This window comes from Leisingera sp. ABD4_442, assembly GCF_056160905.1.
Genome location: NZ_JBSWYB010000020.1, coordinates 1 through 54,430, shown reverse-complemented (window position 1 = coordinate 54,430; position 54,430 = coordinate 1). Strand labels below are relative to the sequence as shown.

Here is a 54,430-nt window from a genome sequence, read left to right as displayed (position 1 = left end):
ACCGTATACTCGCGATAGCTGCTCTCGCCGAACCCGTGAATGCGCGCGCCGTCGGTCTCCACAACGGCAGCATCCACCCCGTCCAGCGAAGTGCCGCTCATCGCACCCAGCGCCCGCACCATACCCGTTTTTGCAATGGCCCTGCTCATGGCCTGCCCCCATCCTTCAGGATCCGGGCCGTACCGCCCGTTGCAGGGGATACTACAGCGCATAATTTGCCGGGAAAACAGGTTCCAACCGGCGCCAATGCGATTTATAGGGCATGGTGCAAAACCATAGACCGAGGCATGTTATGACCTACACACCGAAATCGGATTTCGTCGCAGTCATGATGGAACGCGGGTTCCTCGCGGACTGCACCGATTACCAGGGCCTGGATGACGCCCTGATCAGCGGTGTGCGCCCGGCCTATATCGGCTTTGACGCAACGGCAAAATCGCTGCACGTGGGCTCGCTCATTCAGATCATGATGCTGCGCTGGTTCCAGAAGACCGGCCACCAGCCGATCACCCTGATGGGCGGCGGCACCACCAAGGTGGGCGACCCATCCTTCCGCGCCGACGAGCGCCCCCTGCTGGACGAAGCCGCGATCAACGACAATATCGCGGGCATCAAGAAGGTGTTCTCCGCCTACATCGACTACGACACCGACGCTCCGAACAAGGCGCTGATGCTGAACAATGCCGAATGGCTGGACGATCTGAATTACCTGGAATTCCTGCGCGACATCGGCCGCCATTTCTCGGTGAACCGGATGCTGTCCTTCGAGAGCGTGAAATCGCGCCTCGACCGCGAGCAGTCGCTGTCGTTCCTCGAGTTCAACTACATGATCCTGCAGGCCTATGACTTCCTGGAGCTGAACCGCCGCTACGGCTGCATCCTGCAGATGGGCGGTTCGGACCAATGGGGCAATATCGTCAACGGCATCGACCTCACCCGCCGGGTGCTGGACAATTCGATCTTCGGCCTCACCTCGCCGCTGCTGACAACCTCTGACGGCAAGAAAATGGGCAAATCCCAGGACGGCGCGGTCTGGCTCAACGCCGAAATGCGCAGCCCTTATGAGTTCTGGCAGTTCTGGCGCAACACAACCGACGCCGACGTCGGCCGGTTCCTCAAGCTCTACACCGAACTGCCGGTGGCGGAATGCGAGCGCCTGGGCAAGCTGGCGGGCTCCGAGATCAACGCCGCCAAGGTGGTCCTCGCCAATGAGGTGACCAAACTCCTGCACGGCGCCGAAGCAGCCGCCATGGCGGAAGCCACCGCCCGCGAGGTGTTCGAAAAGGGCGGCGTTGGCGACGACCTGCCCACACTGTCGCTGTCGCCTGCCGACCTCGGTGACGGCATCTCGATCGTGCAGCTGATCGTGAAATCCGGCCTCGCCAAATCCGGCAAGGACGCCAAGCGGCTGATTTCCGAAAACGGCGCCAAAATCGACGACCAGCCGCTGACCGACGCAGGGCTGATGATCGACGCAGGCGCTTTGTCATCGCCGATCAAGCTCAGCGCCGGCAAGAAACGTCACGCGCTGGTCAAGCTGGACAGCTGAACCTTCTGACATAAAATGGAAAAAGGGAGCCATTGCGCTCCCTTTTTTCTTGCCCTTAGGCTCTCCCGCCCATTCCAGCCCCATCAAAGATGCGCCTTCATGGTTGGGCGTAGCGCCGCTGCGCGGCGCACCAGCGGTTTCACATAACGGCCAATACAGGCCAGCGCCGGGTCAAGGGCCGCAACAGCGGCCGTGCTTAGCACGGTTCACCCTTGAGGCGGGGATGGCCGGGATACCCTCGTAAGGGCGCTTAAGGGCAGACCTGCCCTTAAGCGCCTCTCAGCAAATCATCCTGCCTCAGAAAAACAGCGCTTCCACCAGCGTCAGCACCAGAAACACCGGCACCGACAGGCCGATTGCAATCAGCAAAGCCGCCGCCTTGGTCATCCGCGGGGCGGCGGCCGCCTGCCCCATGATCTGTTTTGCTTGTTTCATACCCGGAGTTAACCATGAATTAGGTTTCCGGCGCGTTAATGGAGCCATGTTCGACAGTGCTCCCGACCCTGATTTGCCCGCAGCGGCAACCAGCCGCCCTCAGCCACGCGCCCTCCAGCAATCGCCGGAGTTTGCCCGCGCGCTGATGGCCTGCGGTCAGGACCCCCTGCTGCTGGAGGGCACTTTGGTCCTGCGCCGGCGCCTGCGCGGCGGGCTGCGGCTGGCAATGGTGAACCGGGCAGACCTTTGCGACCCTGCCCCCCTGATGGCTGCCCTGCGTTCAGGCGGCCTCGCCCGCACCCCGCTGATCCTGTCACCCGAATCCCCGGCACCGCATCTCTCCCGCCTCGGCGCCGTGCCACTGGCCACGCCGGCCCACGCCGCGCTCTGGGACCTGACAGGCGATCCGGACCAGCGCCGCGCAGCCTTGCATCAAAAATGGCGCAACCGCCTGAAGCATGGCGAAGCGCAAAACCTCCGCCTCACCCGCCAGAACCTGCCGCATGACGTGCGCCACTGGCTGTTCCGGGCCGACGCTGCGCAGCAAACCCAGCGCGGCTACCGCAGCTGGCCCATCCCCCTCACCCTCGCCTACGGGCGCGAGAACAAAGGCCAGGCCAAGCTGTTCCAGGCGTTTGAAGGCAAGGAGCCCGTCGCCGCCATCCTGATCCTCACCCATGGCGCCGCCGCCACCTACCACATCGCTCACACCACCGCGCGCGGCAAACTGCTCAGCGCCCACCCCCTCCTGCTGTGGGAGGCCGCCAATTGGCTCGCCGCCAAGGGCATCTGCCGCCTCGACCTCGGCCTCATCAATACAGAGGACGCGGCGGCCGGCCTTGCCCGCTTTAAACTCGGCACCGGCGCGTCACTCCATCGCCTGGGCGGCACCTGGGGCCTTTGGCCGCCGCTGGGCCGCCTGTTGCGCCCGCTGGCGCTGCTCGACAGGCGGCAAATGGCCTGACAGGCGCCCTGGCTTTCCGCGACGTCCCGTCCCGCTGGACAGGCACCGGCCCCCTCCATTATATGAACACATGTTCAGATACCCGGGAGGAGCCCCGCTCATGAAACTTGCAGACACCGCAGCCGTCATCACCGGCGGCGCCTCCGGCCTGGGTGAGGCCACCGCGCGCTATTTCGCCGAACAAGGCGCCCAGGTCACCATCCTCGACCGCGACGCAGAGCGCGGCACCCAAGTGGCAGAGGATATCGGCGGCCACTTCGCCCAGACCGACGTGACCAGCGAAGACTCGGTTTCCGCCGCCATCGCACACGCGGTGGAAAAGATGGGCAAGATCACCGCCTGCGTGAACTGCGCGGGCATTGCCATTGGCGCCAAAACCGTCGGCAAAGAGGGCGCGCATCCGCTGGACGCCTACAAGCGCACCATCGACATCAACCTGGTCGGCACCTTCAACGTCGCCCGCCTCGCCGCTGTCGAGATTGCCAAGAACACACCCGACGCGGACAATGCCCGCGGCGTGATCATCAATACCGCCTCCATCGCGGCCTTCGACGGGCAAAAGGGCCAGGCCGCCTATGCCGCCTCCAAGGGCGGCGTTGCCGGCATGTGCCTGCCGATGGCGCGGGATCTTGCGTCCTCCGGCATCCGGGTGATGACCATCGCACCCGGCATCTTCATGACCCCGATGCTGGCCGGCCTGCCGGAAGAGGTGCAGCAGCAGCTGGCGGCCGACGTCCCCAACCCCGCCCGCCTGGGCGATCCGCGCGAATACGGCCGCCTCGCCGGTTTCATCGTCGAGATGGGCTACCTGAACGGCGAAGTCATCCGCATCGACGGCGCTCTGCGCATGCGCTAAGCCCCCTCCGTTGAGGGTGGGTCAAGGACGGCACAGCCGCCGTGCGCAGCACGGTTTATCCTTGAGGCAGCCTCAACAGAACACACACTCGGCATGGCGCCTTGAGGGGCACAGCTGCCCCTCAAGCGCTTCTCAGCAGAACCTCCGCACCGCGCCAGCGGTGCGCGGCCCAAGGCCGCACAAAGGCGCCGTGGCGCAGCCAGGGGCCTGCGGGCGCGGGAGCACGCTGCCAACCCTCCGTTTCAGCCGTCCGGCCGGGCACCCCAGGCTGCCAGCGCCTCGATCACCGGGCGCAGCGCCTGCCCCTTGGCGGTCAGGCTGTATTCCACCCGCGGCGGCACCTCGGCATAGACCTTGCGGTGCACGATGCCATCCGCCTCCAGCTCCCGCAGCTGCTTGGTCAGGCTGCGCTGGGTCACATCCCCCAGCGCCCGCCCCAAGGCGTTGAACCGCAGGGTGCCGGGCAGCAGGTGATAGACGATCAGCCCCTTCCACTTGCCCGAAATCTGCTCCAGCGCCGCCTCCACCGGGCAGCCGCCGCTGCAATCATAGGTCTCGAACCGGGCTGTCCGGGCGTCCCTGCCGCTCACAGTATCCATTTGGTGCCTACCTTCACAAAACGTGCGTTCTTGCGCAAAAAATACCGCACCTCCATATCCCCTCCCGTCAAACCACTCAAGCACAGGAGGCCCAAATGGCCCTGACCATTCTCGCCCAGATCACCGCCCAGCCCGGCAAAGAAGCCCTGGTCAAAGCCGAACTCGAAAAGCTGGTGCCCATCACCCGCGCCGAGGAAGGCTGCATCCGCTATGACCTGCACCAGGACAACCAGACGCCCGGCTTCTTTGTGTTCTACGAAACCTGGGAAACGCGGGAGCTGTGGCAGCAGCACATGAACGCGCCGCACCTGGCCGCCTATATGGCCGCAACAGAGGGCGCAGTGGCCGCCTTCACCCTCAATGAAATGACCCAGACCGCCTGACCTGGCCGCCGGCCCGGCACCGCGCCAGCGGTGCCCGGCCCAAGGCCGCACCAAGGCGCCTTGGCGCAGCCAGGGCGCCTGCGGGCGCGGGAGCCCACCCGGCAATTGACAATCCCGCCCGCCGGTCCTTCACTCCCCGCCAGGAGGCCCCGATGACCAGGACAGAACGGCAGAAAATGCAGGCAGGCGAGTGGTACTGTTGCCTGGACAGCGAACTGGCGGCGTTGCGCCATCAGGCCCGGGTTGCGGTGCATCAGCACAACACAGCACCCCCTGATCCGGCTGAAACCCTCAGCCCAGCCTTGGCTGCACTCTTTGCCGCCCACGGTGAAAACTGCCTGATCGAGGCACCGTTTCACTGCGCTTACGGCATCAACATCACCCTCGGAAACAACGTCTACATGAACGCGGGCTGCACTATTCTGGACACCGCCCCCGTCAGCATCGGCGACGGGACCATGCTGGGGCCGAACGTGCAGATCTACTGCGCCCAGCACCACAAAAACAGGGCGTTGCGGGCCAAGGGGCTGGAGATTGCCTATCCCGTCACCCTTGGCGCAGATGTATGGATCGGCGGCGGAGCGATCATCCTGCCCGGGGTCACCATCGGCGACGGTGCCATCGTGGGCGCTGGCGCAGTGGTGACCAAAGACGTTGCCGCCGGAGCGACCGTCACCGGCAATCCGGCTCGCCCCCGGCGCGGGTAATCAAACGGTAAAGCCGCCGCCCGCCGCCTTAACACCTGCCTTACATTTCCTAATAAATTTCAAAGTTTTACGGCAGCAACTTTGACCAAATGTTTCGCGCGCGAAACATTTGGTCAGACGTGCTGACCTAACCGGAAGAGCTGCCTCAGCCGCCGGCCTTCTCCTCCAATTCCAGCCACTCCTCTTCAGCTGCGGCCAGCTTCTCCTGCCGCTCCACCAGCGCCTCGGTGGCCTTCTTGAACTTCACCGGCTCGCGGGTGAACAGCTCCGGATCGCTCATCAGCTCCTGCAGCTTGCCGATCTCTGCTTCCAGCCGTTCGATCTCACCGGGCAGCGCCTCCAGCCGGTGCTTTTCCTTGAAGCTCAGGCCCTCCTTGGGCTGGCTCTCCTGCTTGGGTTTGGCTTTCGCAGGCTTCACCTTCTCCGCCTTGCCGGCAACCTCCAGCGGCCCGCGCTGCGCAATATAGTCGCTCCAGCCACCGGCATAGGCCGTGGCCCGGCCATTGCCTTCCATCGCAATGGTGGTGGTTGCCACCCGGTCCAGGAAATCCCGGTCGTGGCTGACCAGCAGCACGGTGCCGTCATAACTGTCCAGCAGCTCCTGCAAGAGGTCCAGCGTCTCCACGTCCAGATCGTTGGTGGGTTCGTCCAAGACCAGCAGGTTCGAGGACCGCGCCATCAGCCGCGCCAACAGCAGCCGCGCCTTCTCGCCGCCCGACAAGGAGCGCACGGGTGCGCGCGCCTGGCGCTCATCAAACAGGAATTCCTTCAGATAGCCCACCACATGCTTGGGCTGGCCGCGCACCATCACCTGATCCGCCTTGCCGGAAATCCCCAGCAAGGGGTCTGCGGTCAGGTTCTCCCATAGGCTCGAATCGCCATCCAGCTGGTCGCGGGTCTGATCAAACAGTGCAATTTCCAGATTGGTGCCCAGCTGCACCGCGCCCTCATCCGGCGCTTCCATACCCAGCAGCATTTTCAGCAGCGTCGTCTTGCCCGCGCCATTGGGGCCGACAAAGGCCACCCGGTCGCCGCGCTGCACCTTCAGCGAGAAGTTCTGCACAATCGGCTTGCCGCCAAAGGCCTTGCTCAGCTCCTCGGCTTCTATCACTTTGCGGCCCGACTTGGGACCGGCTTCCAGCGCCATCTCGGCGGTGCCCTGCCGTTTGATCTGGCCTGCGCGCTCCGCCTTCAGATCCTGCAGCGCCCTGACGCGCCCCATGTTGCGCATGCGGCGCGCGGAAATCCCTTCTACCGCCCAGCGGCTTTCCGACTTGATCAGCCGGTTCAGCTTGTGGCGCTGCATGTCCTCGTCTTCCCAGACCTTGTCGCGCCAGGCCTCGAAATGCTCAAACCCCTTTTCCTGACGGCGCACCTCGCCGCGGTCCACCCACAGGGTGGCGCGGGTCAGCGCCCGCAGAAACGCCCGGTCGTGGGAGATCAGCACAAAGGCTGCACGGGTGTTTTTGAGCTCGTTCTCCAGCCAGGTGATCGCCTCGATATCCAGATGGTTGGTCGGCTCGTCCAGCAGCATCAGATCCGGCGCCTCGGCCATCAGCTTGGCCAAGGCCGCACGGCGCCGCTCCCCGCCCGAGGCGGTTTCAACCGGGCGCGCCGGATCGAACTTCAGCCCCTCGCCCGCGCGCTCCACCTTGTACATTTCGCCGGGGTCCAGCTCGCTGGCAGCAAAATCGCCGAGCGTCGCAAACCCCTCCATCTTCGGGTCCTGCTCCATATAGCCGACCGATTTGCCCGGCGGCACCACGATGTCGCCCTGATCGGCTTCAACAATTCCCGCCATCACCTTCATCAGGGTGGATTTTCCGGAACCGTTGCGGCCCACCAGCGCCACCCGGTCGCCGGGCTGCACCACCAGATCAAGACCTGAAAAAACCGGATCGCCCCCGAAGGTCAGCGAGATACCGGACATCTGCAAAAGAGGAATACGTGCCATAGCAGCCAGCTAAACCGGCTGCAAAGGCGCGTCAACGCTCCCCTTTCATCTTGCCGAAAATACTCAAATTCCCCCGGCCACCGCCCGCAGCAGCCGTTTGCGGGCCGCGGGAATGGCGCCGGTCTCCAGCCCGGTGAACACATGCAGCGTATCCATCTGCCGGTCCACCACCGCATGATCGCTGACCCAGCCGCCCATCGCCAGATAGGTCCGCAGCAAGGGCGGCATCACCTGCATCGCCCGTTTCACATCCGGCGCCTGCTGCGGCCCGGCGGCAAAGCGCACCACCTCGCGCGCTTTCACCCGCGGCCGCCAGCACTGCGGCGCCAGATGCCGGTGCCCCAGCAGCGCAAAGGCATCCAGGTAAGGTTCCGCAAAGGTGCCGGCAAAAGACGAGCAGCCAAACAGCATCTGCACCCCCCGGGCATCGGCAACACCTGTCAGCGCGCCCCAGGCAATGCGCAGGATGTCCGGGTCAGTCCGGTCCGGGCTGACACAGAACCGGCCCAGCTCCGCCATCCGCCCCGTAAACCCCTGCAAGGCGCCAAGTCCGTAGAACTGCGCCGCATAGCTGCGCGCCAGTTCTGCCCCGCTCTCCAGCAGCAGCAGCCGGAAGCAGCAGACCAGTTCACCGCTTTGCCGGTCCTCAACCAGAACATGGGCGCACAGGCTGTCATAACTATCCCGGTCCGGCGCTGCGGTGCGGAAACACAGGCTGCGCAAAGCCTGCGCTGCAGCCACATCGGCGGCCCCCGCCGCCAGCCGGGCGCGGTAGCGGCCTTTGCTCAGCAGCACGTCAGGCTCTGCCATTGCAGCCTCCCCGCTCTTTGCAACAGCCCCCGCCGCAGGCGCCGTCACAAAGCGGTGACGCTGCCGCCGCCAGGGTTACTGGTCCTGCAGGAACTGGTCGGGACCAAAGTTGCCCAGGCTGCCCAAAAGCTGGCGCAGGAAGGTGCTGTCCTGCACGCTGGAGCTGGTCACCCGGCGCTCCAGCGGCACCACCTTGCCGTCTTCCAGGCTGTAGCGCTGCACCGCCTGCACCACGCCCTGCGCATCAAAGCTGATCGCCACCAGGTCGCGCGCCACCGGTTTCGGCGCCGCGGCACCATAGTGGCGGAAGCGGGTAGCGACATAGTAATAGCCGCTTTCGTTCAGCACGCCGGTCGAGGACGGGATGCCAATGGTTTCCGCCACCGAATCCCTGGTGTCGATGCCCGGCACCACTTCGGCCAGCTGGTCCGGCGCCGGCACGTAGCCATGCTTGCGGTAGACCGAGGCACAGGCGGCCAGGGCCAGGCCCGCCGCCGCAAAGACCGCGCCGCGCAGAACCCGCTTCCAGTGATTTCCCGTTGCAACCATGACTGCCCCCCAGCTGCCGCAGCACCGCGCGGCTTGAATACGTCTTTGAACCCGATTACCTAATGACCGCCTCCGGTTCAAGAAACGAAAGTCCCCTAACATGTCTGAGAGCACCGCTTTGCGGGTTGCGGACCTGCCGCAGAACACCCCGACCGCATTTGAGATTGTCCCGGACAAGGCACAGCTTGCCGCACTGGCGGCGGAGTTCGGCGTGAACGGCCTGCGCAAAATGCGCTTTACCGGCGAGATCAAGGCGATGGGCAAGCGCGACTGGCAGCTGACCGGCCGCCTGGGCGCCACTGTGGTGCAGGATTGCGTGGTGACGCTGGAACCAGTGACCACGCGCATCGACGAAGATGTCCGGCTGACCTATCTGGCCCGCATCGAGACGCCGGAAGGCGCCGAGGTGGAAATGCCAGAGGACGACAGCATCGAGTCGCTGGGCAGCCACATCGACCCCGCCGCGGTGATGGCAGAGGCGCTGGCGCTGCATATCCCCGCCTATCCGCGCAAGGACGGCGCCGAACTGGGCGAAGCTGTCTATGCCGAGGACGGCGTGCAGCCGATGCGGGACGAGGACACCCGGCCGTTTGCGGGCCTTGCCGCCCTGCGCGGCCAATTGAAAGATAAGGACTGAAGGCAGAATTTTTGCGGCGCAGAAAATTCTGTCTGGCGCCGCCTGCGCCCCTGTCTTAAAAAACACCTTGCGCCGCCGGAGATTCGCAGTATTTTCGCGCGCTCATCGGAATTTTTGGTTGGACAATGCTAGGGCAGACGCCTAAACGCACGTCAGACTGATCGAACAGAACGCAATCGCGCCGCGGGGATGGCCCCAAGGCCCAAACAGACAAAGGTTGAGACATGGCCGTCCAACAGAACAAAGTATCCAAATCGCGCCGCAACAACCGCCGCGCGCACGATGCACTGGTTGCTGCGAACCCGAACGAATGCGGCAACTGCGGCGAGCTGAAGCGCCCGCACCACGTATGCCCCTCCTGCGGCCACTACGACGATAAAGAGATCGTCGCAGCTGCAGACGAGATCGAGATCGACGAGGACGCGGCGTAAGCCACGGACAGGATCCTGATGCCAGGCAGGCTTTCGCATGACGGGTAAACCCGATCAAAATCAGGCAAAAGCCGGCCGCATCACTATTTCTGTTGACGCCATGGGCGGAGACGCCGGCCCCGCAGTTGTGGTGGCCGGCATTGCCATGTCTGCGGAAAAGAACCCGGACATCGGGTTCATCCTGCACGGGCCTGCAGATCAGCTGAAACCGCTGGTTGCCAAGAAGCGCGCCCTGAAAGGCCGCGTTGAGATTCGCGATGTGCGCGATGTGGTCACCATGGAGGACAAACCCTCCCAGGTGATGCGCAACGGCAAGGGCACCTCGATGTGGTCGGCTCTGGACGCGGTCAAGAACGGCGAGGCTTCCGGTGCGGTTTCCTGCGGCAATACCGGCGCGCTGATGGCGCTGTCGATGCTGCGCCTGCGCAAGCTGCCAGGCGTCAACCGCCCCGCCATTGCCATCCTCTGGCCCTCGCTGAATCCGCAAGGCTTCAACGTGATGCTGGATGTGGGCGCCGACGTGAAGGCGGATGCCGAGGATCTGCTGCAGTTCGCCCTGATGGGCACCTCCTATGTGCGCAACTCAATGGACATTGCCCGCCCCCGGGTGGGCCTGCTGAATGTCGGCACCGAAGAGCACAAGGGCCGCGCCGAGCTGAAAGAAGCCTATGGGCTGATCTCAGAACAAGCCGATCAGGCGAATTATGAATTTGTCGGCTTTGTCGAGGGCAGCGACATCCCCGGCGATATAGCCGATGTGATTGTGACCGACGGCTTTACCGGCAATGTGGCGATCAAGACCGGCGAAGGCACCGCCAGCCTGATGCGCACCGCGCTGCGGGAGGCGTTTGGATACTCCTTCCTGTCAAAGATTGCCGCGGTTCTGGCGATGACCTCGCTGAAACGCCTGTCCAAACGGATGGACCCGCGCCGCGTCAACGGCGGCGTGTTCCTGGGCCTCAACGGCACTGTGGTGAAATCCCACGGCGGCGCCGATGCCATGGGCGTCTCTGCGGCAGTCAAGCTGGCGTTCCGCTTGGCGCAGCATGGTTTCGCCGAAAAACTGGCCGCGCGGGTTGCATCTGCAGGCGCGCATACCCAAGATAATAATGCCTCCCGCACGCTGCGGGCGGCCACCGAAAAAGACTGAATAGGCAGGCAGACGAATGACGCGACGCGCGGTTGTTGTTGGCACCGGACATTATCTTCCCGAACGGGTGGTTGAAAACGCGGAATTCGAAGCCACGCTGGACACGACGGATGAATGGATCCGCAGCCGCTCCGGCATCGAACGCCGCCATTTTGCCGCTGAGGGAGAGACCACATCGGATATGGCCGCCAAGGCAGCGGAACGCGCTTTGGCGGACGCTGGCCTGACGGCGGATGATGTGGATGCTATCGTTGTGGCCACCTCTACCCCGGACCTGACTTTCCCTTCCGCCGCCACCATGGTGCAATCCAAGCTGGGCATGACATCGGGCTTTGCCTTTGACGTGCAGGCGGTCTGCGCGGGCTTCGTCTATGCGCTGTCCAACGCCAGCGCGCTGATTGCTTCGGGCCAGGCAAACCGCGTGATGGTGATCGGGGCGGAAACCTTCAGCCGGATCATGGACTGGACCGACCGCTCCACCTGCGTGCTGTTCGGCGACGGCGCCGGCGCGCTGCTCCTGGAAGCGCAGGAACTGGCCGGCACCAACAAGGACCGCGGCATCCTTGCCACTGACCTGAACTCCGACGGCCGCTACAAGGATCTGCTGTACGTCGACGGCGGCGTCTCCACCAATTCGACCGGCCACCTGCGGATGCAGGGCAACCAGGTGTTCCGCCACGCAGTCGAGAAACTCGCCTCCACCGCGAATACCGCGCTGGACCGCGCAGGCCTTTCGGCCGCGGATGTCGACTGGATTGTGCCGCATCAGGCCAATATCCGCATCATCCAGGGCACCGCCAAGAAAATGGGCCTCAGCATGGACAACGTGGTGGTAACCGTGCAGGATCACGGCAACACCTCCGCCGCTTCCATCCCGCTGGCCCTGTCGGTCGGCAAACAGCGCGGCCAGATCAAGGAAGGCGACCTGATCGTGACTGAGGCCATCGGCGGCGGCCTGGCCTGGGGCGCGGTTGTGCTGCGCTGGTAACGCAGTATCCCGGATTGCCGCCCGAATACCCCCGCGCAATTCATTGATATTGACAGGGAAATTCCCTGCGCCCTATGCTTTGCAAAACAACGGGGAATGGTATGGGCGAAAAAACACTGACACGAATGGATTTAAGCGAAGCAGTTTTCCGGGAAGTCGGCCTGTCGCGCAACGAAAGCGCGCAGCTGGTGGAAAGCATGCTGCAACATATGTCGGATGCCCTGGTGCGCGGTGAACAGGTGAAGATTTCCTCGTTCGGCACTTTCAGCGTAAGGGACAAGTCGGCCCGGGTCGGGCGCAACCCGAAAACGGGCGAAGAAGTGCCGATCCAGCCGCGCCGCGTGCTGACGTTCCGGCCCTCCCACCTGATGAAAGACCGCGTGGCAGACGGCAACCGTAAGTAAACGGGACAATTTAAGCCATGTCAAAATCACCGGACGCGTTCCGCACCATCAGTGAAGTTGCGGACTGGCTGGGCGTGCAGGCGCATGTTCTGCGCTTCTGGGAGAGCAAATTCACCCAGGTCAAACCTGTGAAGCGGGCCGGCGGGCGCCGCTATTACAGGCCTGCGGACATGCAATTGCTGGGCGGCATCAAGAAGCTGCTGCATGACGACGGCATGGCAATCAAGGATGTGCAGGCGCTGCTGCGCGAGCATGGCGTGGCCCATGTCTCCAGCTTTTCGCACCCGCTGGACGGGCCCGCGCAACCCACTGCACCGGTGCCGCCCGCGGACACGCTGGGCAGCGACTGGCAAAGCTCGCTGGACCTGGTCCAGGGCTTGGGCGCCGAAGACGCGAACCCGCTGAGCCCCGAAGGCAGCAATGTGGTCGGCTTCCCGCCGCACCCGCCTGCAGGCGCCGCGGCAGAGCCGCAACCGCAACCGGAGCCCGCGGCGGAAACGCCGGCGGCCGGACAGCAGCCTGCTGCAGGGGCGCCCCCCGCCGAACCGGAACCTGCTGCGGAAGAGCCACAGATGCGGATGGATCTTGACGCCCCGGCCGCCGCGCCCGAACCGCTTCCGGACATGCCTGCGGAGGCCCCGCCCCCGGTGCCCGGTGAAGGCTTCAGCGCCGCCGACCAGGCCGAAGAGGACAGCCCAGTCCCCGCAGCGGAGGAGGCCGGACTGGAAGACACATCCATTCCAGGCACAGAGCCAGCCGGCGCCGCGGAACAGCCCCTCCCTGATGAGGCCTTTGCCGCACCCGGCTCTCCGGCCTCGCCAGAGGCCGCGGTGCCGGATACGGACCTCGGCGTGACTGATCCGGATTCAAATCCGGAACCAGCTGCCACCCCCCTCCCCGGCGATGGGTTGGACGATCCTGAAAGCGCGCCCGCAGCCTTTGAGGGCACCCCGGATGGCGGCGCAGAGGATGCGCTTGCGCCGGACGCCGCACCGGAGCCTGCAGAAGACCCGCAGCCCCTTGCGGAGCCGCAGCCTGAACCCGGCGTTGCGGCAGAGCCGGCGGAGGCAGAGGCACAGGAAGACGCTGCAGCAGAAGACAGAGCTGAAGATCACAGGCCGGGCCAGGACGACACCGCCCCAGAGCCCGCCGGCAGCATTGAGGAGATGCCTGCTGCAGCTGCGGAGGATTCCTTTGCGGGCAGTTTTGCCGCCGAGGCGCTGGAAGCGGATGCAGACACCAGCGGTCTGGCTGCCGCCGAAACCGTGCAGGAGGGTGTTCAGGGTGCAGGGCCTGAACCCGTTGAGCCCCCTTCCTATGCCGAACCAGCGCAGGACACCCCGGATGAGGCTCTGGAGACCGCAGAAGACCCCTTCCCTGCCTTTGGCCAGGAAACGGACCCCGCTGCTGCGGCCCCAGAGGCTACAGCCCCGGCCTTAGAAACGGCAGAGGCGGAGTTTGCGCCCCAGCCGGACACCCCGGCAGAACCGGAGCCCGCTGAAGACACTTTGGTGGCCGCCGCCGGAATGCAGCCGGAGGAGCCGCTGGACTTCGGCGTTGCCGCCGCTGCCCCTATGGGCACCGACGAGGACGCAGGCTCCGCAACGGTGCCAGCAGAGGATCCAGTCACAGCTTTCCCGCCGCATGATCTGGATCAGGCGGCACGGCAGGTGGATGCGATGGAATTCGCAGCCGGTTTCAGCCCAGAACCCGAATCGGCGCCTGCCCCCGGGCAAGAGCCGCTGCAAGACAGCCCGGACGCGGCAGAAACCGAAGCGGCGGCAGCGGCTGCAAGCGGCGAGGACCTGGCGGCGCAGCCTGCAACTGCGCTGCGGCCCGGGGTTCTGGCCCATCTGGCCGCCATCCGCCAGCTGCCGCCGCACGCAGTGGCGGAGATCGCCGCTTGCGCCGGGGAGCTGCAAGCGCTTGTCCGGAACAGGGTCTGAGGCCGGCAAGCCGGAATTCGGCACGAATTCCGGCCCGGAAATCCTTTGATTTCCGAGCCGTTTCCCGCGCCGGGAAACGGCCTCCGCGCGGGGCTGGCGGGGCAAGGGCTTCTGAGCGCTGAATTTCTTCGCGCGGCCGCAAAAAATCTTGCCGCCCCCTCTTGCCCCCGCTGTGAAAACGGTTAGAAGGCTCTTCAACGGGCTATGGCGCAGCCTGGTAGCGCGTCCGTCTGGGGGACGGAAGGTCGCAGGTTCGAGTCCTGCTAGCCCGACCATATGAAAAACGCCCGGGTGTTCTTTCACCCGGGCGTTTTCGTATCCGGAGCCTGCTTTGCCGATTGCGCAGGGCGCCCGGATGGGACAGCATCGCCGCAAAGCCGGCGTGCGGAGGGGGACAGGACATGACAGGCGTATTGCCCAGCCAAACCATTGAAAAGATGCTGGAACGCGGGGAAATCACCGTCAGCACGCCGCTGGTGGCGGGCCAGGTGCAGCCCGCCAGCCTCGACCTGCGCTTAGGCAATACCGCCTACCGGGTGCGCGCCTCATTTCTGGCCGGCCAGGGCCGCAGCGTTTCCGACCGGCTGACCGAATTTGAGATGCACCGGATCGACCTGAGCGATGGCGCCGTGCTGGAAAAGGGCTGCGTCTATGTGGTGCCGCTGATGGAGGGGCTGGCGCTGCCGCAGGCCGTGTCCGCTGTCGCCAATGCCAAAAGCTCCACTGGGCGGCTGGACCTTCTGACCCGCACCATCACCGACGGCGGCGAGGAATTCGACCGCATCAAGCCCGGCTACACCGGCCCGCTTTATGCAGAGATCTGCCCGCGCTCCTTCTCGGTTCTTGTACGCCCCGGGATGCGCCTGAACCAGATCCGCTTCCGCTCCGGCCAGGCGGTATTGTCGGATGCGGAACTGAAGATGCTGCACGCTGGCACCCCGCTGGTCGATGGCGAGGCGGTGATCGAGGATGGGCTGGGCTTCTCTGTTGATCTGAAACTGCCGGGCACCGACCTCGTCGGCTACCGCGCCAAGCCGCACACTGGTGTGATCGACCTGGACCGGATCGGCGAATACGATCCGCAGGAATACTGGGAGGAAGTGCGCACCAAGGACGGCCGCATCATCCTGGACCCCGGCGCGTTCTATATCCTGGTGAGCCGCGAGGCGGTGCATATCCCGCCCGCCTTTGCCGCCGAGATGGCGCCTTATCTGGCGATGGTCGGCGAATTCCGGGTGCATTACGCGGGTTTCTTCGATCCCGGTTTCGGCCACGACGCCGCCGGCGGCAGCGGCTCGCGCGGGGTGCTGGAGGTGCGCTGCCACGAGGCGCCGTTTGTGCTGGAGCATGGCCAGGTTGTGGGCCGGCTGGTCTATGAGAAAATGGCCGAGGTGCCGGAGCAGCTCTATGGCGCGGGGATTGCGTCGAACTACCAGGGTCAGGGGCTGAAACTGTCGAAGCATTTCAAGTCGCCTGCCTGATCACGGTGAGGGGAGCGCCCGAGCCTCGGGGCAGGTGCTGAAAGCGCCTCCCCGTGGGGGAGGGCCGGGCGGTCTATTTCACCGGCCCGCCGTCTGCCAGCTCCTCTGTCGTTCCCGCCTGCACCGGCCGGTCCAGATGCGTGGACAGCACCGTATAGGTGCGGGTGGCTCGCACGCAGCCGACCTCATAGATCCGCGCCAGGAGCCCCTCCAGCGCCTTGGGAGAGGCGACGCGGACCTTGAGGATCAGGTTGGTGTCCCCGGCCGAGCTGTGCACCTCCTCCAGTTCCGGCATTACCTGCAGCGCCAGCAGATCGGTGGTCACGCCCCAGCCCTCGGTATCCACATGGATGAAGGCCAGCAGCGGCTTGCCCACCGCAGCGCCGTCGAGCCGTGCAATGGTCGCCTCGATCGCACCAGAGGCCCGCAGCCGCTTGACCCGTTCATGCACCGCAGGCGCAGACAGGCCGACTTCCTGCCCGATTGCCGCGTAAGAGAGCGTCGCATCCCGGCTCAGCGCGCCTAATATTCTTCGGTCCAATGCGTCCGGAACCCGGGTGGTCCCGCTAGTCCTCCGAACCTCATCTGTTTTTTCCTTGGCCATTTCTGCTTGCCCTTCACAGAACCAAATTCAGCACATAGCACAGTTACCTGAACGTTCTTCGAGGTAAACCCATGCGAACCCCGATTCTGATCCTGATGAGCGCCATTGGCGTGATTGGCGCGAACTCGCTGCTGCTGTCGCCGGTGGTGACGGCTGTCAGCCAGACCCTGAATGCCACCACAGCTGAGGTGATGCGGGCCGCCAGCGCCTATGGGCTCGGTGTTGCGGCGGCGGCGCTGCTGCTGGCGCCATTGGGGGACCGGATCGGTGCCGGGCGGGTGATGCGGGCGGCGCTCCTGCTGCTGGGGGCCGGGCTGGGGGCAAGCGCCGCGGCACCGGGTGCCGGGTGGCTGATGGCAGCCCAAGCTGTCTGCGGGCTGGCCGCAGGGGCGGCCCTGCCCTCGATCTACACGCTGGCGATGGTGATTGCACCCAAGGGGCGCGAGGCGCGGGTGCTCGGTTATGTGCTGGCAGGCTGGACGGTGTCGATGGTGCTGGGCGTCAGCGTCAGCGCCTGGGCCACCGACCTGGCCGGATGGCGCGCGGTCTATGGCACGCTGGCAGGTGTTGCGCTGCTGTTGTGGGCTGCCTCCGCTACCCTGCGCGCCGCAGGCAGCCCCAGCGGCCAGGCGACCTCACCGCTGACGGCCCTGCAGGTGCCGGGGATCGCGCGCGGCCTCTTGGCAACCGCGCTGCTCATGCTGGGGTTCTACGGCAGCTATTTCTTCACCGGCGCCCATATCACCCAGGCGCTAGGTCTCAGCACCACCCAGGCGGGCCTGCTGCCGCTGTTCTATGGCGTCGGCTTCGGGTTTGCGGTGCTGCTGGATCCACTGCTGGACCGGCTGGGGCTGGCCCGCGCCACCGCGCCTGTGCTGCTGGTGATTGCCGCCAGTTACCTGCTGATGATGGCCGTGGCGCCGCATTACCTGGGGCTGCTGGGCGCAGCCCTGGTGTGGGGCGTGTTCCAGCATCTTGGCCTGAACCTGCTGGTGGCGCGGCTCACCGTGCTGGACCCGTCCCAGCGCGGCGCCATCATGGGGCTTTACAGCACCGTCACCTATATCTGCGTCTTTGCGGCCCCCTTTGCCGGTGGGCTGCTCTATGGCCATTGGGGGCTTGCCGGCTGCCTGGCGCTGTCTGCGCTCTTGGCGCTCAGCGGCGCGGCAGAGGCCCTGGGGCTGCGCCGCAAACGGCTCAGCCCTGACGGCGCCCCGGCTTGACCGGAGGGATGCGCGAGCGTCCCGCCTGCTGCACAGGCGGACGCCCCTGCCCCTTGCTGCGCTTGGCAACTGCGTTGATGCCCGCATTCACGCCGGCATTGACCGCACGGCTGACCAGCCGTCGCAGCACCATATTGATGATCCAGTTGATGTTCATCGTCTCAGCCCCAATTCCTGCCTGGCCGTTATTCTAACGGCAGAATAAGACAATTCCGGGGCATAGGGGATGCCGGCAGCCGGAAACCTGCGAACACATTTCCGTAAGCTGCCGCCTGGCTGGCACCCCGTCACTCCTCGAACAGTTCCGCCTGTTCTTCCGGCTCGTCGTCCTCGTCGCCGCCCTGGCCCATCGGCAAGGCCCCTGGCGGTGGGCGGTTTTCCAGCAGGCCCGCGGCGCGCAGCTCCTTGAGGCCCGGCAGATCGCGGGCGCTTTCCAGCCCGAAATGATCCAGGAAATCCGGCGTCACCACGAATGTGACCGGCCGGCCCGGCGTCATCCGGCGGCGGCCCAGGCGGATCCAGTCCATCTCCATCAGCTGGTCGATGGTGCCGCGCGACACCGAGACGCCGCGGATTTCCTCGATCTCCGCCCGTGTCACCGGCTGGTGATAGGCAACGATGGCCAGGGTTTCGATCGCCGCACGGCTCAGCTTGCGCAGCTCGGTGGTTTCCTTCTGCATCAGGAAGCCCAGGTCAGGCGCGGTGCGGATCGCCCAGGCATCGCCCAGACGCACCACCCGCACGCCGCGCCCCTCGTAGCGCTTGCGCAGATGCTCCAACGCCTCGCGCGGATTGCAGCCGGGCGGCAGGCGCCCCTCCAGGTCGCGCAGGGTGACCGGCTCGGCACTGGCGAACAGCACCGCCTCCACCATGCGCTCCTGTTCCGCCATGGGCGGTGCGTCAAACAGGGTGTCGTTTTCGGTCCGGCCCGAAGCGCTGGGGCCGTCCATGATCTGATCTTCCATCAATGGTCCTCGTCGAGGCTGCGCAGCTGGATCGGCGCAAATGTTTCGCTCTGGCGCAGTTCGGCCTTGCCTTCCTTGACCAGCTGCAGCGAGGCGGCAAAGGTCGCCGCAGTGGCCGAGCGCCGCTTGACCGGATCGCTGTGCCAGCCGTCCGGCAAATAGCTGATCAGATCGGTCCAGTCGCCAGTAAAGCCCAACAGGTGCCGCATCCGGTCCAGCGCCTCCTCCATGGTGAAGACCGAGTCGCGGTCCATCACGAAGGGGCGGAAATCCTCCTTGGTGCGGATACGGGCATAGGCCTGCATCAGATCCAGCAGGTTGGCGGTATAGGTGACGGTCTTGATCCGGGCGACGGTTTCCACCTCGCCGCGGGCAAAGAAGTCGCGGCCCAGCCGGTCGCGCGCCATCAGCCGGGCCGAGGCATCGCGCATCGCCTGCAAACGCTCCAGCTGGAACGCCAGGTGGGCGGCCAGTTCCTCGCCCGACGGCCCCTCTTCTTCCGGATCAGGGGGCAGCAGCAGGCGGGACTTCAGGAAGGCCAGCCAGGCCGCCATCACCAGATAGTCGGCGGCCAGCTCAATGCGCAGCTCCTTGGCCTTTTCGACAAAGGCCAAGTACTGCTTGGCCAGCTCCAGAACAGAGATCCGGCGCAGGTCGACTTTCTGCGTGCGCGACAGCGTCAGCAGCAGGTCAAGCGGGCCTTCGAACCCGTCCACATCCACGATCAGGGCCTCGGCTGCCAGCCGGTCCTCTACGCTTGTATCGCTTTGTGAAAAGAGTGTCTGCTCAGCCATAAACCTGCCCGCCCATGAGGGCGGCAAGTTCTCTTTCAGCGCTCATAATGTCAAGGGGAACAGGCGCGCGGCGGGCCGCCAGCGCGGCCTCTGCGCGGGTCTGCGCCGCCTCTGTCATGGCGCCTGCTGCATCCGCCACCGCAATACGCTCCGCCAGCGAGGCATTGCACAGAAGCACCACGTCGCAGCCTGCCTCGATCGAGGCGCGGGCATTATCTGCCAGCGATCCCTGCAGCGCCTTCATCGAGATATCGTCGGTCATGATCAGCCCGTCAAAGCCGATGCGCTCGCGGATCAGCCGCATCATCACCGGCGAGGTGGTGGCCGGGCGGTCGTCATAAGCGTCATAAACCAGATGCGCGGTCATCCCCAGCGGCAGATCGCTCAGCGCGGCAAAAGCTGCAAAATCGCTTGTCTCCAGCTGCTCCGGGTGGCTGCCCACATGCGGCAGATCCAAATGGCTGTCAGCAGTCGCACGGCCATGGCCTGGGATATGCTTCAGCACCGGCAGCACGCCGCCGTCCAGATGCGCCGTCGCCACCGCCCGGGCAATGCGGGCGACGGTGCCGGCGCTGGTGCCATAGCAGCGGTTCTTGAGGAACTCATGGGTTGCGGCGCTGGCGACATCGGCAATCGGGGCGCAGTTGCTGTCGATGCCCAGGGTGTGCAGCTCATGGGCAATCAGCCGGTAGCGCAGGTACATCGCCCGGACCGCATCTTCGCCCGCCATCAGCACATGCTCCAGCGGCGGACGCCAGTTGCGCGCCAGCGGTTTGCGCAGCCGCTGCACCCGGCCGCCTTCCTGGTCAATAGTGATCGGGCAATTGCGGCCCACCGCCTCGCGGAAGTCATCGCACAGGGCCTGGATCTGCTCGACGTCCTCCAGGTTGCGGGCAAACAGAATAAACCCAAACGGATCGGCCTCCCGGAAGAATGCCTTTTCATCTGCGGTCAGCCGCAGGCCTTCAGCATCGAGAATGGTGGCTCCGTAGGTCATGATTGCCCTCTGGTGTTCGCGCTCCCCTTTGAATGCCCCGGCCAGGGCAGCGCCCCGCCGGCGGGCAGAGGCACAGCGCCCGCCCAGGGGACGGACAGGCGCTGCCCGGTAAGGCACCCGGGCAGAGGTTCAGTTTGCAGCCTTGACTGTTACCGTGTGGTTACCGGAATGCAGTCCGCATTGCCAGCCACCAGCGCCGAACAGAACCGGCGGGCGTCCGACAGCCCGTCAAACCCCATGGCCCGCAAGCGGTAGAAGGTGCGGCCGCCGCTTTCGGCGCGCTGGATCACGCGCTGCTTGGAGCCCAGATACTCCGGGAAGCGGGCGCTGATCCGGTCCCATTCGGCCCGCGCGACCTCGGGGCTTTCATAGGCGCCAAGCTGTGCCAGGCGGGTGCCAGCCGCCAGGGTGGCCGGGTCCACATCCACGGGTGCGCTCCGCGCTGCCGGTGCGGCTGCGGCCGGAGCCGGGCTGAAACGTGCGGGCCGGGCCGAGGGCCGCAGCGAGACCTTGACGCCAGGCGCGGCCAGCAGCGCGGGCGCCGCGGCGGCTGCAACAGCAGGCTGCAGCGGCTCCGGCTGCACAATCGCCGGGGCCGGGGCGGATGCGGGCACTGCCGCAGACAGGGTTTCCGACTCGCGGGCCAGTTCCGCCACCAGCGCGTCAATATCTCCGTTCTGGAAGGAAGCCACGGCCTCCGCGCTGACACCGGCCTCTGTGCCTGCCGCGGTGCCCGCCCCTGCGCCCGGCGCCGCCGGGGCGTCAGGCTCTGCCGGGGCCGCAGGCAGCGCCGCAGTCCGCGAAGGTACCGGCGCAGCCTCTGCTGCCAGTTCCGGCAGCGGCTTGTCATCTTCGGTCAGTTCGATTGCGGCAGGCGCCAGGGTCAGCCGGTCGGCGGGCGCCTCGGCGCTGCCGCTGGCGGCCACTGCGTTCACCGCCAGCCCCTGGTGGTCGGCCTGAGACCCGCCCGGGTTGGCAGGCTGCTCGCGCATCGGCCCTTCGGCAGCGCGCACCACCGGCACGCCGCTGACATCGCGCATCACCAGCTTGTAGCCCCAGACGCCAACACCCGCGACCAGCGCGATGGAGGCCACCGCGCCCAGGATGCTCAGGCTTTTGGAGAATCGCGCCCGCAATCCCGCAGGCGCAGCAAAGGCAGCATAGCCGTCCTGCGCCTCATACCCCTGCCCCTCCGGCTGGTAGCCATAGGCGGGATCTGCATAGCCGTAATCCGGCTCTGCTCCCGGGCCGGAATAATACTGACCGGAATACTGCTGTCCGTAGGTGGTACCGGCAGCGCTGCCCTGATCCTGAGCATCGCCCTGTGTATAGGCGTGGCCCTGGCCCGCCTGCGCAAAATACGCCATCTTCCGCCTCACTGCCCGGTTTGGCAGCGCGTTTCCTGCGCTGCGCACCAAGTCTCTTGAACTGCCTCAGTCCGGCGGAATGCGCGATTTATTGCGTCGGGGCGCAGGCGCCCCTTTTGGTTATCGCATCTCTTCTGCCGGTTTCACGCCAAGAATACCAAGACCAGCGGAAATGACAACGGAAACGGCCCGCGCCAGTGCCAAATTCGCATGTGTTGCCGATTGGCTGCTCTCGTTAACAAATCGTAAACCTTCATTCGATTTGCCGAGGTGGTACAGCCCGTGCAGCTCGGAGGCGAGGTCGTAAAGGTAGAAGGCAACCCGGTGCGGCTCATGGGTGCGGGCGGCGATTTCCACCTGGCGCGGCCATTCGGCCAGCTTCTTGGCCACTGCCAGCTGCGCCGGATCGGCAATCAGGCTGAGGTCGGCAGCGTTCAGTGTGGCATCATCCGCGGCAATGCCCTGCTCACCCGCTTTGCGCAGGGTCGAGCAGATCCGCGCATTGGCGTATTGCACATAAAAGACCGGGTTGTCCTTGGACTGCTCCAGCGCCTTGTCGAGGTCGAAGTCGAATCCCTGATCGTTCTTGCGGGTCAGCAGCATGAAGCGGGTGACATCCGCCCCCACCGCATCGACCACATCGCGCAGGGTGACAAAGGTCCCTGCCCGCTTGGACATCTTGAACTCCTGGCCGTCCTTGAACAGCTTGACCAGCTGGCACAGCTTGATGTCCAGCGGCACCTTGCCGTCCGACAGTGCCGAAACGGCGGCCTTCATCCGCTTGACATAGCCGCCGTGGTCGGCGCCGAAGATGTCGATCAGCTCGTCAAAGCCGCGCTCCACCTTGTCGTAGTGATAGGCGATATCCGGCGCAAAATAGGTCCAGGAGCCATCGGATTTCTTCACCGCCCGGTCGACGTCGTCGCCGTGATCGGTGGATTTGAACAGGGTCTGCTCGCGCGGCTCCCAATCGTCGGGCTTCTTGCCCTTCGGCGGCTCCAGCACGCCTTGGTAGATCAGCCCCTTGGCTTCCAGGCTGGCCAGCGCCGCCTCGATCTTGCCGGTGCCATAAAGCGATTTCTCGGAATAGAACTTGTCCATCTTGATGCCCAGCTGGGCCAGGTCCGCGCGGATCAGCTCCATCATCGCATCGGTGGAAAACACCCGCACATCCGCCAGCCAGACATCCTCGGGCTGGTTCAGGTAAGCGTCGCCCACTTTGTCTTTCAGCGCCTGGCCCACAGGGACCAGGTAATCGCCCGGATAGGTGCCATCGGCAAAGGCGATCTCCTGCCCGTGCGCCTCCAGGTAGCGCAGGTAGACCGAGCGCGCCAGCACATCGACCTGGCCGCCGCCGTCGTTGATGTAGTATTCACGGGTGACGTCATAGCCGGCATAGGCCAGGAGCGACGCCAGTGCATCGCCAAAGACCGCGCCGCGGGTGTGGCCCACATGCAGCGGGCCGGTCGGGTTGGCGGAGACATATTCCACGTTCACCCGCTTGCCCTCACCCATGGCGGAGCGGCCGAAATCCGTGCCTGCGTCCAGGACCGATTTCAGAACCCCCTGCCAGATGCCAGGCGCCAGGCGCAGGTTCAAAAAGCCGGGGCCTGCAACCTCGGCGCTGGTGATCCGCTCATCCGCGGCCAGCTTGGCTGCCAGCGCCTCGGCAATGTCGCGCGGCTTCATCTTTGCGGGCTTGGCCAGCACCATCGCCGCATTGGTCGCCATGTCGCCATGGGCGGCATCACGCGGCGGCTCCACCGCCACATTGGCAAAATCGAGCCCCTCGGGCAGCGCACCTTCGCCGGTCATGGCGGTCAGGCTGTCAATCACAAGCGTGCGGATATCGGTAAAGAGGTTCATATCTGGCGTCCCATATGTTCAGCCCTGCGGATACCGGGGGCCAGAGGCAGGGTCAACAGGATTGCAGGGGCAGCCCGGACCCTCAGGCGGGCGGCACCGGAAAATTTGAATTTTCCGGCCAATTTTCTTCCTCAAGAAAATTGCGCCGCTGATGCGGCGCCACTCCCGCAGCCCAGCCTCACAGAACCGCGGTGCGGTCTTCCAGGATCTTGCCCCAGGTGAAAATCTCGTAAGAGCGGAAGGCAGGCACGTAAAACGGATCGCCATGGATCAGGTGCTCGACCTCGATCCGGTCCTCCGCTTCGACAATCCACAAGGCACCGCAGAAATCGCCATCCGTGTCCGGCTTCAGCCCGCCGCCGATGCGCAGTTCCGGGTGATCCTCGACATAGGCCACATGGGCGTCGCGCCGGGCCTTGTCGGCGCGGATATCCATCATCGCCGGCGCATCGCGGAACAGCACCGCCCAGCGGGTCAGTTCGGGCGCGGATTTGCGGGCTTCACGGGCGGCGGTCATGAAAACATCCCCTGGATGGCTGAGGCGGTGCCCCATTCGGTGATCTTGTAGCTGCGCAAGGAGGCAACGTAATAAGGGTCCTGCTGGATCAGCCGCTCCACATCCTGGCGGGTTTCGGCCTCAACGTTCCAGATTGCCCCCGGGAAATCCTGCATCGGCCGCATCGCCAGCGCGCCGCCGATCTGCAGCTCAGGCCGTGCGCGCACAAAGGCGATATGCGCCTCGCGCCGCTTCTTGTCGCCGCGTACCCGGTCCATTTCGGGCTTGTCCGTGAATGTGACGGTCCAGCGTGCCATGGCTTTCCCCTCGTTATGCCTCCCCTCGCGGATAGCGCCGATGCCCCGCGGCATCATAGGGCCAGATCATAACACGGCTTACGGCCAAATTGGGAAACCGCATGGCACGCATGGCGGGCAGCCCGCCCCGCCCTGCGCTGCCATGCCTAGACCGGATGCCCCTGCGACTGCTTTGCCCCGTCGCAGATTTCATACCAGCCAGGCTTTTCGCCCACGAACTCATGAAAGCTGTTTGCCACCTCCAGCACCCCGTCCAGCGCATTTGCAGCAATCGGGAAGCTTTCCTCCTCCGACAGGATTTCGCCCAGCGAGCTGCCACAGATCCGGCAGAAACAGCGGCCGTATTTATAGGGCGGCGCGGGCTGATACAGCGCCACCTCCTCCTTACCCGCCACCCAGCGCAGGTCGGCCTTCTTCACAAAGACGATAGTGCTGGCCCCGGCCTTGCGGCAGCGCGCGCAATGGCACGTGCCCATCAATGCCGGCTGCGCCAGCAATTCAAACTTCACCGCGCCGCAACAGCAGCTTCCCCCGATCATTCCGGCACTCCTTCTGTTTAATTGAATTTGAATAGAACATTAAGGGAACGTTGGCAGCAGAACAAGCCGCCGAAGGGCGTTGCGGAATGGCCCGCCGCAGCGCACGCCCCGCTTTCCCGGCCTTAACCGGACTATGCGATTATCAATTCCGCTGCAGCACATCGCGCGGGTCTGGCACCCCGCGCAAACAGGAGACCAGGACCCCCAAGACCACCTCCACAAAAGGTGCAGGGGCGTCAAATGGTTGAAGCTTTTAACCGGACCCGGGACGCGCTGGCGTTCCGGCCCTATCCTCCGCCCCCGTTGGCGGCGCCGCCATCTCTATCACGACCACCCGAAAGGCACGCAGACGAGAAAACAGCAGACCAGACTGAAAACCGGAAGCCCTCAGACCTCGACCTTCACCCCGATCAGCCGCTCATGCAGCTGCAGGGCAAAGCGGTCGGTCATGCCGGCGATATAGTCCGACACGATCCGCGCCAGCGCGGTGCGGTCCGTTGCGGCTGCGATCTCGGCGTGCCAGCGCTCCGGCATGTCCTGCGGGTTGTCCAGGAAATAGGGAAACAGCGCCTCGACCACCTTGGCGACCTTGGCGCGCTTCTCCATCACCGAGGGCGCCCGGTACATGCGGGTGAAGAGGAAGGCGCGGATCTCCTTCAGCCCCTCCCAGATCTGCGGCGAGAACTGCACCACCGGGTGATCCAGCGCCCGCACCTCCTCGACGCTTTGCACGCCAGTGTCCGCCAGAAGGCCGCGGGCAGTGGCAATCACATCCCCCACCATCACCCCGAAGAAGCGGCGCAGCGCCTCATGCCGGCGGCGGTTCGGGTCGAGGCCCGGGTACAACCGGTCCACCTCGCCATAGGCCTGATCCAGCAGCGGCAGCCGCGCCAGATCGTCATCGGTGAACAGCCCGGCCCGCAGCGCATCATGCAGATCGTGGTTATTATAGGCGATGTCATCCGACAGCGCCGCGACCTGCGCCTCGGCGCTGGCGTGGGTGTGCAGTTCCAGGTCGATGGCGGCATTGCATTCCGCCAGCGCCCAGGGCAGCCCCCCCACAACCGGGCCATTGTGTTTGGCAATCGCTTCAAGGGTTTCCCAGGTCAGGTTCAAGCCGTCAAACTCGGCGTAGTGGCGCTCCAGGCAGGTCACGATGCGGATCGCCTGGGCATTGTGGTCAAAGCCGCCGTAGGGCGCCATCATTGCGTGCAGCGCATCCTCGCCGGTGTGGCCAAAGGGTGTGTGGCCCAGATCATGCGCCAGCGCCACCGCCTCAGTCAGTTCCTGGTTCAGCCCCAGCGCGCCTGCAATGGTGCGGCCCACCTGCCCCACCTCGATCGAATGGGTCAGCCGGGTGCGGTAATTGTCGCCCTCATGCTCCACAAACACCTGGGTCTTGTGCTTCAGCCGCCGGAAGGCGCTGGCGTGGATGATCCGGTCGCGGTCGCGCTGGTAGGGCGAGCGGAAAGAACTTTCTTCTTCCGGCACCTGCCGCCCGCGGCTGCGGTCCGGCATCGTGGCATAAGGCGCATGCATATGAAATCTTTTCCCTTACAAATCTTGCCGCCTGAATTGCACCTTTCTATATAAAGCTTTGCGCTGCAACCTACGCCCGTGGAGAAACGCCATGCAATTGCCCCCCAAAGTCACCGACCGCGCCTTTGCCCGGCTGGCCGAGATCGGCGCCGCGGGTCAGGGCCAGGCGCTTCGCATCGCGGTTGAGGGCGGCGGCTGCTCCGGCTTCCAGTACGAGATCGCGCTGGATGAAGCCAAGGACGACGATCTGGTGCTTGAAGGCCAGGGCGAGAAGGTGGTGGTGGACAGCGTCTCGCTGCCGTTCCTGGAAAACGCGGTGATTGATTTCACCGAGGAGCTGATCGGCGCGCGCTTCACCATCGAAAACCCCAACGCCACGTCCAGCTGCGGCTGCGGCACCTCGTTCTCGATCTGACCCACCGTTTTCCTGCAAGGAAAACGGCCCGGAAAACACGTGTTTTTCCGGGCCGGAATTATCGCCTAATTCCGGCGCCCCTTACGGGGCGCAGCGCCGGGTATCGGCGCTACGGATCGGTTTGCAGCCGCCGGGTGCTGCGCAGGCGCGGCATTGCCGGAGCAAACTGATCCCAGACCAGATACAGTCCTGAGGCAATCACAATGGCGCCGCCGATGTAGGTAGAGGCAGGCGGGAACTCGCCAAAGAACACCGCACCGATCACCGCCATCCAGATGAACTGCAGGTTCATCAGCGGCGTCACCGCATAGGATGCCAGCAGCCGCAGCGCCACCACCAAGAGCCAGCGCGCGCCAAACAGGAGGAACGCATAAGCCGCTGCCCAGCCCACGTCTGCCACGGGCATCGGCACCCAGACAAAGGGAAGCGCCACCAGCATCGCGCCGCACAGCGTCAGGTTCGGGTAAAACACCTGGGCCAGGGAATTGCTTTCATGACGGCCGATAAACCGCGCCATGGTCATGGAAAACGTGCCCGAGACCACGGCTGCAAAGGCCACCAGATGCCCCGCAGAGGAATGGCTGCCGTCACCGCCATGGGGCAGCAGGAACAGCACCCCGGCAAAGCCCGCCAGCAGCGCAATCCAGGCCGCCGGGCGCACCGGCTCCTTGAGCAGCAGACCGGACATCGCACCTGCCAGCAGCGGCATCAGCCCGATGAACACAAACACTTCGGCAAAGGGCAGCAGCCGGAAGGCATAAAAGAAACAGACTGCAGCAATCAGCGTCGCCCCGGACCGCAGCGCCATCGCCCGCGGGCAGCAGGTGCGGAAGCCGCCGCGCACGGACGGCAGCCGGTCCGCCAGCAGACAGAATCCCGCTACCATGGCCCCCGAGAGCGCATAAAGCTGCGCCGCCGCATATTGGCCCGCCAGCAGTTTGGTGATCCCGTCAGCCGAAGCGATCAGCCCGGTATAGGCAACCACCAGCAGCGCGCCCGCCAGGGCCTGTTTACGCAGGCTGGCCATCACACAGCCCCCGCCCGGCCGGCCCGGGCAAACCCTTCGAAAAACCTGGCAAATCCTGCGCAGCTGCGCTCTGCCGCGGCAAGGATGCTGTGCTCCTCCTCGCTCAGCAGGACCTCTGCGTGCGACTTGACCGCGTTCCAGCTGGAGCGCGCGCATCCGGCGTCAAATACAGCTTCAGACAGGCGTCGCAAAATACCTCCTCCCTGCAAGGCCGGCACATGCATGCCCCCCAAGGGAACCGGCTGCCGGAAGGCCTTGCGCCCGGACAGCAGCATGAGCCAGTTGACCACAAAATACTCGTGATACGCATCATGAAGTCCATCAAATTCTACCTTGACGGGCATATAGGCGGAAACGCGCCGATCCAGCCAGGCCTCCCACTCCGCCGGCGGCTGCTGCCCCGCATAGCGCAAGGCGATGCAAATCTCCGCCAGCAAGTCCGCATTCTGATCCAGAAAGGCCACCAGCCCGGCAAACTCCAGGCTGGTCACCGCCGCCTTTGGAAGCAGCGGGTCCCGGCGTCCGTATTCAGACAGGTAGAAGACGATATGCGTCAGCTCATAGGCGGCTTTTTTGTTCGGAATGGCGAAGGTTTGCGAGCGTGAGATGAAGCTGCGCAGCCGGTCGTCCAGCCCGTCGTCACGCAAGGTTGCCCCGCGCCGGTCCAGCAGGCGGCGGGCCTCGGCGCGCTGCAGGTCCGACAGCTCAGCCTCCGCCAGCCCTTGGGCTGCCACCCATTCGGCGATTTGCGCGCCTGTCTGGCCAGGCAGCCCCAGATCCTCCAGATCCAGGCAGATCGACAGGATGAAACGGTAATACTGGCGGAAAAAACTGATGTGCCGTGCCGCGCCATCGTAAAACGGTTGCAAGGGCTGCAAGGCCGCCGCGGCAACGCCGGCTCCGGTGCATTCCAGGATATTCAGCAGCTCTGCATTCTCCTTGAGCCAGAACACGTCCTCTTGCGGGCGCCGGTGCAAGGCAAAACCGGCAATCAGCGCCTGTTGCGCACAGGCCCGGGACTGGCGGGCGGCGGGCGGGAAGAAGGGCAGGATCTGGGCCATGGGAACCTCGTTCAGATAACAGCGGCGCGGCGGCAGCCCGCAGCGCGCGCCGCCAGGGATCGGGCCGGCTGCTGCGCCGGCCCTTGCATCATCAGCTGCCCGAGGAAAACAGCCGGGTCCCCTCCCCGCTGCTGCTGTGCGCCCGGGCTTGCGGGGCGGAACCGGAGGAGTAGAGATGCGTCCCCTCTCCCGCGCCGGTTTCCGCCGCAGCGGCAGGCGCCGATCCGGAGGAGAACATGTCTGTCAGATCCCCACGCGCAGCTTCAGATTGTTCGCAGGGAGCAGACCCGGAGGAAAACAGCTGCACCAGATCCCCAGCTGCCGTCCCGCCCCGCGATGCCGGCGCTGAGCCGGAGGAGAACATTTCAACCAGGTCCCCCGCCGCGGTCTCACCACGGGCCGCTGGGGCGGATCCGCTTGAAAAAAGGCCGGTTTCGCCGCCAGCCCAGCGTTCAGCCGCTTGCGGCATCGACCCGGAGGAAAACAGCGAAACGCCTTCGCCCGCTGACAGATCCGCGGTGCAGGACGGTGCCGAGCCTGAGGAGAACATCTCAGTTGCATCGCCTGCGAACAGGCTGGCGCCTGCTGCCGGGCGGGTTGCGTGGAAGGTCTGGATTTTACGCTGAGCAGTCATTTTGGAACCCCATTCGTTTGAGACAAAAGGTTCCTCGACGCTGGCACGGGCATCGCGCAGCGCAAACAGAAAATGCAATTTCACATTGTATTTTTTATTCACCCAACATTAACTTCAACCCGCTATTTTTTGGGCAATTTAATTTATTTCAATCCATCCACAGCTTATCAACAGCGTTATTCACACGCATATTATTGCAAAATAAAACAAATCAACCCTGGGTTTATTTTTCAATTCCGCAAAGCTGACCGTTTCGGAGCCCCGGAAGTGATTCGCGAATCCCGGGCCGGGCTTGCCCCCGGCGGCTGATTCAGCGATAGATCAGCCTCGAATAAAGCAATCTGTGCCGGAGGCAAGCCATGAAAATCGCCACATTCAATATCAATGGCATCAAGGCCCGGGCGCAGGCGCTGCCGGACTGGCTGGATGAGGCGCAGCCCGACGTCGCGCTGCTGCAGGAAATCAAATCGGTGGACGAGGCGTTCCCGCGCGAGATCTTCGAGGAACGCGGCTATAACGTCGAAACCCACGGCCAGAAAAGCTTTAACGGTGTGGCGATCCTGTCCAAGCTGCCGCTGGAGGATGTGCGCCGCGGGCTGCCGGGTGACGATAGCGATGAACAGGCGCGCTGGATCGAGGCCACGGTTGTGGGCAAGCAGGCAATCCGGATCTGCGGCCTTTACCTGCCCAATGGCAACCCGGTGGAGCTGGAGGCGGATGGCAGCCCGGTGGCGGGCGGCAAATACGCCTATAAGCTCGCGTGGATGGAACGGCTGAAGGCCCGTGCCGAGGCTCTGATGGCAGACGAGATGCCCGCGCTGATGGCCGGCGACTACAATATCATCCCGCAGGCCGAGGACGCCAAGCGCCCGGAAGCCTGGACCAAGGACGCGCTGCACCGCCCGGAAAGCCGCGCGGCGTTCCAGCGGATCGTCAACCTGGGCTTTACCGAGGCGTTCCGGGCCCGCCATCAGGGGCCGGGGCATTATTCCTTCTGGGATTACCAGGCCGGCGCCTGGAACCGCGACGACGGCATCCGCATCGACCATTTCCTGCTGACGCCGCAGGCCGCCGACCTGCTGCTGGACTGCCAGATCGACAAGGATGTGCGCGGCCGCGAGAAGCCCTCCGACCATGTGCCGGTCTGGGTCGAGCTGGACATCTGAACGCTGCCCGCGCCGCGCGACGGCGCGGCGCCCGGCCCAACGTTTTCCGGGCCATCTCCGATGAACCGGAAAGGGGCGGGAGGCTCCTGCCCTGCCCCCGTCTCAGGCGGTGACGTCGTGGCGGTAGATCCAGTCGAACTGGCTGACCATACGGTCCGGGGCAAAGCGGCCGCCCAGTTTCAGCACCTGATGCGCAGGCCAGCTGAGCGGCGCGCGCAGGTGATATTTCCAGGCGTTGTTGCTGGCCGCCTGCACCACCTTCTCTGCCCGCTCCCGGCGGCGTTCCTGATACACCGCCAGACCGGAGCTCAGCCCCGCGGCCTCCTGCAGGGAGCGCGCCAGCACCCAGGCATCCTCCAGCGCCAGATTGGCGCCCTGAGCCATGAAGGGCAGCGTCGGATGGGCAGCGTCACCCAGAATGGCCGTGTTTTCGCCATGCCAGCGGTCCGCCACCGGATGCCGGAACAGCCCCCACAGCAGCACATCCTCCACCGCCTCCAGGAGCGCTGAAGCGGCGCCGCCGAAACCTGAGAAGGCCGCGCGCAGATTGGCCGGATCGTCCTTGAAGTGCCAGCCCTCCTCCGCCCAGGCACGGCGCTCCTGCACCGCAACCAGGTTCATCAGGCTGCCATCGCGCAAGGGGTAGGCGACCAGATGCCGCCCCGGCCCCATGAACACCTGCGCCTCCGGCGGCAGGTTCAGGTGATTGGGCACCGTGGCGCGCCAGGCAACCTGGCCGGTAAAAAAGGGTTTACGTTCGCCGTTCAAAGCCACCCGGGTCCTGGAATGCAGCCCATCGGCCCCCACCACCAGATCGCCGCCGCATTGGGCGCCATTGCTGAGGTGGATGACCGGTTGCGGCCCCGGCTCCACCCGCTCTGCCTTTTGCAGCAGCCGCACCTGCACGCCTTCGCGGCGGGCAGCACCGGCCAGGATGTCAATGAGGTCGGAACGGTGCACAAAGTAATAGGGCAGACCGGCGGCGTACTGATCGAGATCCAGCCGCAGCACCTCTTTGCCGCGGCGGTGGCCGCGCAGCACCACCGCGCGCGCCCGCTGCGAGCACCAGGCCAGATCATCGGCCAGTCCCAGCGCCTTCAGCACCTGAACGCCATTGGGGGTAATCTGCAGCCCCGCGCCCACTTCCGAGATCGCCTCGGCCTGTTCCAGAACGGTGACGGATGCCCCAAAGCGGCGCAGCGACAGCGCGGCGGCCAGGCCGCCGATGCCGGCGCCGATGATGTTTATTTTCAGGCCTTTGAGGTCCATGGGCTTCCCGCAGTTTCTCCGCCCGCCCCCAATGGAACAAAAAACGCCGGAGCAAAAGGCCCCGGCGTTGATGTTTGCCGCATTTTTACCGCCAAAATCAGCGGTTAATCGTCGCGGTGGACCTTTTCGCGGCGCTCGTGGCGCTCCTGCGCTTCCAGGCTCATGGTTGCGATCGGACGCGCATCCAGACGCTTCAGCGAGATCGGATCGCCGGTCACTTCGCAGTAGCCGTACTCGCCCTCGTCGATGCGGCGCAGCGCCGAGTCGATCTTGGCAACCAGCTTGCGCTGGCGGTCGCGGGTGCGCAGCTCCAGCGCGCGGTCGGTCTCTTCGCTGGCACGGTCGGCGACATCCGGGATGTTGCGGGTGCTGTCCTGCAGCCCCTCGATGGTGTCGCGGCTGTCTGCCAGCAGATCCTGCTTCCATTCCAATAGTTTACGTCGGAAATACTCAAGCTGCCGTTCATTCATGAACGGCTCATCTTCGGCCGGGCGGTAGTCGTCCGGCAGAAACACTTCTTGCTTCATTTCGGCTCCTTCGGTCTGGCCCATAATGCTGGTCATAATTTGCACCTGAACATTTTGGCTCCCCCTCTGCCGCAGCGTTTATCCCTATCGGGAAGGAATGTCACTACACAATAGTGGCGCCGTTTGGTTAAAAGCGTGATAAGAACACGGCAACCATGGCGGATACGGGAAAGATATGCAATTTCAGGGCACTAAGGAATATGTCGCAACAGATGACTTGAAAGTTGCAGTCAATGCGGCGGTGACGCTGGAACGCCCGCTGCTGGTCAAGGGCGAGCCCGGCACCGGCAAGACCGAACTGGCCAAGCAGGTTGCAGAGGCGCTGGGGCTGCGGATGATCGAGTGGAACGTGAAATCCACTACCCGCGCCCAGCAAGGTCTTTATGAATACGATGCCGTGAGCCGCCTGCGCGACAGCCAGCTGGGCGAGGAGCGTGTGCATGATGTGAAGAACTACATCAAGAAGGGCAAGCTGTGGGAGGCGTTCGAGGCGGACGAGAAGGTCGTGCTGCTGATCGACGAGATCGACAAGGCCGACATCGAGTTCCCCAACGACCTGTTGCAGGAACTCGACAAGATGGAGTTCCACGTCTACGAGACCGGCGAGACGGTCAAGGCGAAGCACCGCCCGATCATGATCATCACCTCCAACAACGAGAAAGAACTGCCGGACGCCTTCCTGCGCCGCTGCTTCTTTCACTACATCCGCTTCCCCGACGCGGAAACCATGAAAAAGATCGTCGCGGTGCATCACCCCGGCATCAAGGAGGCGCTGCTGACCGCAGCGCTGACCCAGTTCTATGAAATCCGCGACACGCAGGGGCTGAAGAAGAAACCCTCCACATCTGAGGTGATCGACTGGCTGAAGCTGCTGCTGGCGGAGGATCTGAGCCCTGAGGATATCGCCCGCGACGGCGCCAATGCGCTGCCCAAACTGCACGGGGCGCTGTTGAAGAACGAGCAGGACGTGCATCTGTTCGAACGGCTCGCCTTTATGGCCCGCGGGCGGCGCTGAAGGCGCAGATAGGCGGCGCAGCGCCGGGTGCTTTGCCCGGCGCCTGCCTGTTTCGCTTCAAATTGCTGCCGCATTCCCCTATCAGAGGAAAGTGAGCCGGGCAGCACAGCCCGGGCTGAGAGGAGACGCCCGCTTGCCCGCTGACACCGCCCCGGTTTCTACCCGCACCGTCCGATGGCCCGGCCTGCGCGGGCCGCGCGCGCTGCACAGGGCAGCCGCGGCAGCGGTATTGGCCGTGCTGGCTGCCTGCACCGCGCCGCCGCAGCGCACCGAGGCCCCGACCCGCGCCGCGCCGGCACAGCTGGCGCTGCCGCCGGTCAAAGTCTTCACAAACAGCCGCCCGGCGCCGCCGCAACGCGCCAACGCCGAGATTGCCCGCGATTTCCTGGACCTGCATTTCCGGCTGGAGGGCGGCAGCGCCCTGCCCCAGTTCACCCGTTTCGAGACCCCGATCACCCTGCAGGTGACCGGCGAACCGGCGCCCGGGTTCAACCGCGATCTGACCTCGCTGCTGACGCGCTTGCGGGGCGAGGCCGGCATTGACATCCGCCGCGTCTCCGGCGGCGGCGCCTATATCACCATCCAATCGGTCTCCCGCGCGGAGATCCGCCGCGCCCTGCCCAAGGCAGCCTGTTTTGTGGTGCCCAATGTCTCCTCCCTGGCGGAGTTCCGGCGCAACCGCCGCAGCCCGCGCACCAATTGGTCGCTGCTGCGCAGCCGTGAGAAGCTGGCGGTCTTCATCCCCAATGACACCAGCCCGCAGGAGGTGCGCGACTGCCTGCACGAGGAGCTAGCGCAGGCCATCGGCCCGCTGAATGACCTGTACCGGCTGCCGGATTCGATCTTCAATGACGACAATATCCACGCGGTGCTGACCGGGTTCGACATGCTGATCCTGCGCGCGACCTATGCGCCGGAGCTGAAGACCGGCATGACCCGCGAGCAGGTCGCTGCCCGCCTGCCCGCAGTGCTGGCGCGGCTCAACCCGCGCGGCAGCAGCCGCCGCAGCAATCCCCTGCCCGCGACGCCCCGGGCCTGGGCCGCCGCCTTTGAGCAAGCGCTGGGACCGCAGGCCGCGCTGCGGGAGCGGCTGCGCGCCGCCAACCGCGCCGCCGCCATTGCCCGCGACCTGGGCTGGCAGGATCACCGCCGGGCGCTGAGCCATTACACGCTGGGCCGGATGCTGCACATCCGCGAGCCGGAGCAGGCGCTGCAGCATTTCCTGACGGCGCAGCGGTTCCTGAAGGAGATCCCCGGCACCGGCATCCATCAGGCCAAACTGGCGGTGCAGCTGGCGGCCTATGAGGTGGCAACCGGCGACGGCGCGGCGGCGCTGGCCCGGCTGGCACCGGCCATTTCCGCGGCAGCCGGGCATGAAAACGCCTCACTGCTGTCGACCCTGCTGATGCTGCAGGCAGAGGCCCTGGATCTGGAGGACCGTACCGTCGAAGCGCGCCGGGTCAGGCTGGACAGCCTGGGTTGGGCGCGTTACGGGTTTGGCCCGGATTGGGTCGTCGAGGCCCGGCTGGAGGAGGTTGCCGCGCTGCGCCCCTCTGCCCCCTGACCCGGCGGCGCGCAGCCGCCTGAGCCTGTTGTGACAAGAGACGGATAAGACCATGATCGTAATCATTGCCGTGCTGCTGGGCGCCCTCACCGGTGCGCTGAAGGCCCGCAAACGTGGCGGCAACACCCTGGACATGCTGCAATACGGGGCTGTCTATGCCATTGTTTTTGGTATTCTCGGCCTGCTGGCAACCATTTTGACCCACCGGGTGCTGGCGTAACTGCAGTCAGAGGCCCGCGATGTTCCAGCCCTTCTTTGAAAACCTGCGCCAGGCGTCCATTCCAGTCAGCTTGCGCGAGTATCTGACCTTTCTCGAAGGCATGAAGGCGGGGCTGGCGACCTATGATATCGAGGCGTTCTACTTCCTCGCCCGCGCGGCGATGGTGAAGGATGAACGCAACATCGACAAGTTCGACCGCGCCTTTGCCGCCACCTTCGAAGGGCTGGAGGCGATCCCGGCTGAGGCTGTGATGGAGGCGGTGGACATTCCCGAGGAATGGCTGCGCAAGATGGCCGAAAAGCATCTGAGCGCGGAGGAAAAGGCAGAGATCGAGGCGCTTGGCGGCTTTGACAGGCTGATGGAGACACTGAAGGAGCGGCTGAAGGAGCAGCAGGGCCGCCATCAGGGCGGCAACAAGTGGATCGGCACCGCGGGCACCTCGCCCTTTGGCGCCTATGGCTATAACCCCGAGGGCGTGCGCATCGGCCAGGACAAGAGCCGCCACCAGCGTGCGGTCAAGGTCTGGGACAAGCGCGAGTTCAAGAACCTCGATGGCGATGTCGAGCTGGGCACCCGCAACATCAAGGTGGCGCTGAAACGGCTGCGCCGCTGGGTGCGCGAGGGGGCGCAGGAGGAGCTGGATCTGGACGGCACCATCCGCTCCACCGCCGAGCACGGCTATCTGGACGTGAAGACCCGGCCGGAGCGGCACAATGCGGTTAAGGTGCTGCTGTTTCTGGATGTGGGCGGCTCAATGGACCCGCATATTCAGGTGGTGGAAGAGCTGTTCTCGGCTGCGCGGGCCGAGTTCAAGCATCTGGAATACTATTACTTCCACAATTGCCTCTATGAGGGTGTGTGGCGCGACAACCGGCGGCGCTGGAACGAGAAGATCCCGACCCATGAGGTGCTGCGCACCTACGGGCCGGATTACAAATGCATCTTTGTGGGCGATGCATCGATGAGCCCTTATGAGATCGCCTATCCCGGCGGCGCCAATGAGCATTGGAACGAAGAAGCGGGCCAAGTCTGGCTGCAGCGGGCGCGGGAGGCCTGGGCAGCGCACCTGTGGATCAACCCGGTGCCGGAGAAATTCTGGGACTACACCCATTCGATCGGCATGATCCGGGAGATTTTCGAGAACCGGATGGTGCCGATGACCCTGGACGGTCTGGAACGCGGTATGCGCGAGCTGTCGCGCTAGGCGGTTTTTCTCAGACCGCCGGGGGGCTCCCGCGCCTGCGGGTGCCGCGGCTGGCGGCGCTGCTCCCTGGCAGCCTTGGGCATGGCATTCTGCCTGCCAGGGGCAGGCAGAATGCGCGCCGGACCACCGGGTCCGGTGCCGGGCCCAACCGGGCGGCCGGCATTTCCAATGCAGGCCAAACGGGCGGGAGCGTCCCTTTGGCGGCGCTGGCTGCGGACAGAGCACTTGATTGCAAGCACCTGAAACCTTAGCTCTTTCACTCATGAGCAGTCAGTCCCCCGGAACCATAACCGGCCCGGTGCTGATCCTGGACGGGATCCGCGACGGCCAGATGCAGCTTGCAGCGCTGTTCATTGCGCCCAAGGGCCGGCCTGTGCCGCCCCTGACCGTCAACGGCTGCGATATCCGGCCCGCTTGCCTGGCAGAATATGCGGAGGCCAGCGTGCTGCGGGCCCGCTTTGCGCTGCCTGCGGATGGCCCGTCCGAATACCGCTGGAATGGCCAGGCCTTCGCCGTTGCTGGCGGTTTTGGCGCCGGCATGCGGATTGCCTTTGCCTCCTGCAACGGGGAGGAGCACGGCGATATGGAGCGCGATGGGCCGGAGCGCAACGCCATGTGGGCAAGGATGGGCGCGGAACACGCAGAGCGGCCGTTTTCGCTGCTGCTGCATGGCGGCGATCAGATCTATGCCGATGAGGTGACGGAGGGCCACCCCCTCAGCCGGGACTGGCCGGGCCGCGTTCCGCGCGACCCTTCGCGCGAGGATCTGGCCAGCCTGCACCGCCATTTGCGGGAGCGTTTCCTGCAGCGCTACCTGGCGGTTTACGGCGCCCCGGAATTTGCCTGGCTTGCGGCGCGGGTGCCGTCGCTGATGCAATGGGACGACCATGACATCTGCGACGGCTGGGGGTCCTTGCCGCGCTCGCGCACCTATTCGCCTGTGGGGCAGACGCTGTTTGCAGCGGCGCGACAGGCGGCGCTGCTGTTCCAGCACGGCTGCTGCGACGGTGATTTGCCCGCACGCTTTGGCGACCCGGCGGGCACCCATCTGGGCTGGTGTGTCGAGGCACCGGGTCTGCGCCTGCTGGCGCCCGACCTGCGCTCCGAGCGCAGCCGGCGGCGGGTGATGGCACGCGGCGGCTGGCGGATGATGAAGGCTGAGGCTGAACGCCCGGCGCCCGGCCGCACCCTGCTGGTGTCGAGTGTCCCGCTGCTGGGGCCGCGGCTGTCGCTTCTGGAGCTGCTGATGGTGCTGATCCCGAAGATGCAGAAATACGAGGACGACCTGCGCGACCAATGGCAAAGCCGGGCGCACCGGGCGTCCTGGCGGCGGATGCTGCGGCTGGTGCGGGACATGGCGGCGCGGGACGGCCAGCAGGTCACTGCGGTATCGGGTGAAATCCACCTGGCCACCCGGGGCGAGATGGACCTGGGCGGCGGCAAGACATTACACCAGCTGGTGGCCTCCGGCATATCCCACCGTGCGCCGCCCAAGGCCTGGGCGCGGGCGCTGGGGCTGCTTTCGTGGCTGGGCGACGCGCCGCTGCCGGGCCATCCCATCCGCATCCGCAGGATCCCCGGCCAGCCGCACCGCTATGCGGCAGAGCGCAACTACCTGGTGCTGGAGCGCAATGGCGCGGCGTGGACTGCTGCCTGGGAGTTCGAGACCTCCGGCCGCTCTGCGCCGCTGCCGCTCTAGGCGGCTTATGGGACAGGCGGATTGCCGCCGCCCCGCCCCTTTCTGCCTGCAGCCGCAGGCGGTTCCCCCGCGGAATTCCGCCGCCCGCCGCGGCTTCCGGCGCATGTCCGCCGAGGCGGAGGCAGCGCGGTTGAACGGGCAGCCTGCCTGACGCTACGCAAGAGGAAAACAGGCGGCCCCAAAGCCGCATTTCCCGAGCAGGAGCATCGCGTGAGCGTGCCGCATCAAGACATATCCCCCCGTGGCAGCGCGCCTGCCGCAAGCGTCAAGCCGTTCCAGATCCGCGGCCGCTATTTCACCGCTGTTGCCCTGCGCCCGGAGGACGGGCCGCTGGACCAGGCGTTTTATGCAGCACTGGACGCGCAGCTGCGCTGGAGCCCGCATTTCTTTGACGGCGCGCCGGTGATCCTGGATCTGGCGCAAGCGCCGGGGCTGAGCCGCCCGGCAGAACTGCGGGCGCTGGCCGACAGCCTGCGCAGCCGCGGGCTGGCGGTTTTCGGGGTGCAGAATGCCTCGCCCGCGCAGGCCGCGGCGGCAGAGGATGCCGGGCTGATCCATCTGGCCAGCGGCAAGGACGCGCCGCTGAACACCGAAGGGCAGACGCGGCCCGGCCCCCGCCGGGAGCTGCCCAAGAAACTGCGCCCGCCGCAGAACAGGCTGATCACCCGGCCGGTGCGCTCCGGCCAGACGGTGGTGGCAGAGGGCGGCGATCTGGTGGTGGTCGGCCCGGTCAGCTCTGGCGCAGAGCTGATCGCGCGCGGCAGCATCCATGTCTATGGCCCCCTGCGCGGACGCGCCATGGCCGGCGCCGAGGGCGACGAGGAGGCGCGGATTTTCTGCCGCAGCCTGGATGCGGAGCTGCTGGCAGTCGCCGGGCTGTACAGGACAAGCGAGAATTTGGAGCCGGAGCTTTTGAACCGTCCGGTGCAGGTGTTCCTGCAGGACGGGCGGCTAAGTGTGGAAGCCCTGGGATGAGCGCCGGGGCAAGGAAGGCAGGACAATGAGCAAGGACCTGAAACTGGAGGAGCCGCTGGGCCGGGTGATCGTGGTCACCTCGGGCAAAGGCGGCGTCGGCAAAACCACGACATCCGCCGCAGTGGGCGCCGAACTGGCGCGGCGCGGCCACAAGACGGTGGTGATCGACTTTGACGTCGGATTACGCAACCTGGACATGATCATGGGCTGCGAGCGCCGGGTGGTCTTTGACTTCATCAACGTCATTCACGGCGACGCCAAGCTGAAGCAGGCGCTGATCCGCGACCGGCGGCTGGAGAACCTGGCAGTGCTGCCCACCTCGCAGACCCGCGACAAGGATGCGCTGACCCGGGAAGGGGTTGAAAAAGTGCTGGAGGAGCTGCGCCAGGAGTTCGACTACATCATCTGCGACAGCCCCGCAGGCATTGAGCGCGGCGCCCAGATGGCGATGCATTTCGCCGACGAGGCGATTGTGGTGACCAACCCCGAAGTATCCTCTGTGCGCGACAGCGACCGGGTGCTGGGGCTGTTGAACAGCATTACCGAGCGGGCCGGCAGAACCGGCGCCGAGCCGGTAAAGGCGCAGGTATTGATCACCCGCCACGACAAGGCCCGCGTCGACAGCGGCGAGATGATGACGGTAGAGGACGTGCTGGAGGTTCTGGCGGTGCCGCTTCTGGGGATTATTCCCGAAAGCAAAGCGGTGCTGCGCGCCTCCAACCTGGGTGTGCCAGTGGTGCTGGATGACCCCTCGGCGGCCGCCGCTGCCTATGAGGATGCGGTGGGCCGGCTGATTGGCGAGCAGATTGAGATGCGGATTGCCGCTGACCCGCGCCGCGGCTTCCTGCAGCGGCTGTTCGGCCGGGCGGTATAGGCGCATGTTCGGATTTTCCCTCCGCCCCCGCAAAGCCTCGGCCAATACAGCCAAGGAACGGCTGCAGATCCTGCTGGCGCATGAGCGCAGCGGCAGCGGCGGCGCCCGCCCCGATTGCCTGCCGCAGCTGCAGCGTGAAATCCTTGAGGTGATCCGCCGCCACATGCAGATCGGCGATGAAGCCATCGACATCCGCATGGAGCGCGGCGATGAGTTGTCGAGCCTGGAGATCAACATCGAGTTCCCTGGCAAGCAGGGGCTGAACTGATCCTGGCCCGGCGCTGGCCGCGGCCCGCCGGATCTGCCTCCGGGCAGCCCCGGCAATTTATCTAAATTCCGGCGCACAGTCCCCACCCCGACCCGCGCCGGAGTAAGGGCCGGTTAATCCGGCCCGTGGTGTCATGGGCCTTCCGCATTTTTCCGCAGAAGGCCCATGACCGTTCAAAACCTCCCGCCCCGCCCGGAAGCCGCCGCGCCCCGGGACACACTGCAGCTGGGCGAATTGCTGGGCGCGCTCAGCCATGCGCTGGATCTGACCGAGGGCCAGCCCAAGGGCCACTGCGTGCGCTGCTGCTGGATCGGCATGCAGGCAGCGGCAGAGCTGGGGCTGGCGGCGCAGGCGCGCTCGGATCTCTATTTCACCCTGCTGATGAAGGACCTGGGCTGCAGCTCCAATGCGGCGCGGATCTGCCAGCTGTATCTGACCGACGATCTGTCCTTCAAACGCAACTTCAAGACCGTCAGCGGCGCCCGCCAGGGGGTGGAATTCCTGCTGCGCAACACCGCGCTGGGGGCCAGCCCGCTGCAAAAGCTGAAGACGCTGGGCCATGTGATCGCAAAGAACGATCAGCTGGCCGGGGAGCTGATCGAGACCCGCTGCAACCGCGGCGCAGCGATTGCCCGGCAAATGCGGTTCTCCGAGGCCGTGGCAGAGGGCATCGCGTCCCTGGATGAGCATTGGGACGGCGGCGGCCAGCCGCTGGCGCTGAAGGGCGCGGCGATCCCGCTGTTTGCCCGGATCGCGCTGATGGCGCAGGTAACGGATGTGTTCACCGTCTCGCTGGGGGCAGAGGCCGCCGCAGCGGAACTGGAGCAGCGCGCGGGCAGCTGGTTCGATCCGGACCTGGTGCCGGTCTTCACCGCGCTGATCCGCCAGCCCGGATTTGCCGCAGCGTTGCAGGATCCGGGGCTGGAGGCAGAGGTCTTTGCCACCCCGCAGGCCCGCCACATCCAGCCGGTGGACGAGGACTACCTGGATGAGATCGCCCGCGCCTTTTCGCAGGTGATCGACGCCAAGAGCCCCTTTACTCATGGCCATTCCCAGCGGGTGGCGCGCTATACCGGGCTGATCTGCGGCCAGCTGGGATACACGCCGGAACGGCGGCGCTGGATGGTGCGGGGGGCGTTGCTGCATGACATCGGCAAGCTGGGGATTTCCAACACCATCCTGGACAAGCCAGGCAAGATGACCGATGCGGAGTTTGCGCAGATGAAGCTGCATCCGGTGCTGGGCCATGAGGTGCTGAGTCGGATTGCCGCCTTTCAGGAACTGGCGGATGTCAGCGCCGCCCATCATGAACGGCTGGATGGAAAGGGCTACCCCTATGGCATGATCGCAGAGCAGCTGACCACGGACATGCGGATCATGGCGGTGGCCGACATCTTTGACGCGCTGACCGCCGACCGCCCCTACCGCGCGGCGCTGCCGCTGGAACAGACCTATGCCATCATGGATGATCTGGCAGGCCCCGGCATTGATCCCGAATGTTATGCCGCCCTGCAGGATGCGGTCACATCCAGCGGCTGGCCCTCCAGCCGGGACAGCCTGGGTACCGAGCCGGAGCTGGAAAGCGTATTGCCCGCAAAAACCGCTTGAGCCCGGCCCCGCCAGCCCCCATATCTGAGACATGCTGCGCCTTGCCCCGATCCTGCTGGCCGTTCTTTATGGCCTTGTGATGTACCGGATTTCTGTCTGGCGCACCCACCGCGAGCTGGACCAGCGTTCGACCGAGCTGGCGGATGCGCGGCTGAAGGGGCTGACCGACCGGCTGGCGGCCGCCTTGGGGATCGCCCGCATTCCGGTGCATATCTATGAGGTCGACCCGGTGAACGGGCTGGCAGCGCCGGACGGGCGGATCTTCATCACCCGCGGCTTTTACCGCAAATACCAGAACGGCGAGGTGAGTGCTGAGGAAATGGCCTCTGTCATTGCGCATGAGCTGGGACATGTGGCGCTGGGGCACGCGAAGAAACGGATGATCGATTTCTCCGGACAGAACGCGCTGCGCACCGCGCTGATGATGATCCTGGGCCGCTACATCCCCTTTATCGGACCGTGGATTGCCGGGGTCTTGACCGGCCTGCTGGCCGCCCGGCTGTCGCGCGGGGATGAATATGAGGCGGATGAATATGCCGCCGCGCTGCTGACCAAGGCGGGCATCGGCCTGGCACCGCAGAAAAGCCTGTTTGCCAAGCTTGAGGAACTGACCCAGGCGCGCGCGGGCATGGCGCCGGCCTGGCTGATGAGCCACCCCAAGACCGAAGAGCGCATCGCCGCGCTGGAGCGGCTGGAAGCGAAATGGGCCAAGGGCTGAGATTGCGGCTGCGGCAGAGTTGAGGGGCCGGCCCCTCAAACTCCCCGGAGTATTTCAGGAAAGATGAAACCGCAGGCCGCGCTGCCAGAGGTGCGGTGTTAATGTACGTCGTATTCCTGTTTGAACCCTTGCAGCGTGCCGCCCTCGACCATGTAGTCCAGGAAGATCTGCCGCTGATAGCCGTCCAGTGCATTCAGGAAACGGACTTCTTCGCCGGTCAGCTCGCGGCGGCTGTAGCCCTGATCGTTCAGGCATTTGTCAACCGCGCGGCGCTGGCCGTTGGCGCGGATCCCCTCTTCGTTTGCGGCGATGATGGCCGGCCCGATGACCAGCCCGCCCCACAGCACGCTGGCGACATAGCTGCCGGTCACCGCGTCCTTGCCGCCCTTGGGTGCGCGCGGTGCGCAGGCGCGCATCGCCTCGCGGGCTTCGGCAATCGATTTGCCCGGCTGCGCAGGCACCGAGGGGCCGATGGCCGGCCCGCAGGCAGAAACCGTCAGCGCGGCGGCAAGTGCGGCAGCGGTCCCGGCCCGGAGCGGCGGCTTGGATGATGACGCGCTGTAACGAAGCTTGCGGAGCATGGCAGACCTCCCCGGGCCGTGGAACTGAAATATCCAAGCGGGGCGCCTTGCCCCGCTCATTTTTCATATTGCTAATACGGGTTTATACGGCGGGCCAGCCTGCTGTGCTGCAAATCGGAACTAAACCCCAAGGTGTGATCCAGTTGACGCGCTGCGGCGCCGGACAGCCCTTGGCTCTGGCAGCATCAGGGTGCGGAGGCCAGCGCCTTGGCGAGCCTGGGCAGGCGAGCTTTCTTCAGCAGCGGGCGGATTTCCCAGCTGCCGCCCGACAGACGGTTGGCCTCGGCCAGCACCTCTGCCCCCAGAGCCTCCATACCGGCGCTATCCTGCAGCCAGAAGCCATAGAGCACCTCGTCGGGGCCAAGGCGCTGCAGCCCTTCCTCGGCCAGGGTGTGGCGCGGAAAGTCCTTGTTGTTGACGGTCACGATGGCGTCGGCGTGGCCCGAGATCGCGGCGGCCAGCACATGGGTGTCGGCGCTGTCGGGCAGCCAGAGGCGGGCCTCAACCGCCGGTGCGGCGGGTACTTCGGCCTTGGGCCAGCGCGCGCGGATCAGGGCAATCTCTGCCGCGGCCTGCGCCGCGCCTGCGGGGCCGAGTTTCAGTGCGGCGCGCTCCCACTCCCCCAGGATGCGGGCGGACCAGAGCGGGGTGAATTGGCCAAGGCGCGCTGCGCCCAGCAGCATCTCCCGCATAACTGTCGGGTAGAGAACGCAGGTATCCAGGAGCAGCTTCACGGGCGCGTCAGTCCAGCCGGAAAAACACAGCCTTCAGATAGCCGCTTTCGGCCAGCTGCGGCAGCTGCGGGTGGTCGGGGCCTGCGTATCCGGTGTGGATCAGCGCAGCCCGGCGGCCGCCCTTGCCGATGCCGCGGGCCGAGGCGTTGCGGAAGCGGGTGAGATCGGCGGCATGCGAGCAGGAGCAAAGGCCGAGATAACCGCCGGGTTTCACCAGAGGGGCGGCCAGTTTGGCGACCCGTTCATAGGCACGCAAGCCCGCCTCCAGCGCCTGTTTCGAGGGGGCGAATGCGGGCGGGTCGCAGATCACCACGTCGAAGGTCTCGCCCTCCTGCCCCAGTGCGGCCAGCACCTCAAAAGCGTCGCCCTGGCGGGCAGTGAAACGGTCCTGGACGCCGGCAGCCGCAGCCCCCTGGGCCGCCAGTTCCAGCGCCGCGGCGGAGCCGTCGACGCAGGTGGCTGCCCCTGCCCCGCCCGCCAGCATCGCCAGGCCAAAGCCCCCGACATGGGAGAACACATCCAGTACTTTGGCACCCGGCGCGGTGAGGCGCGCGGCAAAAGCGTGGTTTTCGCGCTGGTCGAAGAACAGCCCGGTTTTCTGGCCGCCGGTGAGGTCGGCCATATAGGTGGCACCGTTCATCATGACCGGCACCGGTGCGGCCGGGGCCTCACCCAGCAGGGTCTGGTTCACATCGTCCAGCCCTTCCAAGGACCGGGTGCGGCCGGATGCGTTTTTCAGGATCACCTCCGCGCCGGTTACCTCGGCCAGAGCGGCGGCGAGCATGTCCAGATGCGCCTCCGCCCAGGCGGCGTTGGGCTGCACCACGCAAGCCGCGCCGAAACGGTCGATCACCACACCGGGCAACCCGTCGGATTCCGCATGGACCAGCCGGTAGAAGGGCGCACCATAGAGCCGCTCGCGCATGTCCTGCGCGCGGTTCAGGCGGGCAGCAAACCACGCCTGATCAATCACAGCCTCCGGGTCGCGGTCGAGCATCCGGGCGATGATCTTGCTTCCGGGATTGACCGAGACCAGCCCCAGGGGCGTTTGCGCCTCATCCTCCAGCACCGCCAGGGTGCCGGGCGCCAGCTTGCGGGTGCGGCGGTCGGTGACCAGTTCGTTGGCGTAGACCCAGGGAAACCCGTGCCGGATGGCGCGGGCGTTGGATTTGGGCTTCATTTTCACGCGGGGGCGCTGGGGCGCATCGGAGGAGGCTGTCATGAGTGTCTCTTAGCCTTAAGCCCCGAACAGGAAAAGGGGCCGCTTGGCCCCTTTCGCAGAAGTTTCCGGCCGCCCGCCGGTTTATTGCAGCGCCTGCAGCAGGCCCAGGCGGGGGTTCTGATAGCTGCCGGGTTTGGTCAGTTCCTGGCGGATCACATTGGCCAGGTGGCCGGTGATGCGCACCTTCTGGGTCTGGCCGCGGGACATGGCTTCCAGGGCGCGGGCGCCGCCAAAGGCCTTGAGATCGGCATCAATTACCTTTTCCGGGCGCAGCAGCGCGCCGGTGGCCGGATCGGTGAGGCGCATCTTGAAGGTAATGGCGTGAATGCCGCCGGTGGTATAGCGCGCCTTTTGGGTTAGAGCGTGAAAGCGCTGCAGCTCGATGTGCAGGTCGGCGCCGATCGGGCCATCCAGACCGGTGCTGCCAGCCACCATCGCGCGCTGCACGATGGCCTGCACCTGGGCGTGGCGGTCGCCATAGGGGTCTTCGCGCCAGACAATATCGCCCTTGGGCAGGTAGCTGTTGGCCTCCGACACGCTGAGCGCACGCGGCACATCGACGGTGACACTGCTGACGCGCAGGGCCGGAACCGGGTCGATCTGAGGCAGGCTTTCGTAACCGTCGGGCACGCTGACCGCGGCATCCGGAACCGGTTCAAACGGCAGGTTGCGCGAGGCCACATCCACCTGTGCGCAGGCGGAGGCCAGCAATCCGAAAGAGACAAGCGCGAGGCCGCGGAAGATGTTCATGACTCTGCTCCTTACCGTTTTGCAGCCGCTGCCGGGTGAGGGTCCAGCAGGCGGGGTCAACAGCAAGGTGCCGGTCAATCCGGGCAGAAATGGGACAATTTAAGTCCAATTTAGCGAAAATTTAACGAATGTTGACGGGCAGCTAACTTTTGCCTCTGCCGCCCCCTGCCAAACTGCCGCCCCTAGGATCCTGACCCTAGCGGTCGCGCGAGCGCCAGCCGCCGCGGCGCCGCGGTTTTTCGGAACCGGCCAGCCCGTCGCGCAGCACCGTTGTCATCGGGTGATCCGGATTGGCGCTGCCGTAGGTATCCAGCAGGACCTGGATATCGGCGCGGCTGTCCCGGGCCGCATCCATGCCCAGAGCCCAGTCAAAAAAAATGCTGCGGCATTGGGCATCGGTGATGCCCTCGATGCGGTAGGATTCATAGATCAGACCGCGCGGGTCCTGTTCAGTGCTGCCCTTCTTCATGCGCCCCTTCCCTTTCCAAGGCCTGTGCAATCAGCGCGCCACAGCGGCTGTAGCGGGCCTGCAGCTCCTGCTCCAGCGCATCCAGCCGGGCATATCCGGTGGTGCGGCAGAGGAACTGCGCGCCGCCCTCGCCGATGGTGTCCGCCGTGATCGGCTTGGCGGACAGCAGCCGCGCTGCGCATTGCACGGACCAGAATAGACGGTAACTGGCGGCCAGGTATTCTGCGTCCGCGTCACTCAGCCATCCGGCAGCGACAGCCCCGCGCAATCCTGCCGCCACATCACGCGCCACCGAAGCTGAGGTCAGCGTGCCGGCCTGGGAGATCAATTCAATATCCATCATCCGTCCCGGCCCGTTCTTGGCATCCCAAACCCCGGCCGGGGCCTTGGCCGCAGCCAGGCGCGCGCGCATCTGGGCGACCTCCTGCAGCACCTTGCCGCGGTCGCGCGGCTGGCTGAGGAAACTGGCGCGGAAGCCCTCGATCTCAGTTGCCAAGCCGGTCTGCCCCACGATCACCCGGGCGCGGGTCAGGGCAAGGTGCTCCCAGGTCCAGGCCTCGTTCTGCTGGTAATGGGTGAAGCCGGCAAGGCTGACGGCCACGGGGCCTTGCGTCCCCGACGGGCGCAGGCGCATGTCGACCTCGTAGAGCTTGCCCTGGGCCATCGGCGCCGACAGCGCCGTGACCAGCGCCTGGGTCATGCGGGCGAAATAGGGCCGCGTCGCCAGAGGGCGTTTGCCGTCGGACATTTCCGCCTGGCCCGGGTCGTAGATCACGATCACATCAAGGTCGGACTGCGAGTTGATCTGCCCTGCCCCCATCGAGCCCATTGCCAGCACGGCCGCGCCGCGCCCCGGCGGGTTCCCATGCTTTTGCGCGAAATGCGCCACCACTTCTGGCGTCAGGCCGGCGATCACCACTTCGGCCAGTTCAGCATATTGCGCGCCCGCCTGCTGGCCGTCGATCAGTCCGCGCAGGTGATGCACGCCGATCCGGAAATGCCATTCCTTGCACCAGCGGCGGGTGGCGTCGAGCCGGGCCTCATAATCGCTTTCCTGGGCCAGGCGGCCGGCAAGTTCGGCCTTCAGCTTGCCCGCACCGGGCCAGAGATCAAAGAAGGAGCCGCCGATCACCGCGTCAAAGACGCCCGAGTTGCGCGACAGGAAGCTGGCCAGCTCCCGCGAGGTGCCCGCAATGTCGATCAAAAGGTCGATCAGATGCGGATTGGCGCCGAACAGCGAAAACAGCTGCACCCCGGCGGGCAGGCCCGCCAGGAAGCCGTCCAGCGCCACCAGCGTTTCCGCGGGCTTGGCGGTTTTGGCGACGCGCGACAGCAGTTCCGGCTTGAGCCGTTCAAAGATCTGCGCGCCGCGGCTGGTGCGCAGCGCCGGATAGGTGGGCCAGCGGGCGATGATGGCGCCGTCCAGCTCTGCCGTGTCTTCCGGCAGCGCTGCAGGCGCCGGGCCTGCACCGGCACCGGGGGAGAAAAACCCCTCGGTCAGCTCATGCACCTCTTCCAGGCGGGACCTGATTTCGGACTGCAGCTCTGCCGGATCGCGGTCCATCAGGCAGGCGATGCGGGCGATGCCGTCTTCGGACTTGGGCATCTTGTGGGTCTGAGCGTCATGCACCATCTGGATGCGGTGCTCGACCTCGCGGTGCGCGCGGTAGTGGGCGCTGAGGGTTTCGGCCGCGTCCGGCGGCACCCAGCCCTTGCCGGCCAGTGCCGCCAGCCCCTCAACCGTTCCGCGCAGGCGCAGATCCTCGTCACGCCCGCCGGCGATCAGCTGCCGGGTCTGGGTGAAGAACTCGATCTCGCGGATGCCGCCGCGGCCCAGCTTCATATCGTGGCCCGGCACGTTCAAGGCGCCGCCGGTGCCCTTGTTCTCGCGGATGCGCAGGCGGATGTCGTGGGCGTCCTGGATCGCGGCAAAGTCCAGATGCCGCCGCCACACAAAGGGGCGGAGGGTATTCAGGAACCGCTCCCCCGCCGCAATGTCGCCTGCGCAGGGGCGCGCCTTGATATAGGCGGCGCGCTCCCAGGTGCGGCCCAGGCTTTCGTAGTAGCGCTCCGCCGCTTCCATCGCCAGGCACACGGGGGTCACCGCCGGGTCCGGGCGCAGCCGCAGGTCGGTCCGGAACACATAGCCGTCGCCAGTCCGGTCGCTGAGGGCGGCGCACATGTTCTTGGTGGCGCGCACCATGCCCTGGCGCGCCTCATAGAAGTCATCCGGGTCGAAACGGGTTTCGTCGAAAAGGCAAATGAGGTCGATGTCAGAGCTGTAGTTCAGCTCATGCGCGCCCATCTTTCCCATCGCCAGAATGGTGAGGCCGCCTGCGGTTTCCACATCGTTCTCCGTGAGGCCCGGCAGCTTCTTGCGGCGGATCAGAGTGGCGATCTCCGCCTTGATTGCCACATCTGCGCACAATGCCCCGAAATCGGTCAGCGCGCCCGTCACCTGCTCCAGGCTCCAGCCGCCCGAGAGATCGCAAAGCGCGGTCAGAAGCGCCAGCCGCCGCTTGGCCTGGCGCAGGCCCGGTTTCAGCTGCGCGGCGTCCAGCGAGCGGCAGTCCGCGAAAACACGCTGCAAGGCGGCGTCCGGATCCTCCAGCGCCTCCGGCAGCCAACCGGCCTCACGCGCGGTTAATTCCTTCAGATAGGGGCTGGAGCCGCAGGCCCCCGCCACCAGATCTGCCAGACCGCCAGACAGTTCCGGCACCAATGCGCGGCCTTCCGCGCCGAGTTCCGGGTCAAATGGGCGGGGGATGCGGGAAATCTTCAAGGCAGTTGTCATGGCCAGAGACTGTGCCGCGGGCCAATGCGCGTCAATGGCTGAATTGCCGCGCTGCCGCATAGGTTTACCTTAGGTCAGGAATACCCGAATAGGTAAAAATTCAATTAGAATGTACCTTTAGTTCTACGGTTATGCTCCCGTTGCGGAGCCGTTTCGAAGTAAAGAGTGTTTTGTTTCCTGGGGATGCCCGGCCGGCTCAGTGGTTTCAGACCGGTTCCGGCAGCAGCGGTTTCCGCGTTGCAGTTCCCCATTCTCCGGCCAGGCAACCGGAGCATAACCGCGCATCCCCTCCTGAACCGGCGTGAAACATGGTCTGTGTTAGGAGACACTTGATCTTACAGTAGCCGGAAGCGGCCGGATGTACCCGGTTGGGGCCAAAAAAGAGGGTTTTAAGAGGGCTTGAACATGGAATGAGGCCCAGAGCGTTTGCTCTTCAGTACCCGGCAAAACGGCCGATATGTTGCTTGAAGGCAAATCTGGGACACCTTCCGTTGCAAACTCTTAAACACGCTTGAAAGGCCCGTAAAACAGGGTTTTGACGCAAATGCGGCAGCAGGAGGCCTGCTGGCATCAGGTTCCCGAATTTGGAACCGGCCCAATAAATTACGGAACATCTCCAAGAGCAAGAATAACAATTCAAAATTAACAACTTAGAAACATTCACGCACTATTGCCTGGCAACTGTATTTCTCAGACTCTGCAAGCAATCCATATCTGACGGGATTAGACGAACTCAGGATTTGATCCGAGGATCAATTCAACTGAAAGCAGGCAGCATGAACTCTAAGCAGCATGCCATCTGTAACAGCCAGAGCCGGCCGCTCAGACTGTTCGTCGCCGCCGGGCGAGTCAGCGGGTACATTGGAGCATGGGTACTGCTAAGCAGCTTGCCGAAGGTGAAGTGGCTCCTTGGCGATAAAGGCTGCGGCGCCGGCTGGTTCAGAGAAGCATTGAACGACAAAGGGATACGCGCATGCATCCCTGATCGGAAGAAGCAGGTCAGATACAGCAAACGCCGCCGCAACCGCCCCACTCGCGGCATTGCTGTGCAATGCACTGCCGGGCAGTGATGCCAGGTCATGCCCGGCAGGCTGAAAGACTGGCGGCCCGTCGCAACATGTTACAGCCCCTCTCGGCGATGCTTTGCGTTGCCTGCCGGCAGTGGATGCCCAAAGGTGTTTCTCTCCGCCATCGATCTGGCTGCACCGGTCATCTGCTGGCTCTGAAACTCAATGCGTCCAGACACCAGACCGTCTCAGGGCGGCGGCGATGCGGAGTTATACAACGTAAAAAGCCCATGCCAGCCATTGGCACCTGATAGCCTTTCGCAGCTGCAGCAGAGCGCAATTGGCGTTCGCCGGACCTCCGGTGAGATCCGCCAAGGGTGGGACCGCTGGGATTTGCTCTGGTTCGAAAGGCGGCTGAAACGTGACCGGTTCTCCTGGCCGGCGGCACAAGGCAGCCCGGTCAGCCTGATGCCCGCTCAGCTGTTGATACCTCTGGTGGGGATTAACTGGCTGTTCACGCAGCGAATTCCCTCGCTCGGCTGATGCAAAAAGCCGTTTCAGCGTCATGCCAGATGGCTCTTTCTGTGCAGTCTGGGTTGAAGACGGCGAAGTTTGGCTCGGCGGGTACAACACGGCCGGCGCAGAAACCATTGAACCGGTCCGGGTGAACGCCGAAAACCTGGCCGGATCGGACATCCAGCCGAACCTCTCGGTGAATGACGACGGAAACATCGTGGTGACCTGGAAACACCGGGATGGCACCGGCAACGACGGCGTTTCCTATCTGCACGGCAAGATCTACAATCCGGACGGGTCCGTTGCCGTCGAACAGTTCGAAATTTCCGGCTACCAGGATGCCCGCCACTTCGAGATGTACAATGACGTGCAGTATCTGCCGAACGGGCAATTTGTCGTGGCATGGCATACCTACCCGGCGGAAGATTATGTTTCGGGACACTACCAGCATGACATTTTCGCCCGGATCTACAATTCCGACGGCACCGCCGCGACAGAGACGTTCCTGGTCAATCAGGAGACCGGCGATCAGCAATGGGACATGAACATCACCGTGATCGGCGGCGGAAGCTTTATGATCTCTTGGAGCAGCGAGCAAAGGGAGGGCGGCCAGACCTATGACGTCGCCGGGCGGATCTACGACCTTGAAGGCAATGAAACGGATGCGTTCTTTGCCTGTGAGGACGGGATCACGGAAATTGACATTCTGGACCTCCTGGCCAACGATGTTCTTCTTGACGCCGAAGGTTTTGTATTCCGCCTGGAAGGCGGGACCAGCGAGCTGGGAGCCGGGCTGACCTACGAAGCGGAGCTGGGGATACTGTTGTATGACCCGACCGCCGCCGGAGACATTAGATCCCTTGCCAAAGGTGAAACGGCCGAGGACCGTTTCAGCTACAGCTTCGAAGACGTCTACGGCAACAGCAATTCCGCGGAGGTCACCATTGTCGTGGGCGGTGTGGAAAGTGATCAGTTTTTCTAGCAATGTGTTTATGAGACCACCTGCCCGGTCCCGTTACAACGTGATCCGCTGAGCGAGTTGGCAGCCGCCCCGGGCGTCCGTGCAACAGCCGTTACTCTGCTAGGAGACACTTCATATTGCAGTAACCGGAAGAGGCCGGATAAACCTGGAAGAACTTGGATAGTGCCCCAAAAGAAAGATTTTAGGCAGGTTTCAACCAGGAACGAGGCCCGGAGCGGTTGTCCTTCAATACTCAGCAAAACGGCCGTTATGGCGCCTGAAGACAAATCCGGGACACTTCCCATTGCAAACTCCCGAATACCCCTGAAAGACCCGTAAAATGGAGTTTTAACGCGGGAGCGGCGGCGGGCCGGTTCCTGAGACCACGTTCACGAACGTGGAACTAGCCCCAAAAATCTGCGAACGCTATCCAGAGCAGGATTAGCTCATAAAAAACAGCACCATATGGAAGAACCGCGGCTCAAACAGAACTAAGGGCAATTTAGGCTGGATCGAAGGTGGTCTTCCCCTGTTCAGCCCCTCCCATTTTGCAGTGCCTTCACACCATAAGGAACATTGCGCCCACTCCGGCACGCACGAAACTGCTCCCCCGGTGTAGCGAAAGCATCAGCACCGAAGTTATCGGCACCACTCCGCGCGCGCCCGGCATCCCCTACAGGAAGCCATCGAAATCGACTTCGAAATAGTCGAAGCGCGCCGGCTCGTTGCCATCCCTGTTGATTTCGAACGACACCAGGTCGCCAGTGTTCAAGGCGATGTTGTCCACAGACGCCACCCTGAAGCTGTCGGGCGAGGCCGTGCTGCCACCAGCATCCGCATCGAAGTTTACCGACCCGGCCAAACCGCCGTTCACCAGCACGGAGAGTTCCGACTGCCCGTCGTTTTCGTCGAAGATGCCGAAGTGGAACTCGTAGAACCCGGAGATCTCGTCGAACAGATATGTCGCGATCTGAAGCAAATCGTCTGTCGCCTTGATCAGCTCTCCGCCAGAGGCAAGCGGGTTGCTTTCAACAGTCAGGTCCTCCGTCGTCAGCACAAGGTCTTCTGCTTCAACGCGGAACAGATCCGGCGGATCGTCAGCCCCGCCCGGCTCCGTGACGGTAAAGACAAATGTGTCTGATGCAGAGTTCAGATCGTCGTCTGTGGCGGTCACGGTAATGGACGTTCCACCCGATGGCGGTGCGCCTGGGGAGACGTCGAATTCACCATTGGCAAAGGAAACGCCAGACGGCAGCGTATCTGCGGTATAGGTGAGGCTGTCCCCGTCCACATCGCCGAAGTTGCCGGTGATATCGAGTGAGTCACCCGGTTCGAGCCGGGCATCCAGAATAGGGTTCGCGACGGTGGGAGACGTGCTGTTGAGAGCGGTAAACGCAGAACTCGCCCCGCTCGCGCTCGGGTTGCTGCCATCGCGGTAGATTTCGAAGTAGTCGATGTGCAGCCCAACGCTGCGGCCGGCAATAATCACGTCATAGAGACCCGCTTCCGGGAAAACGACCTGATTGTCGCCGCTGCTTTCTGCAATCGCGCTCATGTTGTTGCCGAAGGCACCAGAGTTGTTGGCATTCACAACCCGGGCAAAGCCCTGGTTGAAGTCGCCATCTTCCCCGGCACCATTCGGCCGCAGATCCCCTAGCGTGACTGAAGGGTCGGCAACTGAAACAACATTGAAACGCAGATCATTCTGCTGGTCGTTTCTAATAGCGTTCGGCCCGGAAAAGTTCAGTTCATCGCGGGTGACCCGGAACCGCCAGTTGAAGGCTTCACCGGCCTGTTCCTCCGGGACCATGATGCGGTAGACCAGCTGATTGTCCCCGTTTCGGGCAAAGGGGTTGTTGACGATGCTAGTGTCATTGGTCAGGCCCGTGTCCTCGACATCGCTGACGGCGCCCGGAATATCATTTGTAAACACAAAGTACCCGTCGCCTTGCTCCAGAGTATTGTTGTCGTTCGGCGCGCCGCTCTCAACAAACACGAAGGCATCGTTTGACCCGCCGCGGATCTGCGCCACCCCGGCACCGCCGAGGTCCTCAATCTGGATCTTGTAGCGGAATCCGGACCCCGCCCCCACGCCGTTGAAATGGCCGTCGCTGGTCACTGGGGGCTGCCCGTCATCCGGCAGTGCCGCGGTGAAACTGGTGAGGGAGGTATTTGCCGCTGCGGCGTTTCCGCTTGTGTCCAGGACTTCACCCGCCAGCAGGGCTACGGTGTAGCTTCCGTTGTCAGTGAAGTCCCAGGTGCTGCCGGGGGCGTCCACCGTGTAGGTCGCGGTGCGCGGCGTGCCGTCGCTGCCTGTATCAAGGCTGACTTCGCTCACCGTCAGCGGGCCGCCCGGGCCGGTCACCGTGATGTTGCCAGTATCAATGCTTGAAACGTCTAATGCCTCATCATCTGAGTAGACAACCGTGATCTGTGTTTCTGTGCTGCCATCTTGTGCTGCGCCCAAGTTAGGCGCCGAGGATGATTGAACCTCTGGCGGTGTGATATCCGGCGGCACTGACAGATCGACGGTGAAGCTGTCCAGCGCCGCGTCTGCCGCGGCGGCGTTGCCGCTGGTGTCCAGCACCTCATCCGCCAGCAG

General features: G+C 64.8%; 56 protein-coding genes, 1 tRNA gene and 1 pseudogene (1 of these 58 cut by a window edge). 29 read left to right on the top strand and 29 right to left on the bottom strand.

Translation table 11 applies throughout. The features are described from left to right. Positions 1-149, bottom strand: partial view of an anhydro-N-acetylmuramic acid kinase gene (locus ACXAHG_RS15075; RefSeq protein ID WP_475058552.1) — the 5' end (the start) only. Its footprint begins 961 nt before the window's first position; the window shows 149 of its 1,110 coding nt (coding positions 1-149); it begins with the start codon at positions 147-149; its stop codon lies beyond the left edge, outside the window. Positions 150-292: 143 nt separating this feature from the next. On the opposite strand from ACXAHG_RS15075, the gene tyrS reads away from it, so the two are divergent. Then, on the top strand, positions 293-1,549 hold the full coding sequence (gene tyrS, locus ACXAHG_RS15070; protein ID WP_475058550.1) for a tyrosine--tRNA ligase: 1,257 nt from the start codon (positions 293-295) through the stop codon (positions 1,547-1,549). 297 nt (positions 1,550-1,846) lie between these two features. Here the strand turns inward: tyrS and ACXAHG_RS15065 are convergent, their stop codons facing one another. Further along, positions 1,847-1,984 (bottom strand): hypothetical protein, encoded by a 138-nt coding sequence (locus tag ACXAHG_RS15065; RefSeq protein WP_475043693.1) that lies wholly within the window; start codon positions 1,982-1,984, stop codon positions 1,847-1,849. 46 nt (positions 1,985-2,030) lie between these two features. On the opposite strand from ACXAHG_RS15065, the gene ACXAHG_RS15060 reads away from it, so the two are divergent. Together ACXAHG_RS15060 and ACXAHG_RS15055 are read left to right on the top strand one after the other, a co-directional pair. Continuing rightward, positions 2,031-2,948 (top strand): GNAT family N-acetyltransferase, encoded by a 918-nt coding sequence (locus ACXAHG_RS15060; RefSeq protein WP_475058547.1) that lies wholly within the window; start codon positions 2,031-2,033, stop codon positions 2,946-2,948. 100 nt (positions 2,949-3,048) lie between these two features. Further along, positions 3,049-3,804 carry an SDR family NAD(P)-dependent oxidoreductase gene (locus ACXAHG_RS15055; RefSeq protein WP_475058545.1) on the top strand — a complete coding sequence of 252 codons (756 nt, stop codon included), beginning with the start codon at positions 3,049-3,051 and terminating at the stop codon, positions 3,802-3,804. A 242-nt stretch (positions 3,805-4,046) separates the two neighbouring features. On the opposite strand, the gene ACXAHG_RS15050 is transcribed toward ACXAHG_RS15055, so the two are convergent. After that, the gene (locus ACXAHG_RS15050) at positions 4,047-4,403 is read right to left on the bottom strand and encodes a winged helix-turn-helix transcriptional regulator (protein ID WP_475043697.1); all 357 of its coding nucleotides are present in this window, start codon (positions 4,401-4,403) and stop codon (positions 4,047-4,049) included. 95 nt (positions 4,404-4,498) lie between these two features. Here ACXAHG_RS15050 and ACXAHG_RS15045 point away from each other — a divergent pair, with 95 nt between their 5' ends. Continuing rightward, complete coding sequence (locus ACXAHG_RS15045; protein WP_475043699.1) at positions 4,499-4,786, top strand: putative quinol monooxygenase; 288 nt, start codon at positions 4,499-4,501, stop codon at positions 4,784-4,786. A 152-nt stretch (positions 4,787-4,938) separates the two neighbouring features. Further along, positions 4,939-5,493, top strand: coding sequence for a sugar O-acetyltransferase (locus tag ACXAHG_RS15040; protein ID WP_475043700.1), 555 nt, complete (start codon positions 4,939-4,941; stop codon positions 5,491-5,493). A gap of 145 nt (positions 5,494-5,638) precedes the next feature. Here ACXAHG_RS15040 and ACXAHG_RS15035 read toward each other — a convergent pair whose 3' ends face one another. The 3 genes from ACXAHG_RS15035 to ACXAHG_RS15025 form a co-directional block, all read right to left on the bottom strand. Then, complete coding sequence (locus tag ACXAHG_RS15035; protein ID WP_475058542.1) at positions 5,639-7,447, bottom strand: ABC-F family ATP-binding cassette domain-containing protein; 1,809 nt, start codon at positions 7,445-7,447, stop codon at positions 5,639-5,641. A 63-nt stretch (positions 7,448-7,510) separates the two neighbouring features. Beyond that, on the bottom strand, positions 7,511-8,257 hold the full coding sequence (locus tag ACXAHG_RS15030) for a GNAT family N-acetyltransferase (RefSeq protein ID WP_475043704.1): 747 nt from the start codon (positions 8,255-8,257) through the stop codon (positions 7,511-7,513). Positions 8,258-8,332: 75 nt separating this feature from the next. Further along, positions 8,333-8,806 carry an outer membrane protein assembly factor BamE gene (locus ACXAHG_RS15025; protein ID WP_475043705.1) on the bottom strand — a complete coding sequence of 158 codons (474 nt, stop codon included), beginning with the start codon at positions 8,804-8,806 and terminating at the stop codon, positions 8,333-8,335. A gap of 100 nt (positions 8,807-8,906) precedes the next feature. Here ACXAHG_RS15025 and ACXAHG_RS15020 point away from each other — a divergent pair, with 100 nt between their 5' ends. The 8 genes from ACXAHG_RS15020 (at position 8,907) to ACXAHG_RS14985 (ending at position 15,843) form a co-directional block, all read left to right on the top strand. Then, positions 8,907-9,443 (top strand): YceD family protein, encoded by a 537-nt coding sequence (locus ACXAHG_RS15020; protein WP_475043706.1) that lies wholly within the window; start codon positions 8,907-8,909, stop codon positions 9,441-9,443. A gap of 224 nt (positions 9,444-9,667) precedes the next feature. Next, the gene (rpmF, locus tag ACXAHG_RS15015) at positions 9,668-9,874 is read left to right on the top strand and encodes a 50S ribosomal protein L32 (RefSeq protein WP_008558107.1); all 207 of its coding nucleotides are present in this window, start codon (positions 9,668-9,670) and stop codon (positions 9,872-9,874) included. A gap of 37 nt (positions 9,875-9,911) precedes the next feature. Further along, entirely contained in the window at positions 9,912-11,024 is a 1,113-nt protein-coding gene (gene plsX, locus ACXAHG_RS15010) for a phosphate acyltransferase PlsX (protein WP_475058540.1), read from the top strand. A gap of 16 nt (positions 11,025-11,040) precedes the next feature. Beyond that, complete coding sequence (locus ACXAHG_RS15005; protein ID WP_475058538.1) at positions 11,041-12,012, top strand: beta-ketoacyl-ACP synthase III; 972 nt, start codon at positions 11,041-11,043, stop codon at positions 12,010-12,012. 101 nt (positions 12,013-12,113) lie between these two features. Beyond that, on the top strand, positions 12,114-12,416 hold the full coding sequence (ihfA, locus tag ACXAHG_RS15000) for an integration host factor subunit alpha (RefSeq protein ID WP_008207184.1): 303 nt from the start codon (positions 12,114-12,116) through the stop codon (positions 12,414-12,416). A gap of 17 nt (positions 12,417-12,433) precedes the next feature. Next, positions 12,434-14,362, top strand: coding sequence for a MerR family transcriptional regulator (locus tag ACXAHG_RS14995; RefSeq protein WP_475058536.1), 1,929 nt, complete (start codon positions 12,434-12,436; stop codon positions 14,360-14,362). A 198-nt stretch (positions 14,363-14,560) separates the two neighbouring features. Next, a tRNA-Pro gene (locus ACXAHG_RS14990) sits at positions 14,561-14,637 on the top strand. Between the two features lie 126 nt (positions 14,638-14,763). Continuing rightward, positions 14,764-15,843, top strand: a complete 1,080-nt coding sequence (locus ACXAHG_RS14985; protein ID WP_475043711.1) for a 2'-deoxycytidine 5'-triphosphate deaminase — start codon at positions 14,764-14,766, stop codon at positions 15,841-15,843. A gap of 73 nt (positions 15,844-15,916) precedes the next feature. Here ACXAHG_RS14985 and ACXAHG_RS14980 read toward each other — a convergent pair whose 3' ends face one another. Continuing rightward, entirely contained in the window at positions 15,917-16,447 is a 531-nt protein-coding gene (locus tag ACXAHG_RS14980; protein WP_475058534.1) for an Lrp/AsnC family transcriptional regulator, read from the bottom strand. A gap of 71 nt (positions 16,448-16,518) precedes the next feature. Between ACXAHG_RS14980 and ACXAHG_RS14975 the strand changes: the two genes are divergently transcribed. After that, positions 16,519-17,670, top strand: a complete 1,152-nt coding sequence (locus tag ACXAHG_RS14975; RefSeq protein WP_475058531.1) for an MFS transporter — start codon at positions 16,519-16,521, stop codon at positions 17,668-17,670. Here the strand turns inward: ACXAHG_RS14975 and ACXAHG_RS14970 are convergent. From ACXAHG_RS14970 to ACXAHG_RS14925, 10 genes are all read right to left on the bottom strand, one after another. Beyond that, positions 17,645-17,827: a hypothetical protein gene (locus tag ACXAHG_RS14970; protein WP_475043716.1), complete on the bottom strand. Its 183-nt coding sequence runs from the start codon at positions 17,825-17,827 to the stop codon at positions 17,645-17,647. The two genes, ACXAHG_RS14975 and ACXAHG_RS14970, sit on opposite strands and share 26 nt — an antisense overlap. Before the next feature lie 130 nt (positions 17,828-17,957). Beyond that, a complete protein-coding gene (gene scpB, locus ACXAHG_RS14965) occupies positions 17,958-18,635 on the bottom strand; it encodes an SMC-Scp complex subunit ScpB (RefSeq protein WP_475043717.1) in 678 nt (225 codons plus the stop codon). Further along, the gene (locus tag ACXAHG_RS14960; RefSeq protein ID WP_475043718.1) at positions 18,635-19,429 is read right to left on the bottom strand and encodes a segregation and condensation protein A; all 795 of its coding nucleotides are present in this window, start codon (positions 19,427-19,429) and stop codon (positions 18,635-18,637) included. The genes scpB and ACXAHG_RS14960 overlap by 1 nt, the downstream gene beginning before the upstream one ends. Then, positions 19,422-20,426 carry a beta-N-acetylhexosaminidase gene (gene nagZ / locus ACXAHG_RS14955; RefSeq protein ID WP_475043719.1) on the bottom strand — a complete coding sequence of 335 codons (1,005 nt, stop codon included), beginning with the start codon at positions 20,424-20,426 and terminating at the stop codon, positions 19,422-19,424. The genes ACXAHG_RS14960 and nagZ overlap by 8 nt, the downstream gene beginning before the upstream one ends. Positions 20,427-20,575: 149 nt before the next feature. Continuing rightward, the gene (locus tag ACXAHG_RS14950; RefSeq protein ID WP_475058529.1) at positions 20,576-21,793 is read right to left on the bottom strand and encodes an SPOR domain-containing protein; all 1,218 of its coding nucleotides are present in this window, start codon (positions 21,791-21,793) and stop codon (positions 20,576-20,578) included. A gap of 120 nt (positions 21,794-21,913) precedes the next feature. Further along, positions 21,914-23,659 carry an arginine--tRNA ligase gene (argS, locus tag ACXAHG_RS14945; RefSeq protein ID WP_475058527.1) on the bottom strand — a complete coding sequence of 582 codons (1,746 nt, stop codon included), beginning with the start codon at positions 23,657-23,659 and terminating at the stop codon, positions 21,914-21,916. Positions 23,660-23,837: 178 nt separating this feature from the next. Beyond that, positions 23,838-24,176 carry a YciI family protein gene (locus tag ACXAHG_RS14940; protein ID WP_475058524.1) on the bottom strand — a complete coding sequence of 113 codons (339 nt, stop codon included), beginning with the start codon at positions 24,174-24,176 and terminating at the stop codon, positions 23,838-23,840. Beyond that, entirely contained in the window at positions 24,173-24,472 is a 300-nt protein-coding gene (locus ACXAHG_RS14935) for a YciI family protein (protein WP_475058522.1), read from the bottom strand. Before ACXAHG_RS14935 ends, ACXAHG_RS14940 begins: the two co-directional genes overlap by 4 nt. Positions 24,473-24,618: 146 nt before the next feature. Next, a complete protein-coding gene (locus ACXAHG_RS14930; protein ID WP_475058519.1) occupies positions 24,619-25,011 on the bottom strand; it encodes a GFA family protein in 393 nt (130 codons plus the stop codon). 387 nt (positions 25,012-25,398) lie between these two features. Next, a complete protein-coding gene (locus ACXAHG_RS14925) occupies positions 25,399-26,550 on the bottom strand; it encodes a deoxyguanosinetriphosphate triphosphohydrolase (protein WP_475058516.1) in 1,152 nt (383 codons plus the stop codon). 91 nt (positions 26,551-26,641) lie between these two features. Between ACXAHG_RS14925 and ACXAHG_RS14920 the strand changes: the two genes are divergently transcribed. After that, entirely contained in the window at positions 26,642-26,965 is a 324-nt protein-coding gene (locus ACXAHG_RS14920) for a HesB/IscA family protein (protein ID WP_475043730.1), read from the top strand. A gap of 109 nt (positions 26,966-27,074) precedes the next feature. Here the strand turns inward: ACXAHG_RS14920 and ACXAHG_RS14915 are convergent, their stop codons facing one another. The 3 genes from ACXAHG_RS14915 to ACXAHG_RS14905 all read right to left on the bottom strand — a co-directional run bounded on the left by ACXAHG_RS14915 (position 27,075) and on the right by ACXAHG_RS14905 (position 29,789). After that, positions 27,075-27,992 (bottom strand): DMT family transporter, encoded by a 918-nt coding sequence (locus ACXAHG_RS14915; RefSeq protein ID WP_475058513.1) that lies wholly within the window; start codon positions 27,990-27,992, stop codon positions 27,075-27,077. Next, positions 27,992-29,053 (bottom strand): DUF6902 family protein, encoded by a 1,062-nt coding sequence (locus ACXAHG_RS14910; RefSeq protein ID WP_475058510.1) that lies wholly within the window; start codon positions 29,051-29,053, stop codon positions 27,992-27,994. The genes ACXAHG_RS14915 and ACXAHG_RS14910 overlap by 1 nt, the downstream gene beginning before the upstream one ends. Positions 29,054-29,144: 91 nt before the next feature. Beyond that, positions 29,145-29,789, bottom strand: a complete 645-nt coding sequence (locus ACXAHG_RS14905) for a hypothetical protein (RefSeq protein WP_475058508.1) — start codon at positions 29,787-29,789, stop codon at positions 29,145-29,147. Between the two features lie 257 nt (positions 29,790-30,046). Here ACXAHG_RS14905 and xth point away from each other — a divergent pair, with 257 nt between their 5' ends. Further along, the gene (gene xth / locus ACXAHG_RS14900; RefSeq protein ID WP_475043735.1) at positions 30,047-30,853 is read left to right on the top strand and encodes an exodeoxyribonuclease III; all 807 of its coding nucleotides are present in this window, start codon (positions 30,047-30,049) and stop codon (positions 30,851-30,853) included. 102 nt (positions 30,854-30,955) lie between these two features. On the opposite strand, the gene ACXAHG_RS14895 is transcribed toward xth, so the two are convergent. Both ACXAHG_RS14895 and dksA read right to left on the bottom strand, forming a co-directional pair. Then, positions 30,956-32,122: an FAD-dependent monooxygenase gene (locus tag ACXAHG_RS14895; protein ID WP_475058506.1), complete on the bottom strand. Its 1,167-nt coding sequence runs from the start codon at positions 32,120-32,122 to the stop codon at positions 30,956-30,958. Between the two features lie 104 nt (positions 32,123-32,226). Next, complete coding sequence (gene dksA / locus ACXAHG_RS14890; RefSeq protein WP_036762180.1) at positions 32,227-32,649, bottom strand: RNA polymerase-binding protein DksA; 423 nt, start codon at positions 32,647-32,649, stop codon at positions 32,227-32,229. A gap of 175 nt (positions 32,650-32,824) precedes the next feature. On the opposite strand from dksA, the gene ACXAHG_RS14885 reads away from it, so the two are divergent. The 10 genes from ACXAHG_RS14885 (at position 32,825) to ACXAHG_RS14840 (ending at position 42,794) form a co-directional block, all read left to right on the top strand. Beyond that, positions 32,825-33,664, top strand: a complete 840-nt coding sequence (locus ACXAHG_RS14885) for an AAA family ATPase (protein WP_475043738.1) — start codon at positions 32,825-32,827, stop codon at positions 33,662-33,664. A gap of 184 nt (positions 33,665-33,848) precedes the next feature. Further along, positions 33,849-35,228, top strand: coding sequence for a DUF2927 domain-containing protein (locus ACXAHG_RS14880; RefSeq protein WP_475058585.1), 1,380 nt, complete (start codon positions 33,849-33,851; stop codon positions 35,226-35,228). A gap of 52 nt (positions 35,229-35,280) precedes the next feature. Further along, positions 35,281-35,448, top strand: a complete 168-nt coding sequence (locus ACXAHG_RS14875) for a hypothetical protein (RefSeq protein WP_475043739.1) — start codon at positions 35,281-35,283, stop codon at positions 35,446-35,448. 19 nt (positions 35,449-35,467) lie between these two features. After that, complete coding sequence (locus ACXAHG_RS14870) at positions 35,468-36,652, top strand: vWA domain-containing protein (protein ID WP_475058503.1); 1,185 nt, start codon at positions 35,468-35,470, stop codon at positions 36,650-36,652. Between the two features lie 262 nt (positions 36,653-36,914). After that, a complete protein-coding gene (locus ACXAHG_RS14865; RefSeq protein ID WP_475058500.1) occupies positions 36,915-38,351 on the top strand; it encodes an alkaline phosphatase D family protein in 1,437 nt (478 codons plus the stop codon). A gap of 210 nt (positions 38,352-38,561) precedes the next feature. Beyond that, entirely contained in the window at positions 38,562-39,326 is a 765-nt protein-coding gene (minC, locus tag ACXAHG_RS14860) for a septum site-determining protein MinC (RefSeq protein ID WP_475058497.1), read from the top strand. A gap of 25 nt (positions 39,327-39,351) precedes the next feature. After that, positions 39,352-40,200: a septum site-determining protein MinD gene (gene minD / locus ACXAHG_RS14855; protein WP_475043745.1), complete on the top strand. Its 849-nt coding sequence runs from the start codon at positions 39,352-39,354 to the stop codon at positions 40,198-40,200. Between the two features lie 4 nt (positions 40,201-40,204). Further along, the gene (gene minE / locus ACXAHG_RS14850) at positions 40,205-40,468 is read left to right on the top strand and encodes a cell division topological specificity factor MinE (RefSeq protein WP_475043746.1); all 264 of its coding nucleotides are present in this window, start codon (positions 40,205-40,207) and stop codon (positions 40,466-40,468) included. Between the two features lie 165 nt (positions 40,469-40,633). Further along, complete coding sequence (locus ACXAHG_RS14845; RefSeq protein ID WP_475058495.1) at positions 40,634-42,076, top strand: HD-GYP domain-containing protein; 1,443 nt, start codon at positions 40,634-40,636, stop codon at positions 42,074-42,076. 31 nt (positions 42,077-42,107) lie between these two features. Next, positions 42,108-42,794, top strand: a complete 687-nt coding sequence (locus ACXAHG_RS14840) for a M48 family metallopeptidase (protein ID WP_475043749.1) — start codon at positions 42,108-42,110, stop codon at positions 42,792-42,794. A 98-nt stretch (positions 42,795-42,892) separates the two neighbouring features. Here ACXAHG_RS14840 and ACXAHG_RS14835 read toward each other — a convergent pair whose 3' ends face one another. The 6 genes from ACXAHG_RS14835 to ACXAHG_RS14810 all read right to left on the bottom strand — a co-directional run bounded on the left by ACXAHG_RS14835 (position 42,893) and on the right by ACXAHG_RS14810 (position 49,344). Further along, on the bottom strand, positions 42,893-43,375 hold the full coding sequence (locus tag ACXAHG_RS14835; protein ID WP_475043750.1) for a hypothetical protein: 483 nt from the start codon (positions 43,373-43,375) through the stop codon (positions 42,893-42,895). 185 nt (positions 43,376-43,560) lie between these two features. Then, positions 43,561-44,109: an RSP_2648 family PIN domain-containing protein gene (locus ACXAHG_RS14830; protein ID WP_475043751.1), complete on the bottom strand. Its 549-nt coding sequence runs from the start codon at positions 44,107-44,109 to the stop codon at positions 43,561-43,563. 7 nt (positions 44,110-44,116) lie between these two features. Further along, the gene (locus ACXAHG_RS14825) at positions 44,117-45,331 is read right to left on the bottom strand and encodes an RSP_2647 family RNA methyltransferase (protein ID WP_475058493.1); all 1,215 of its coding nucleotides are present in this window, start codon (positions 45,329-45,331) and stop codon (positions 44,117-44,119) included. 81 nt (positions 45,332-45,412) lie between these two features. Continuing rightward, positions 45,413-46,081, bottom strand: a complete 669-nt coding sequence (locus ACXAHG_RS14820) for a DUF6778 family protein (protein WP_475058490.1) — start codon at positions 46,079-46,081, stop codon at positions 45,413-45,415. A gap of 196 nt (positions 46,082-46,277) precedes the next feature. Further along, positions 46,278-46,550, bottom strand: a complete 273-nt coding sequence (locus tag ACXAHG_RS14815) for a hypothetical protein (RefSeq protein WP_475058487.1) — start codon at positions 46,548-46,550, stop codon at positions 46,278-46,280. Then, positions 46,531-49,344 carry a [protein-PII] uridylyltransferase family protein gene (locus ACXAHG_RS14810; RefSeq protein ID WP_475058485.1) on the bottom strand — a complete coding sequence of 938 codons (2,814 nt, stop codon included), beginning with the start codon at positions 49,342-49,344 and terminating at the stop codon, positions 46,531-46,533. Before ACXAHG_RS14810 ends, ACXAHG_RS14815 begins: the two co-directional genes overlap by 20 nt. A gap of 770 nt (positions 49,345-50,114) precedes the next feature. Between ACXAHG_RS14810 and ACXAHG_RS14805 the strand changes: the two are divergent. The 3 genes and pseudogenes from ACXAHG_RS14805 to ACXAHG_RS14795 all read left to right on the top strand — a co-directional run. Continuing rightward, positions 50,115-50,570: pseudogene (locus ACXAHG_RS14805) on the top strand (hypothetical protein); the annotation flags it as partial. 6 nt (positions 50,571-50,576) lie between these two features. Then, on the top strand, positions 50,577-50,894 hold the full coding sequence (locus tag ACXAHG_RS14800) for a transposase family protein (RefSeq protein ID WP_475058482.1): 318 nt from the start codon (positions 50,577-50,579) through the stop codon (positions 50,892-50,894). A 22-nt stretch (positions 50,895-50,916) separates the two neighbouring features. After that, positions 50,917-51,849 (top strand): hypothetical protein, encoded by a 933-nt coding sequence (locus tag ACXAHG_RS14795; protein ID WP_475058479.1) that lies wholly within the window; start codon positions 50,917-50,919, stop codon positions 51,847-51,849. 652 nt (positions 51,850-52,501) lie between these two features. Here the strand turns inward: ACXAHG_RS14795 and ACXAHG_RS14790 are convergent. After that, positions 52,502-54,430: putative Ig domain-containing protein (locus ACXAHG_RS14790; protein ID WP_475058476.1), on the bottom strand; the 1,929-nt coding region annotated here is incomplete at its 5' end.

Excerpts from the sequence above, each read along its gene's own strand:
- tyrS (WP_475058550.1), top strand. The coding sequence starts at position 293 with ATGACCTACACACCGAAATCGGATTTCGTCGCAGTCATGATGGAACGC.
- ACXAHG_RS15065 (WP_475043693.1), bottom strand. The coding sequence starts at position 1,984 with ATGAAACAAGCAAAACAGATCATGGGGCAGGCGGCCGCCGCCCCGCGG.
- ACXAHG_RS15060 (WP_475058547.1), top strand. The coding sequence starts at position 2,031 with ATGTTCGACAGTGCTCCCGACCCTGATTTGCCCGCAGCGGCAACCAGC.
- ACXAHG_RS15055 (WP_475058545.1), top strand. The coding sequence starts at position 3,049 with ATGAAACTTGCAGACACCGCAGCCGTCATCACCGGCGGCGCCTCCGGC.
- ACXAHG_RS15050 (WP_475043697.1), bottom strand. The coding sequence starts at position 4,403 with ATGGATACTGTGAGCGGCAGGGACGCCCGGACAGCCCGGTTCGAGACC.
- ACXAHG_RS15045 (WP_475043699.1), top strand. The coding sequence starts at position 4,499 with ATGGCCCTGACCATTCTCGCCCAGATCACCGCCCAGCCCGGCAAAGAA.
- ACXAHG_RS15040 (WP_475043700.1), top strand. The coding sequence starts at position 4,939 with ATGACCAGGACAGAACGGCAGAAAATGCAGGCAGGCGAGTGGTACTGT.
- ACXAHG_RS15035 (WP_475058542.1), bottom strand. The coding sequence starts at position 7,447 with ATGGCACGTATTCCTCTTTTGCAGATGTCCGGTATCTCGCTGACCTTC.
- ACXAHG_RS15030 (WP_475043704.1), bottom strand. The coding sequence starts at position 8,257 with ATGGCAGAGCCTGACGTGCTGCTGAGCAAAGGCCGCTACCGCGCCCGG.
- ACXAHG_RS15025 (WP_475043705.1), bottom strand. The coding sequence starts at position 8,806 with ATGGTTGCAACGGGAAATCACTGGAAGCGGGTTCTGCGCGGCGCGGTC.
- ACXAHG_RS15020 (WP_475043706.1), top strand. The coding sequence starts at position 8,907 with ATGTCTGAGAGCACCGCTTTGCGGGTTGCGGACCTGCCGCAGAACACC.
- rpmF (WP_008558107.1), top strand. The coding sequence starts at position 9,668 with ATGGCCGTCCAACAGAACAAAGTATCCAAATCGCGCCGCAACAACCGC.
- plsX (WP_475058540.1), top strand. The coding sequence starts at position 9,912 with ATGACGGGTAAACCCGATCAAAATCAGGCAAAAGCCGGCCGCATCACT.
- ACXAHG_RS15005 (WP_475058538.1), top strand. The coding sequence starts at position 11,041 with ATGACGCGACGCGCGGTTGTTGTTGGCACCGGACATTATCTTCCCGAA.
- ihfA (WP_008207184.1), top strand. The coding sequence starts at position 12,114 with ATGGGCGAAAAAACACTGACACGAATGGATTTAAGCGAAGCAGTTTTC.
- ACXAHG_RS14995 (WP_475058536.1), top strand. The coding sequence starts at position 12,434 with ATGTCAAAATCACCGGACGCGTTCCGCACCATCAGTGAAGTTGCGGAC.
- ACXAHG_RS14985 (WP_475043711.1), top strand. The coding sequence starts at position 14,764 with ATGACAGGCGTATTGCCCAGCCAAACCATTGAAAAGATGCTGGAACGC.
- ACXAHG_RS14980 (WP_475058534.1), bottom strand. The coding sequence starts at position 16,447 with ATGGCCAAGGAAAAAACAGATGAGGTTCGGAGGACTAGCGGGACCACC.
- ACXAHG_RS14975 (WP_475058531.1), top strand. The coding sequence starts at position 16,519 with ATGCGAACCCCGATTCTGATCCTGATGAGCGCCATTGGCGTGATTGGC.
- ACXAHG_RS14970 (WP_475043716.1), bottom strand. The coding sequence starts at position 17,827 with ATGAACATCAACTGGATCATCAATATGGTGCTGCGACGGCTGGTCAGC.
- scpB (WP_475043717.1), bottom strand. The coding sequence starts at position 18,635 with ATGGAAGATCAGATCATGGACGGCCCCAGCGCTTCGGGCCGGACCGAA.
- ACXAHG_RS14960 (WP_475043718.1), bottom strand. The coding sequence starts at position 19,429 with ATGGCTGAGCAGACACTCTTTTCACAAAGCGATACAAGCGTAGAGGAC.
- nagZ (WP_475043719.1), bottom strand. The coding sequence starts at position 20,426 with ATGACCTACGGAGCCACCATTCTCGATGCTGAAGGCCTGCGGCTGACC.
- ACXAHG_RS14950 (WP_475058529.1), bottom strand. The coding sequence starts at position 21,793 with ATGGCGTATTTTGCGCAGGCGGGCCAGGGCCACGCCTATACACAGGGC.
- argS (WP_475058527.1), bottom strand. The coding sequence starts at position 23,659 with ATGAACCTCTTTACCGATATCCGCACGCTTGTGATTGACAGCCTGACC.
- ACXAHG_RS14940 (WP_475058524.1), bottom strand. The coding sequence starts at position 24,176 with ATGACCGCCGCCCGTGAAGCCCGCAAATCCGCGCCCGAACTGACCCGC.
- ACXAHG_RS14935 (WP_475058522.1), bottom strand. The coding sequence starts at position 24,472 with ATGGCACGCTGGACCGTCACATTCACGGACAAGCCCGAAATGGACCGG.
- ACXAHG_RS14930 (WP_475058519.1), bottom strand. The coding sequence starts at position 25,011 with ATGATCGGGGGAAGCTGCTGTTGCGGCGCGGTGAAGTTTGAATTGCTG.
- ACXAHG_RS14925 (WP_475058516.1), bottom strand. The coding sequence starts at position 26,550 with ATGCATGCGCCTTATGCCACGATGCCGGACCGCAGCCGCGGGCGGCAG.
- ACXAHG_RS14920 (WP_475043730.1), top strand. The coding sequence starts at position 26,642 with ATGCAATTGCCCCCCAAAGTCACCGACCGCGCCTTTGCCCGGCTGGCC.
- ACXAHG_RS14915 (WP_475058513.1), bottom strand. The coding sequence starts at position 27,992 with ATGGCCAGCCTGCGTAAACAGGCCCTGGCGGGCGCGCTGCTGGTGGTT.
- ACXAHG_RS14910 (WP_475058510.1), bottom strand. The coding sequence starts at position 29,053 with ATGGCCCAGATCCTGCCCTTCTTCCCGCCCGCCGCCCGCCAGTCCCGG.
- xth (WP_475043735.1), top strand. The coding sequence starts at position 30,047 with ATGAAAATCGCCACATTCAATATCAATGGCATCAAGGCCCGGGCGCAG.
- ACXAHG_RS14895 (WP_475058506.1), bottom strand. The coding sequence starts at position 32,122 with ATGGACCTCAAAGGCCTGAAAATAAACATCATCGGCGCCGGCATCGGC.
- dksA (WP_036762180.1), bottom strand. The coding sequence starts at position 32,649 with ATGAAGCAAGAAGTGTTTCTGCCGGACGACTACCGCCCGGCCGAAGAT.
- ACXAHG_RS14885 (WP_475043738.1), top strand. The coding sequence starts at position 32,825 with ATGCAATTTCAGGGCACTAAGGAATATGTCGCAACAGATGACTTGAAA.
- ACXAHG_RS14875 (WP_475043739.1), top strand. The coding sequence starts at position 35,281 with ATGATCGTAATCATTGCCGTGCTGCTGGGCGCCCTCACCGGTGCGCTG.
- ACXAHG_RS14870 (WP_475058503.1), top strand. The coding sequence starts at position 35,468 with ATGTTCCAGCCCTTCTTTGAAAACCTGCGCCAGGCGTCCATTCCAGTC.
- ACXAHG_RS14865 (WP_475058500.1), top strand. The coding sequence starts at position 36,915 with ATGAGCAGTCAGTCCCCCGGAACCATAACCGGCCCGGTGCTGATCCTG.
- minD (WP_475043745.1), top strand. The coding sequence starts at position 39,352 with ATGAGCAAGGACCTGAAACTGGAGGAGCCGCTGGGCCGGGTGATCGTG.
- minE (WP_475043746.1), top strand. The coding sequence starts at position 40,205 with ATGTTCGGATTTTCCCTCCGCCCCCGCAAAGCCTCGGCCAATACAGCC.
- ACXAHG_RS14845 (WP_475058495.1), top strand. The coding sequence starts at position 40,634 with ATGACCGTTCAAAACCTCCCGCCCCGCCCGGAAGCCGCCGCGCCCCGG.
- ACXAHG_RS14840 (WP_475043749.1), top strand. The coding sequence starts at position 42,108 with ATGCTGCGCCTTGCCCCGATCCTGCTGGCCGTTCTTTATGGCCTTGTG.
- ACXAHG_RS14835 (WP_475043750.1), bottom strand. The coding sequence starts at position 43,375 with ATGCTCCGCAAGCTTCGTTACAGCGCGTCATCATCCAAGCCGCCGCTC.
- ACXAHG_RS14825 (WP_475058493.1), bottom strand. The coding sequence starts at position 45,331 with ATGACAGCCTCCTCCGATGCGCCCCAGCGCCCCCGCGTGAAAATGAAG.
- ACXAHG_RS14820 (WP_475058490.1), bottom strand. The coding sequence starts at position 46,081 with ATGAACATCTTCCGCGGCCTCGCGCTTGTCTCTTTCGGATTGCTGGCC.
- ACXAHG_RS14815 (WP_475058487.1), bottom strand. The coding sequence starts at position 46,550 with ATGAAGAAGGGCAGCACTGAACAGGACCCGCGCGGTCTGATCTATGAA.
- ACXAHG_RS14810 (WP_475058485.1), bottom strand. The coding sequence starts at position 49,344 with ATGACAACTGCCTTGAAGATTTCCCGCATCCCCCGCCCATTTGACCCG.
- ACXAHG_RS14800 (WP_475058482.1), top strand. The coding sequence starts at position 50,577 with ATGCGTCCAGACACCAGACCGTCTCAGGGCGGCGGCGATGCGGAGTTA.
- ACXAHG_RS14795 (WP_475058479.1), top strand. The coding sequence starts at position 50,917 with ATGCCAGATGGCTCTTTCTGTGCAGTCTGGGTTGAAGACGGCGAAGTT.